This window comes from Pseudomonas sp. IPO3774 (genome assembly GCF_013386835.1).
GTDB lineage: Bacteria > Pseudomonadota > Gammaproteobacteria > Pseudomonadales > Pseudomonadaceae > Aquipseudomonas.
On sequence record NZ_JACAQY010000014.1, the window covers coordinates 41,504 to 97,731 of the forward strand.

General features: G+C 61.3%; 51 protein-coding genes (1 of these 51 cut by a window edge). 22 read left to right on the forward strand and 29 right to left on the reverse strand.

Annotation, left to right across the window (positions count from 1 at the left end; all coding sequences use genetic code 11):
• Window positions 1–56: 56 nt before the first annotated feature.
• Complete coding sequence (locus tag HYE77_RS08670; RefSeq protein ID WP_177068670.1) at window positions 57–806, reverse strand: ABC transporter substrate-binding protein; 750 nt, start codon at window positions 804–806, stop codon at window positions 57–59.
• A 133-nt stretch (window positions 807–939) separates the two neighbouring features.
• Here HYE77_RS08670 and dnaX point away from each other — a divergent pair, with 133 nt between their 5' ends.
• From dnaX to HYE77_RS08695, 5 genes are all read left to right on the forward strand, one after another.
• Window positions 940–3,003, forward strand: a complete 2,064-nt coding sequence (gene dnaX, locus HYE77_RS08675) for a DNA polymerase III subunit gamma/tau (RefSeq protein ID WP_102368376.1) — start codon at window positions 940–942, stop codon at window positions 3,001–3,003.
• Between the two features lie 43 nt (window positions 3,004–3,046).
• Window positions 3,047–3,385, forward strand: a complete 339-nt coding sequence (locus tag HYE77_RS08680; RefSeq protein ID WP_003193199.1) for a YbaB/EbfC family nucleoid-associated protein — start codon at window positions 3,047–3,049, stop codon at window positions 3,383–3,385.
• A 271-nt stretch (window positions 3,386–3,656) separates the two neighbouring features.
• Window positions 3,657–4,691 (forward strand): NADP-dependent oxidoreductase, encoded by a 1,035-nt coding sequence (locus HYE77_RS08685; protein ID WP_003219050.1) that lies wholly within the window; start codon window positions 3,657–3,659, stop codon window positions 4,689–4,691.
• 65 nt (window positions 4,692–4,756) lie between these two features.
• A complete protein-coding gene (gene recR / locus HYE77_RS08690; protein WP_003219049.1) occupies window positions 4,757–5,359 on the forward strand; it encodes a recombination mediator RecR in 603 nt (200 codons plus the stop codon).
• Between the two features lie 200 nt (window positions 5,360–5,559).
• Entirely contained in the window at window positions 5,560–6,708 is a 1,149-nt protein-coding gene (locus HYE77_RS08695; RefSeq protein WP_003219047.1) for an acyl-CoA dehydrogenase family protein, read from the forward strand.
• Between the two features lie 164 nt (window positions 6,709–6,872).
• Here the strand turns inward: HYE77_RS08695 and HYE77_RS08700 are convergent, their stop codons facing one another.
• Both HYE77_RS08700 and fnr read right to left on the reverse strand, forming a co-directional pair.
• Window positions 6,873–7,421 carry an adenine phosphoribosyltransferase gene (locus HYE77_RS08700; protein ID WP_003219046.1) on the reverse strand — a complete coding sequence of 183 codons (549 nt, stop codon included), beginning with the start codon at window positions 7,419–7,421 and terminating at the stop codon, window positions 6,873–6,875.
• 80 nt (window positions 7,422–7,501) lie between these two features.
• Window positions 7,502–8,236, reverse strand: a complete 735-nt coding sequence (gene fnr / locus HYE77_RS08705) for a fumarate/nitrate reduction transcriptional regulator Fnr (RefSeq protein WP_003219044.1) — start codon at window positions 8,234–8,236, stop codon at window positions 7,502–7,504.
• A 154-nt stretch (window positions 8,237–8,390) separates the two neighbouring features.
• On the opposite strand from fnr, the gene HYE77_RS08710 reads away from it, so the two are divergent.
• Window positions 8,391–8,867, forward strand: a complete 477-nt coding sequence (locus HYE77_RS08710) for a hypothetical protein (protein ID WP_177068671.1) — start codon at window positions 8,391–8,393, stop codon at window positions 8,865–8,867.
• 7 nt (window positions 8,868–8,874) lie between these two features.
• Here the strand turns inward: HYE77_RS08710 and hemN are convergent, their stop codons facing one another.
• From hemN to HYE77_RS08750, 8 genes are all read right to left on the reverse strand, one after another.
• Window positions 8,875–10,257, reverse strand: coding sequence for an oxygen-independent coproporphyrinogen III oxidase (gene hemN / locus HYE77_RS08715; RefSeq protein ID WP_177068672.1), 1,383 nt, complete (start codon window positions 10,255–10,257; stop codon window positions 8,875–8,877).
• Between the two features lie 103 nt (window positions 10,258–10,360).
• A complete protein-coding gene (locus HYE77_RS08720) occupies window positions 10,361–11,044 on the reverse strand; it encodes a sulfite exporter TauE/SafE family protein (protein WP_008437566.1) in 684 nt (227 codons plus the stop codon).
• Entirely contained in the window at window positions 11,037–11,255 is a 219-nt protein-coding gene (gene ccoS / locus HYE77_RS08725; RefSeq protein WP_003219033.1) for a cbb3-type cytochrome oxidase assembly protein CcoS, read from the reverse strand. Before ccoS ends, HYE77_RS08720 begins: the two co-directional genes overlap by 8 nt.
• Window positions 11,256–11,277: 22 nt before the next feature.
• Window positions 11,278–13,728, reverse strand: coding sequence for a heavy metal translocating P-type ATPase (locus HYE77_RS08730; protein WP_177068673.1), 2,451 nt, complete (start codon window positions 13,726–13,728; stop codon window positions 11,278–11,280).
• A gap of 135 nt (window positions 13,729–13,863) precedes the next feature.
• Window positions 13,864–14,403, reverse strand: a complete 540-nt coding sequence (locus tag HYE77_RS08735) for a FixH family protein (protein ID WP_177068674.1) — start codon at window positions 14,401–14,403, stop codon at window positions 13,864–13,866.
• A gap of 14 nt (window positions 14,404–14,417) precedes the next feature.
• Window positions 14,418–15,833, reverse strand: coding sequence for a cytochrome c oxidase accessory protein CcoG (gene ccoG, locus HYE77_RS08740; protein ID WP_134325955.1), 1,416 nt, complete (start codon window positions 15,831–15,833; stop codon window positions 14,418–14,420).
• A gap of 207 nt (window positions 15,834–16,040) precedes the next feature.
• Window positions 16,041–16,451 (reverse strand): type II toxin-antitoxin system VapC family toxin, encoded by a 411-nt coding sequence (locus HYE77_RS08745; protein WP_003219026.1) that lies wholly within the window; start codon window positions 16,449–16,451, stop codon window positions 16,041–16,043.
• Window positions 16,451–16,705 carry a type II toxin-antitoxin system Phd/YefM family antitoxin gene (locus HYE77_RS08750; RefSeq protein WP_003219024.1) on the reverse strand — a complete coding sequence of 85 codons (255 nt, stop codon included), beginning with the start codon at window positions 16,703–16,705 and terminating at the stop codon, window positions 16,451–16,453. The genes HYE77_RS08745 and HYE77_RS08750 overlap by 1 nt, the downstream gene beginning before the upstream one ends.
• 634 nt (window positions 16,706–17,339) lie before the next feature.
• On the opposite strand from HYE77_RS08750, the gene HYE77_RS08755 reads away from it, so the two are divergent.
• The gene (locus HYE77_RS08755) at window positions 17,340–18,020 is read left to right on the forward strand and encodes a hypothetical protein (RefSeq protein WP_023659084.1); all 681 of its coding nucleotides are present in this window, start codon (window positions 17,340–17,342) and stop codon (window positions 18,018–18,020) included.
• Between the two features lie 93 nt (window positions 18,021–18,113).
• On the opposite strand, the gene ccoP (HYE77_RS08760) is transcribed toward HYE77_RS08755, so the two are convergent.
• The 8 genes from ccoP (HYE77_RS08760) to ccoN (HYE77_RS08795) form a co-directional block, all read right to left on the reverse strand.
• Window positions 18,114–19,091, reverse strand: coding sequence for a cytochrome-c oxidase, cbb3-type subunit III (gene ccoP, locus HYE77_RS08760; protein WP_003219020.1), 978 nt, complete (start codon window positions 19,089–19,091; stop codon window positions 18,114–18,116).
• Window positions 19,088–19,273, reverse strand: a complete 186-nt coding sequence (locus tag HYE77_RS08765) for a CcoQ/FixQ family Cbb3-type cytochrome c oxidase assembly chaperone (protein ID WP_008437575.1) — start codon at window positions 19,271–19,273, stop codon at window positions 19,088–19,090. Before HYE77_RS08765 ends, ccoP (HYE77_RS08760) begins: the two co-directional genes overlap by 4 nt.
• Before the next feature lie 5 nt (window positions 19,274–19,278).
• Window positions 19,279–19,887, reverse strand: a complete 609-nt coding sequence (gene ccoO, locus HYE77_RS08770; RefSeq protein WP_003193167.1) for a cytochrome-c oxidase, cbb3-type subunit II — start codon at window positions 19,885–19,887, stop codon at window positions 19,279–19,281.
• Entirely contained in the window at window positions 19,887–21,329 is a 1,443-nt protein-coding gene (gene ccoN, locus HYE77_RS08775; RefSeq protein WP_003219015.1) for a cytochrome-c oxidase, cbb3-type subunit I, read from the reverse strand. The genes ccoO (HYE77_RS08770) and ccoN (HYE77_RS08775) overlap by 1 nt, the downstream gene beginning before the upstream one ends.
• A 472-nt stretch (window positions 21,330–21,801) precedes the next feature.
• Window positions 21,802–22,749 (reverse strand): cytochrome-c oxidase, cbb3-type subunit III, encoded by a 948-nt coding sequence (gene ccoP / locus HYE77_RS08780; RefSeq protein ID WP_003219014.1) that lies wholly within the window; start codon window positions 22,747–22,749, stop codon window positions 21,802–21,804.
• Complete coding sequence (locus tag HYE77_RS08785; protein ID WP_003219012.1) at window positions 22,746–22,952, reverse strand: cbb3-type cytochrome c oxidase subunit 3; 207 nt, start codon at window positions 22,950–22,952, stop codon at window positions 22,746–22,748. The genes ccoP (HYE77_RS08780) and HYE77_RS08785 overlap by 4 nt, the downstream gene beginning before the upstream one ends.
• 3 nt (window positions 22,953–22,955) lie before the next feature.
• Window positions 22,956–23,564 (reverse strand): cytochrome-c oxidase, cbb3-type subunit II, encoded by a 609-nt coding sequence (gene ccoO, locus HYE77_RS08790; protein WP_003219010.1) that lies wholly within the window; start codon window positions 23,562–23,564, stop codon window positions 22,956–22,958.
• 10 nt (window positions 23,565–23,574) lie between these two features.
• The gene (gene ccoN, locus HYE77_RS08795) at window positions 23,575–24,999 is read right to left on the reverse strand and encodes a cytochrome-c oxidase, cbb3-type subunit I (protein ID WP_003219009.1); all 1,425 of its coding nucleotides are present in this window, start codon (window positions 24,997–24,999) and stop codon (window positions 23,575–23,577) included.
• Window positions 25,000–25,078: 79 nt separating this feature from the next.
• Between ccoN (HYE77_RS08795) and HYE77_RS08800 the strand changes: the two genes are divergently transcribed.
• The gene (locus HYE77_RS08800; protein WP_177068675.1) at window positions 25,079–25,768 is read left to right on the forward strand and encodes an alpha/beta family hydrolase; all 690 of its coding nucleotides are present in this window, start codon (window positions 25,079–25,081) and stop codon (window positions 25,766–25,768) included.
• Between the two features lie 81 nt (window positions 25,769–25,849).
• On the opposite strand, the gene HYE77_RS08805 is transcribed toward HYE77_RS08800, so the two are convergent.
• The 3 genes from HYE77_RS08805 to acnA form a co-directional block, all read right to left on the reverse strand.
• Window positions 25,850–27,415 carry a PAS domain-containing methyl-accepting chemotaxis protein gene (locus HYE77_RS08805; RefSeq protein ID WP_003219005.1) on the reverse strand — a complete coding sequence of 522 codons (1,566 nt, stop codon included), beginning with the start codon at window positions 27,413–27,415 and terminating at the stop codon, window positions 25,850–25,852.
• 85 nt (window positions 27,416–27,500) lie between these two features.
• On the reverse strand, window positions 27,501–28,292 hold the full coding sequence (locus tag HYE77_RS08810) for a CPBP family intramembrane glutamic endopeptidase (protein WP_003219003.1): 792 nt from the start codon (window positions 28,290–28,292) through the stop codon (window positions 27,501–27,503).
• A gap of 111 nt (window positions 28,293–28,403) precedes the next feature.
• Window positions 28,404–31,145 (reverse strand): aconitate hydratase AcnA, encoded by a 2,742-nt coding sequence (acnA, locus tag HYE77_RS08815; protein WP_177068676.1) that lies wholly within the window; start codon window positions 31,143–31,145, stop codon window positions 28,404–28,406.
• A 191-nt stretch (window positions 31,146–31,336) separates the two neighbouring features.
• On the opposite strand from acnA, the gene rlmM reads away from it, so the two are divergent.
• Window positions 31,337–32,410 carry a 23S rRNA (cytidine(2498)-2'-O)-methyltransferase RlmM gene (gene rlmM / locus HYE77_RS08820; RefSeq protein WP_003219000.1) on the forward strand — a complete coding sequence of 358 codons (1,074 nt, stop codon included), beginning with the start codon at window positions 31,337–31,339 and terminating at the stop codon, window positions 32,408–32,410.
• A 108-nt stretch (window positions 32,411–32,518) separates the two neighbouring features.
• A complete protein-coding gene (tusA, locus tag HYE77_RS08825; RefSeq protein ID WP_003218998.1) occupies window positions 32,519–32,770 on the forward strand; it encodes a sulfurtransferase TusA in 252 nt (83 codons plus the stop codon).
• On the opposite strand, the gene HYE77_RS08830 is transcribed toward tusA, so the two are convergent.
• On the reverse strand, window positions 32,767–34,155 hold the full coding sequence (locus HYE77_RS08830) for an MATE family efflux transporter (RefSeq protein ID WP_032899660.1): 1,389 nt from the start codon (window positions 34,153–34,155) through the stop codon (window positions 32,767–32,769). The genes tusA and HYE77_RS08830 overlap by 4 nt on opposite strands.
• Before the next feature lie 327 nt (window positions 34,156–34,482).
• On the opposite strand from HYE77_RS08830, the gene pdxB reads away from it, so the two are divergent.
• On the forward strand, window positions 34,483–35,625 hold the full coding sequence (gene pdxB / locus HYE77_RS08835; protein ID WP_177068677.1) for a 4-phosphoerythronate dehydrogenase PdxB: 1,143 nt from the start codon (window positions 34,483–34,485) through the stop codon (window positions 35,623–35,625).
• Between the two features lie 51 nt (window positions 35,626–35,676).
• Here pdxB and HYE77_RS08840 read toward each other — a convergent pair whose 3' ends face one another.
• Entirely contained in the window at window positions 35,677–35,850 is a 174-nt protein-coding gene (locus HYE77_RS08840) for a PA1571 family protein (RefSeq protein WP_003218992.1), read from the reverse strand.
• Between the two features lie 216 nt (window positions 35,851–36,066).
• Between HYE77_RS08840 and HYE77_RS08845 the strand changes: the two genes are divergently transcribed.
• The gene (locus HYE77_RS08845) at window positions 36,067–37,875 is read left to right on the forward strand and encodes an ABC transporter transmembrane domain-containing protein (protein ID WP_177068678.1); all 1,809 of its coding nucleotides are present in this window, start codon (window positions 36,067–36,069) and stop codon (window positions 37,873–37,875) included.
• Window positions 37,876–37,938: 63 nt separating this feature from the next.
• Here HYE77_RS08845 and HYE77_RS08850 read toward each other — a convergent pair whose 3' ends face one another.
• Window positions 37,939–39,867, reverse strand: coding sequence for a transglycosylase SLT domain-containing protein (locus tag HYE77_RS08850; protein ID WP_008437594.1), 1,929 nt, complete (start codon window positions 39,865–39,867; stop codon window positions 37,939–37,941).
• Window positions 39,868–40,079: 212 nt separating this feature from the next.
• Here HYE77_RS08850 and HYE77_RS08855 point away from each other — a divergent pair, with 212 nt between their 5' ends.
• Complete coding sequence (locus HYE77_RS08855) at window positions 40,080–41,999, forward strand: ATP-binding cassette domain-containing protein (protein WP_003218986.1); 1,920 nt, start codon at window positions 40,080–40,082, stop codon at window positions 41,997–41,999.
• A gap of 198 nt (window positions 42,000–42,197) precedes the next feature.
• Here the strand turns inward: HYE77_RS08855 and HYE77_RS08860 are convergent, their stop codons facing one another.
• A complete protein-coding gene (locus HYE77_RS08860; RefSeq protein WP_003218985.1) occupies window positions 42,198–42,635 on the reverse strand; it encodes a universal stress protein in 438 nt (145 codons plus the stop codon).
• Between the two features lie 104 nt (window positions 42,636–42,739).
• Between HYE77_RS08860 and HYE77_RS08865 the strand changes: the two genes are divergently transcribed.
• The 7 genes from HYE77_RS08865 to HYE77_RS08895 all read left to right on the forward strand — a co-directional run bounded on the left by HYE77_RS08865 (window position 42,740) and on the right by HYE77_RS08895 (window position 51,123).
• Window positions 42,740–43,177 carry a hypothetical protein gene (locus HYE77_RS08865; RefSeq protein WP_003218981.1) on the forward strand — a complete coding sequence of 146 codons (438 nt, stop codon included), beginning with the start codon at window positions 42,740–42,742 and terminating at the stop codon, window positions 43,175–43,177.
• 452 nt (window positions 43,178–43,629) lie between these two features.
• The gene (gene fadB, locus HYE77_RS08870) at window positions 43,630–45,777 is read left to right on the forward strand and encodes a fatty acid oxidation complex subunit alpha FadB (RefSeq protein WP_177068679.1); all 2,148 of its coding nucleotides are present in this window, start codon (window positions 43,630–43,632) and stop codon (window positions 45,775–45,777) included.
• A gap of 29 nt (window positions 45,778–45,806) precedes the next feature.
• On the forward strand, window positions 45,807–46,982 hold the full coding sequence (fadA, locus tag HYE77_RS08875; RefSeq protein ID WP_003218978.1) for an acetyl-CoA C-acyltransferase FadA: 1,176 nt from the start codon (window positions 45,807–45,809) through the stop codon (window positions 46,980–46,982).
• Between the two features lie 97 nt (window positions 46,983–47,079).
• Window positions 47,080–47,316 carry a DUF1653 domain-containing protein gene (locus HYE77_RS08880; RefSeq protein ID WP_177068680.1) on the forward strand — a complete coding sequence of 79 codons (237 nt, stop codon included), beginning with the start codon at window positions 47,080–47,082 and terminating at the stop codon, window positions 47,314–47,316.
• 114 nt (window positions 47,317–47,430) lie between these two features.
• The gene (gene topA / locus HYE77_RS08885) at window positions 47,431–50,052 is read left to right on the forward strand and encodes a type I DNA topoisomerase (protein ID WP_003218973.1); all 2,622 of its coding nucleotides are present in this window, start codon (window positions 47,431–47,433) and stop codon (window positions 50,050–50,052) included.
• A 127-nt stretch (window positions 50,053–50,179) separates the two neighbouring features.
• Window positions 50,180–50,701, forward strand: a complete 522-nt coding sequence (locus HYE77_RS08890; protein ID WP_003218971.1) for a DUF6586 family protein — start codon at window positions 50,180–50,182, stop codon at window positions 50,699–50,701.
• 188 nt (window positions 50,702–50,889) lie between these two features.
• The gene (locus tag HYE77_RS08895; RefSeq protein WP_003218969.1) at window positions 50,890–51,123 is read left to right on the forward strand and encodes a hypothetical protein; all 234 of its coding nucleotides are present in this window, start codon (window positions 50,890–50,892) and stop codon (window positions 51,121–51,123) included.
• A 114-nt stretch (window positions 51,124–51,237) separates the two neighbouring features.
• Here HYE77_RS08895 and sulA read toward each other — a convergent pair whose 3' ends face one another.
• Window positions 51,238–51,711: an SOS-induced cell division inhibitor SulA gene (gene sulA / locus HYE77_RS08900; RefSeq protein ID WP_177068681.1), complete on the reverse strand. Its 474-nt coding sequence runs from the start codon at window positions 51,709–51,711 to the stop codon at window positions 51,238–51,240.
• A gap of 10 nt (window positions 51,712–51,721) precedes the next feature.
• Window positions 51,722–52,330, reverse strand: a complete 609-nt coding sequence (gene lexA / locus HYE77_RS08905) for a transcriptional repressor LexA (protein WP_003172575.1) — start codon at window positions 52,328–52,330, stop codon at window positions 51,722–51,724.
• 262 nt (window positions 52,331–52,592) lie between these two features.
• Here lexA and psrA point away from each other — a divergent pair, with 262 nt between their 5' ends.
• Entirely contained in the window at window positions 52,593–53,300 is a 708-nt protein-coding gene (gene psrA / locus HYE77_RS08910) for a transcriptional regulator PsrA (RefSeq protein ID WP_003218964.1), read from the forward strand.
• Between the two features lie 170 nt (window positions 53,301–53,470).
• Window positions 53,471–54,481 carry a beta-N-acetylhexosaminidase gene (gene nagZ / locus HYE77_RS08915; protein ID WP_177068682.1) on the forward strand — a complete coding sequence of 337 codons (1,011 nt, stop codon included), beginning with the start codon at window positions 53,471–53,473 and terminating at the stop codon, window positions 54,479–54,481.
• A gap of 112 nt (window positions 54,482–54,593) precedes the next feature.
• Here the strand turns inward: nagZ and HYE77_RS08920 are convergent, their stop codons facing one another.
• Window positions 54,594–56,228 carry the 3' portion of a DEAD/DEAH box helicase gene (locus HYE77_RS08920; RefSeq protein ID WP_134325961.1) on the reverse strand. It continues 1,056 nt past the right edge of the window, so only the last 1,635 of its 2,691 coding nucleotides appear in the window; the start codon falls outside the window, past its right edge; its stop codon occupies window positions 54,594–54,596.

Here is a 56,228-nt window from a genome sequence, read left to right on the forward strand (position 1 = left end):
CCACAGCAAGCTCCCTCGCCAGCAAGCTCCCTGGCCACAAGGACAATCAGGTGATCTTAAGGGGCGGAGGCGCTGTTCCCGATATACAGCTGGATGATTTCATCAATCTCCCCGGACATTTTCATCCGCAGCAACGTGCGCAGGATCTGCTGCCCCGGCACCTGCGGGTCGTTGCGCACATAGCAGCCCAGGCGTTGCTCCTCGATCACGGCCACCGTATGCAGGCGCTGTGTGGGCGGTAATTGCTGATTGAAGCGGTCAAGGATCCATTCGTTGATCACTGCATAGTTGAAGCGTCCGGCCACCAGTTTTTGCAGCACTTGCTCTTCACTGCGGCTGTCGTCGCGGCTGAACTGGCCGCTGGCGAAGCGCGCCTCCAGGGTCGGGTAGCTGTAGCCGAGTACCGTGCCGATGTGTTGCGGCGCAAGGCTGTCCAGTGCCACTGACGTTGAGGGCACGCGCCCGGCGGCCAGCACATTGCGCTGGACCAGCAGCGGGATGCTCCAGGTGTAGTCCCCCGACAGGTTGTTCAGCCACGCCGGTGTCACGTAGCAGCGCACGTCCACATCCCCGCGCTCCATGGCGGTGTCGATGCGCGCACGGGGCAGCACATGGAATTTCGCAGGACGGCCGACCTGGGTGGCCAGGCTCAACATCAGGTCATACAAAATCCCTTGGGTGGGCTGGCCCTGGTCAAGTTGCACCATGGGCATGGTCCAGCTGTCGGAAATGGAGAATCGCAGAGGTGCGGGTGCCGCCAGGCTGACCGTGGCAATCATCCACAAGGCGCCCAGGACTGCGCGCATAAATTCTCCGGGTTCAGCCTTTTACAGGCTTGGTCAGACCAGCTTAGTCAGATTAGACGAGCGTGCCGGATGCAATTTCCCCCTTGCTCCGCTAGCATTACCCGCTTCCGCTTCCCAGTTGCGACGGTTTTCGATGAGTTATCAGGTTCTTGCACGTAAATGGCGTCCGCGCTCGTTCCGCGAAATGGTCGGCCAGACCCATGTGCTCAAGGCTCTGATCAATGCCTTGGACAGCCAGCGGCTGCACCACGCCTACCTGTTCACCGGTACCCGCGGGGTGGGCAAGACCACCATTGCCCGCATCATTGCCAAGTGCCTGAACTGTGAAACCGGCATCACCTCGACGCCGTGTGGTACCTGCTCGGTGTGCCGGGAAATCGACGAAGGGCGTTTTGTCGACCTGATCGAGATCGACGCCGCGAGCCGCACCAAGGTCGAAGACACCCGCGAGCTGCTCGACAACGTGCAGTACGCACCGAGCCGTGGCCGCTTCAAGGTCTACCTGATCGACGAAGTGCACATGCTGTCCAGCCACTCCTTCAACGCCTTGTTGAAGACCCTGGAAGAGCCGCCGCCCTACGTCAAATTCATCCTGGCCACCACCGACCCGCAGAAACTTCCTGCAACGATTTTGTCGCGGTGCCTGCAGTTCTCCCTGAAAAACATGACCCCGGAGCGTGTGGTCGAGCATTTGACCCACGTGCTGGGTGTCGAGAACGTACCGTTCGAAGACGACGCCCTGTGGTTGCTGGGTCGTGCCGCCGACGGCTCGATGCGTGATGCCATGAGCCTTACCGACCAGGCCATCGCCTTCGGTGAAGGTAAGGTGCTGGCCGCCGACGTGCGGGCGATGCTCGGCACCCTGGACCACGGCCAGGTGTTCGACGTGCTGCACGCGTTGATCGAAGGCGACGCCAAGGCGTTGCTCGAAGCCGTGCGCCATCTGTCCGAGCAAGGCCCGGACTGGAATGGCGTGCTGTCGGAAATCCTCAATGTGCTGCACCGCGTCGCCATCGCCCAGGCCCTGCCCGAAGGTGTCGACAACGGCCACGGCGACCGCGACCGCGTGTTGGCCCTGGCCCAGGCGCTGCCGGCCGAAGACGTACAGTTCTACTACCAGATGGGCCTGATTGGGCGACGTGACCTGCCGTTGGCACCCGATCCGCGGGGCGGCTTCGAAATGGTCCTGCTGCGGATGCTGGCCTTCAGGCCCGCCGACACGGCGGATGCGCCGAGACAGCCGCTAAAGCCAGTGGGGATCAGCCAGGCCACAGTTGATTCCGCCAAACCAGTGGCTGGCCCGGCTGTTGTCGCGCCAGTGGTTGCGCCGCCTGCGCCGGTTGCACAGGCCGCCGCCCCGGTTGTCGCCGAGCCCGTGGCGCCTGTGGTGGTGCCGGAGCCGGTGGTTGAGCCTGCGCCCGTGCCTGAAGTCGATCTGCCGTGGAACGACCCGGTAGAGGCCGAGGTCGAGGTCGAGCTGCAGCCTGCCGTCGAGCCGGTGCTGGAAACCACCAGCGAGCAGCCTGAACTGACACCCATGCCCGCGCCGACCCCGGACAGCGTGGTGCCGGACGCCCCCGAGTGGGTTTCGGCCCCGGTGCCGGAGCCGACCGTTGCGCAAGTGGACGCCGCCACCCCGGGCACCGACCTCGACGACGAGCCGCCGCTGGACGAAGATTACATCGAGCCGGACATGGATTCGGCCTACAGCTACCTGGACGACCTGGCCAGCGAACACACCGCCGAGCCTGCCCCGGAGCCTGAACCCGAACCTGCCGCGATGCCGGCCACCGGCCTGGCGTTGCAATGGCTGGAGCTGTTCCCGAAACTGCCGATCTCCGGCATGACCGGCAGCATCGCCGCCAACTGCACCCTGATTGCCGTTGATGGCGACCACTGGCTGCTGCACCTGGACCCGGCCCACAGCGCCCTGTTCAACGCGACCCAGCAGCGCCGGCTCAACGATGCCCTGAACCAGTTCCACGGGCGCACGCTGACCATCAGCATCGAGCTGATCAAGCCCGAGCAGGAAACCCCGGCCCAGGCGGCGTCCCGTCGCCGGGTCAACCGCCAGCGCGAGGCTGAAGAGTCAATCCACGGTGATCCGCTCATCCAGCAGATGATGCAGCAGTTTGGCGCGGTGGTGCGGCACGATACTATTGAACCTGTAGAAGCCCCGGTACCCCAAGCGTCATAACCCGGGGCCAATAATTGATCCACGTACTTTTGAGGTGATTCCCATGATGAAAGGTGGCATGGCCGGCCTGATGAAGCAGGCGCAGCAGATGCAGGAAAAGATGGCCAAGATGCAGGAAGAACTGGCCAACGCCGAAGTCACCGGTAAAGCCGGTGGCGATATGGTCAGCGTGGTGATGACCGGTCGTCACGACATCAAGCGCGTGAGCATCGACCCAAGCGTATTGCCGGGCGTCGGCGAAGACGACCTGGAAATGCTCGAGGCGCTGTTTGCCGCGGCCGTCAACGACGCCGTGCGCAAGATCGAAGCTAACAGCCAGGACAAGATGTCCGGCGTGACCGCTGGCATGCAACTGCCACCGGGCATGAAGCTGCCGTTCTGATCTGCAAGCGCAGCACCGAAAATGCCAGGCCCCGCGCCTGGCATTTTTTTGGCCGGCTATTTTCCATACCCGTAGCAGCTGTCGAGCGCCAGCCAGGCTGCGTCGGCAGCGACTCGGTCCCACGTCTGGCATGAAAGCAGCGGTGCGGCTAACGTAGCCTCGCTGGCGCTCGACAACGGCTACTGCGAGAGTTTTGTCGAACCCTGGACCCTGTGTTGGGGTCTGCACCCTATACCGTTGAATTCAATCACCGATAGAAGGAGCCTCGCTGATGTCCGAAGCATTGACCCTCAACCAGCGCATTGTGCTGGTCTCACGCCCCCACGGCGCACCGGTGCCGGAAAACTTTCGCCTGGAGCGCGTCGCGCTGCCGGAACTGGCCGACGGCCAGGTTTTGCTGAAGACCCTTTACCTGTCCCTGGATCCCTACATGCGCGGGCGCATGAGTGATGCGCCGTCCTACGCCGCACCGGTAGAAATCGACGAAGTGATGACCGGTGGCGCTGTCAGCCGCATCGAACAGTCCCGCAATCCGAAGTTCGAGGTGGGTGACCTGGTGGTCGGTTCCACCGGCTGGCAGAGCCACAGCATCTCCGATGGGCGCAACCTGATCCCGGTACCGAAGGGACTGGCCAGCCCGTCCATGGCCCTGGGTGTGCTGGGTATGCCCGGCATGACCGCCTATATGGGCCTCACCGATATCGGCCAGCCCAAGTCCGGGGAAACCCTGGTGGTGGCGGCCGCTTCCGGTGCGGTGGGCTCGGTGGTGGGCCAGGTGGCGAAGATCAAGGGGCTGCGGGTGGTCGGTGTGGCGGGTGGCGCCGACAAGTGCCGCTATGTGGTGGACGAGCTGGGCTTTGATGCCTGTGTCGATCACAAGAGCGACAACTTTGCCGAGGAGCTTGCCCAGGCCTGCCCCAAGGGCATCGATATCTACTTCGAAAACGTCGGCGGCAAGGTATTCGACGCGGTCGTGCCGCTGCTGAATGCCAAGGCGCGCATTCCCTTGTGTGGCCTGATCGCCGGCTATAACGCCCACGAAGCGCCCAGCGGTCCCGACCGGCTGCCGGCGTTGCAACGTACCTTGCTGACCAAGCGTGTGCGGATCCAGGGCTTTATCGTGTTCGACGACTATGGCGACCGCCAACCGGAATTCCTCAGTGCCATGGCGCCGTGGGTGCGGGATGGCAAGATCAAGTTCCGCGAGGACGTGGTGGAAGGCCTGGAGCAGGCACCTGAAGCCTTTATCGGTTTGCTGGAGGGGCGCAACTTCGGCAAGTTGGTGGTGCGGGTCGCACAAGATTGAGCATTTGACGCTAATCCGAGGCGCGGGTATAAACCGCGTCTCGTTGTTTTGTCGGACCTTTCCCCATGAGCTTCAGCCCCCTGATTCGTCAACTGATCGACGCCCTGCGCACTTTGCCAGGTGTGGGTCAGAAAACCGCCCAGCGCATGGCGCTGCAACTGCTGGAGCGTGATCGCAGCGGCGGCTCCCGACTGGCCCAGGCCCTGAGCCAGGCGATGGAAGGGGTTGGCCACTGCCGCCAGTGCCGCACCCTGACCGAGGAAGAGCTGTGCCCGCAATGCGCCGACCCGCGTCGCGACGACACGCTGCTGTGCGTGGTCGAAGGGCCGATGGATGTCTACGCGGTGGAGCAGACCGGTTACCGCGGGCGCTACTTTGTGCTCAAGGGCCACCTGTCGCCGCTGGACGGGCTGGGGCCGGAGGCGATTGGTATTCCGCAACTGGTGACGCGAATCGAGGAGCAGGGCACGTTCGTCGAGGTGATCCTGGCCACCAACCCTACGGTGGAAGGCGAAGCGACGGCCCATTACATCGCCCAGCTGCTGACCAACAAAGGCCTGATTACCTCGCGCATCGCCCACGGCGTGCCGCTGGGTGGCGAGCTGGAACTGGTGGATGGCGGGACCCTGGCGCATTCGTTTGCCGGGCGTAAGCCGATCGCCCTATAACAAACACCGCAGAACAAAATGTGGGAGCGGGCTTGCTCGCGAATGCGGTGGTTCAGTCAATGCATCTGGCGACTGATACACCGCATTCGCGAGCAAGCCCGCTCCCACATTTGTTTTGTGGCGTTCACGAGTCTTTCCTCTTGCTTGATAACCAAGCAAGCGCTTGGTAAGTTCGCTCTACCGTCCCGTGGAGCTTGCCGATGTCGGCCTATCAGGAATACTTCGACCCCAGCCACCAATTGGTCCGCGACAGCGTGCGTCGTTTCGTCGAGCGCGAGATGTTGCCGGGCATCGAGCAGTGGGAGGAAGCAGAAAGCTTCCCCCGGGAGCTGTACCTCAAGGCCGGTGCGGCGGGGATCCTGGGCATCGGTTACCCCGAAGCCCTTGGAGGCAGCCACGAAGGTGACCTGTTCGCCAAGGTCGCGGCCAGCGAAGAACTGATGCGCTGCGGCTCCGGCGGGGTAGTGGCAGGGTTGGGCTCGCTGGATATCGGCTTGCCGCCCATCGTCAAATGGGCACGGCCCGAGGTGCGCGATCGTGTGGCGCCGCAGGTGTTATCCGGCGAGAAGATCGCCGCCCTGGCCGTCACCGAGCCCGGTGGCGGCTCCGATGTCGCCAGCCTGCAGACCCGTGCTGTGCGCGACGGCGACCATTACCGGGTCAGCGGCAGCAAAACTTTTATCACCAGCGGCCAGCGTGCCGACTTCTATACCGTCGCGGTACGTACCGGGGGGCCGGGCTTTGCCGGCATCAGCCTGTTGTTGATCGAAAAGGGCACGCCTGGTTTCACCACCGGTACACCGCTGAAGAAGATGGGCTGGTGGGCGTCGGACACGGCCGAACTGTTCTTCGATGATTGCCGCGTACCCGTAGGCAATCTGATCGGCGCCGAGAACATGGGTTTCGCCTGCATCATGGGCAACTTCCAGAGCGAGCGCCTGGCCCTGGCCCTGATGGCCAATATGACTGCGCAGATGGCCCTGGAGGAAAGCCTGAAGTGGGCGGCCCAGCGCGAGGCCTTCGGCAAACCCATCGGCAAGTTCCAGGTGCTCAAGCATCGCCTGGCGGAAATGGCCACGGCGGTGGAGGTCTCGCGGGAATTCACCTACCGCCAGGCCGCCAAAATGGCCGCGGGCAAGAGTGTGATCAAGGAGATCTCGATGGCCAAGAACCTCGCCACCGACACCGCCGACCGCGTGACCTTTGATGCCGTGCAGATCCTCGGCGGCCAGGGCTACATGCGCGGAAACCTGGTGGAGCGGCTGTATCGCGACAACCGCATCCTGTCCATCGGTGGCGGGACTCGGGAAGTGATGAACGAAATCATCAGCAAGCAGATGGGCTTGTAGAAAGCGCTTTTGTGGCGAGGGAGCTGTGGCGAGGGAGCTTGCTCCCGCTGGGCTGCGTAGCGGCCCCAAGATCTTTGGGAGCGCTGCGCACTCCAGCGGGAGCAAGCTCCCTCGCCACAGCAAGCTCCCTGCCACACAAGCTCACTCGCCACACGAATCCCGGGTTATTGGTCTGTCAGGGCAAACTGCGTCAGGCAGAACGTCGCAATGCCCATGTCTTCCAGGCGCTGGGACCCACCCAGCTCCGGCAGGTCAATGATCGCCGCCGCTTCGAAAATCCGTGCGCCCATGCGCCGCGCCAGGTTGGCCGCTGCGATCAGCGTGCCGCCGGTGGCGATCAGGTCATCGAACATCAGCACCGAATCACCTTCACACAGGCTGTCGGCGTGCACTTCCAGGAAGGCTTCGCCGTATTCGGTCTGGTAACTCTCGGCCAGCACGTCAGCCGGCAATTTGCCTTGCTTGCGGAACAGGATCAGCGGTTTGTTCAACTGATAGGCAATGATCGAACCGATCAAGAAGCCCCGGGCATCCATCGCGCCGATGTGGGTGAAGTCGGCTTCGACGTAGCGGTGTACGAAGGTGTCGGCTACCAGGCGCAAGGCCTTGGGCGACTGGAACAGCGGCGTGATATCGCGAAAGATTACCCCAGGCTTGGGGAAGTCGATGACTGGGCGAATCAGGGATTTGATGTCGAACGAATCGAAGACCATCGTCGAGGAGTCCTGGGGAGGAAAGCGGACTCGAAGTATACCTGCGGCCCAGCCGATTGGCTCGGCCGCAAGCGTCTGGATCAACCGTCGAGCGAACCGCCAGCCAATGCGCAGAGCTGGATCGGGTCGAGGATATGCACTTCCTTGCCTTCGGCCGCAATCAACTCGTTCTGCTGGAAGCGGGTGAATACCCGGGACACGGTTTCCACCGCCAGGCCCAGGTAGTTGCCGATTTCGTTGCGCGACATGCTCAGGCGGAACTGGTTGGCCGAGAAACCCCGCGCGCGGAAACGTGCGGAAAGGTTGACCAGGAAAGTGGCAATACGCTCGTCGGCGGTTTTCTTCGACAACAACAGCATCATCTGTTGGTCGTCGCGGATTTCCCGGCTCATCACGCGCATCAACTGGCGACGCAATTGCGGCAGCTGCAGGGCCAGTTCATCCAGGCGTTCGAACGGGATTTCACACACCGATGTGGTTTCCAGGGCCTGGGCCGACACGGGGTGAATCTCAGTGTCCATGCCCGACAGTCCGACCAGTTCGCTCGGCAGGTGGAAGCCGGTGATCTGTTCTTCGCCGCCATCGCTCAGGCTGAAGGTTTTCAGCGCGCCAGAACGTACTGCATAAACGGAGTCAAACTTGTCGCCCTGGCGAAACAGGAACTCGCCTTTTTTCAGTGGGCGACCGCGTTTAACGATCTCGTCCAGCGCTTCCATGTCTTCCAGATTCAACGAAAGTGGCAGGCACAGGGGGGCCAGGCTGCAATCCTTGCAATGAGCCTGGCTATGAGCGCGCAGTTTAACTGGCTCGGACATTTCTTAAATCCTTGTGGGAAAACACACATAAGACGTAAGGGTAACGCACCGGGGGGCAATCAGGCCAGCGTGTACAGAAAAGCAGCAGCGGTATAAAGAATTTTGTATCGAGGTCGATACAAGATTGTCACTCCTAGAGCTGGAGGCTCAGATCATGCTTTCCATTGGCGCAACCAACCCTGCCATTGTTTCTTCGCTAACCGTGCCTGATGCGAAAAAAGACCCCGCTGCAGACGATAGAGACCAAGCGTCTTCTACCGATCGGGCCACTGACACCAAGCCCCAAGGACTGGTGGTGGATATCTCGGGGGCGGGGCTGAAAGCCTCCAAGGCCAGCACCAACTCCAACAAGGACATTGACGATAGCAACCTGAAAGACAACATCAAGCAGCTGTTGAAAATGATTCGCGAGATGAGAAAACAGCTCGCCGAGAAGATGGCTCAGCTCTCAGCTGCCATGTCCGACGCCTCAAAGACCCCGCAGGCAAGGCAGGCCAGAGTGGCCGCCTTGCAGAGTGATATCGCGACATTGCAGGCCGGCTTGATGACGGCCCAATCGCAGTTGACAAAGGCCTTGAAGGACGAGTCTCCCGAGTCGCAGCTGGAAGCGATGGCCCTGCTGGCGAAGTAGGACAGGTTCAGATTACCCGCGAAAATCGTTGCCGATTCTGGTGCTCCAGATAGGCATCGAACACCATGCACACCGAGCGTACCAGCAGGCGCCCCGCCGGCAATACGCGGATGCCCTGTGGGTCGAGTTCGATCAGTCCGTCCTCGGTCATCGCCTCCAGTTGCGGCCAGAGTTCGTCGAAATAGCCGCGAAAATCGATGTTGAAGGCCTGTTCGATCTTCTCGAAATTCAGGCTGAACGTGCAGATCAGGTGCTGGATCACTTCCCGGCGCAACCGGTCATCCGTGGTGCATAACAACCCACGGCTGGTGGCCAGTTGCGCGCCGGCGAGGGCGTTCTGGTAGTGGTTCAGGTCGCTGCTGTTCTGGCAGTACAGGTCGCCGATCTGGCTGATCGCCGACACCCCAAGCCCGATCAAATCGCAATGCCCGTGGGTCGTGTAGCCCTGGAAGTTGCGTTGCAGCGTGCCTTCTTCCTGGGCGACGGCCAATTCGTCGTCCGGCAGGGCAAAGTGGTCCATGCCGATGTAGCGGTAGCCCGCCCGGGTCAACTGCTCGATGGTGGTTTGCAGCATCAGCAGTTTTTCTGCCGGGGAGGGCAGGTCGTCGGTGTTGATCCGTCGCTGGGGCATGAACCGTTCCGGCAGGTGTGCGTAGTTGAACACCGAGAGGCGGTCGGGTTGCAGGCTGATGACTTCTTCCACGGTGCGTGCGAAATTCAGCGGTGTCTGCTTGGGCAAACCGTAGATCAGGTCGATATTGATCGAACGAAACTGCAGGGTGCGCGCTGCGTCGATCACTGCGCGGGTTTCTTCCAGGCTTTGCAGGCGGTTCACCGCACGCTGCACTTCGGGGTCCAGGTCCTGCAGGCCGATACTGACGCGGTTGAACCCCAGTTCACGCAGCAGGCCCATGGTCGCCCAGTCGGCTTCCCGTGGGTCGATTTCAATCCCGTAGTCGCCGGAGTCATCGTCCAGCAGGTTGAAGTGCTGGCGCAGGCGGCCCATGACCTGACGCAGCTCGTCATGGCTGAGAAAGGTCGGGGTGCCGCCGCCGAAGTGCAGCTGCTCCACCGGCTGTTTGGGGTCGAGGTGGCACGCCACCAACTGGATTTCCTGCTCCAGGCGTTGCAGATAGGCGTGAGCCCGGCCGCGATCCTTGGTGATGACCTTGTTGCAGGCGCAGTAGTAGCAAATGTTGGCGCAAAACGGCACATGCACATACAGCGACAGGGGCCGTACGGCCTTGCGGCTGTCGCGCAGGGCGTGGAGCAGGTCGAAGGTGCCGACCTGGCTGTCGAATTGTACGGCGGTGGGGTACGAGGTATAGCGTGGCCCCGCCAGGTCGTAGCGGTGAATCAGATCAGTGTCCCAACGAATGGCGTCGAGCATGCGGGCGTTCCCCCGGATAGGCTAGTGGGCCGAGTCTAGGGGCTGGGTGGGGAAGCCATCTTGATTTGCATCAACGGGGAGCGGCGCTATGCCACATGGCGATCTAGTGGCCCATCAGCCAGTGCTGGTGCGGCCCGGGCAAGGTCCAGATGCCGAACAGGATGACCAGCAGGCCACCGGCCATTCGCACGCTGCGTTTGCGCAATAACGCGGTGACTCGATCAGCGGCTAAGCCCGTGGCCAGCAGTACCGGCCAGGTGCCAAGGCCGAACGCGAGCATCAGCACCGCACTGTCCAGCGCATTGCCCTGGCTGGCCGCCCACAGCAACGTGCTGTAGACCAACCCGCACGGCAACCAGCCCCAGAGCGCACCCAGCAGCAACGCCCGGGGCAGGCTGGACACCGGCAGCAAACGGTTGGCAACCGGCTGGATATGGCGCCACAGGCCGCGCCCGAGGCTTTCGATACGGGTCAGGCCGCTCCACCAGCCGGCCAGGTACAAGCCCATGCAGATCAGCAACAGCCCGGCGAGGATGCGCATGAACATCGCTGCCGGACTGTTGGCCACGGCCCAGCCGGCCAGGCCGATCAGCAAGCCGGCGGTGGCGTAGCTGAGGATGCGCCCCAGGTTGTAGGCCAGCAGCAGGCGAAAGCGCCGACTGCGTTGCTCCTTGGGAATCGCCAGGGTCAGCGCGCCCATCAGGCCGCCACACATACCCAGGCAATGGCCGCCGCCCAGCAGGCCGAGGATCACCGCCGAGACCAGCAGGGGCGCCAGTTCAAGCATGGGGCGGATCTTTCGGCTTGGGCGGTTGTTCAGGGCCGTTGGCTTCATCGACGGCCGCCAGGTGGTTCGGGTCCTGGTCATCGAACAGCACGCTGTGGGCCGGGCCATCGAGGTCGTCGTACTGGCCGCTGTCCACCGCCCAGAAGAAGATGTAAATGGCGATGGCAACGATCAACAGCGCCGCCGGGATCATCACGTAAAGAGCTGGCATCTGCACTCCATGCCCGCGCGGCTCAAGCCGGCAGCGGGCGGGTTACGGGGGCGGGGCTCACGGCTGGCGTGCTCGGCATGCGAGTCAGGCGCAGGGCATTGAGCACCACGGTCAACGAACTGAGGGACATGCCGATCGCCGCCCAGATGGGAGTGATCCAGCCGAGGGCGGCAAACGGCAACATCAGGCCATTGTACAGCCCGGCCCACAGCAGGTTTTCAATGATTACCCGGCGGGTGCGCCGGGCCAGGGTAAAGGCTTGTACCAGGGCGTTGAGGCGGTTCGACAGCAACACCGCGTCGGCGCTGGTCTTGGCCAGGTCGGTGGCCGAGCCCATGGCCACGCTGATATCGGCGGCGGCCAGCACCGGCACATCGTTGACGCCATCGCCGAGCATCAGCACCTTGCGGCCTTCCTTGTGCAACTGTTGCAGCATTTGCAGCTTGTCATCGGGGCGCAGGCCCCCATGGGCTTCGTCGATGCCCAGCTCGGCGGCGACACTGGCAACCATCGGCGAGCTGTCTCCCGACAGCAGCAACGTGCGCCAGCCGCGTGCCTTGCAGGCGGCGAGCAAGGCGGGCGCGTCGCTGCGCAGGCGGTCATCCAGGACAAACCAGGCCAGGGCGCCGTCGGTGTCGCCCAGCAGCAGCCATTGGCCGGCTTCCTTCGGCGAGGCGGGAAGGGCGCAGCCGCTCAGCTCGCAGACAAAACCCGGCTGGCCAATGCGCAACCGGCGGTTACCGACGCGGCCTTCCAGGCCCAGGCCCGGCGTGCTGAGCACTTCATCCGCCGCCAACGGCGCGCGGCCGAATGCGCGGGCGATCGGATGTTCCGAACGTTGCTCCAGCGCCGCCGCAAGGCTCAGGCACTCGTCGCTGCCCAGCAGGCTCAACGGGCGGATCGCGCGCAACGCCAGGCGACCTTCGGTAAGGGTGCCGGTCTTGTCGAAAATCACCGTGTCGATCTGGTTCAGGCCTTCCAGCACGTGGCCGCGGGTCAGCAGCAGGCCGAGTTTGTGCAGGGTGCCGGTGGCTGCCGTCAGGGCGGTGGGTGTTGCCAGTGAGAGGGCGCAAGGGCAGGTCGCAACCAGCATCGCCAGGACGATCCAGAACGCCCGTGACGAATCCAGCTCCCACCACACCAGGCCGATGACCGCAGCGGCGACCAACGAGCACAACAGGAACCATTGGGCGGCGCGGTCGGCGATCTCCGCCAGCCGGGGTTTCTCCGCCTGGGCCCGCTCCAGCAGGCGCACGATGGCCGACAGGCGCGTGTCGTGGCCCAGGGCGCGGACTTCGACGGTCAGCGCACCTTCGACGTTGAGGGTGCCGGCAGTGACGGCATCGCCGACCTGGCGTGGTTGCGGCAGGTACTCGCCGGTCAGCAGCGATTCGTCGATGCTCGACTGGCCGCCGAGGATGATGCCGTCTGCCGGCAGCACCGCCCCCGGATGCACCAGTACCCGGTCGCCCAGGGCCAGTTCGCTGAGCAGGATCCGTTCACTTTGCCCGTCGGCACTCATGCGCAGGCACGAGGCTGGCAACAGGTTGACCAATTGCGCGGTGGCTGCCGCCGTACGTTCCCGGGCGCGACGCTCCAGGTAACGCCCGGCCAGCAGGAACAGGGCAAACATGCCGACTGCATCGAAATACAGTTCGCCGGTGCCGGTGATGGCGGTCCAGATTCCGGCCAGGTAGGCACCGCCAATGGCCAGGGACACCGAAACATCCATGGTCAGGTGGCGGGTGCGCAGGTCGCGCATCGCCCCCTTGAAAAACGGTGCGCAGCTGTAGAACACGATGGGCGTTGTCAGAAACATCGCGACCCAGCGCAGGATCACGTGCAGCTCCGGGCTCAGGTCGATATTGAATTCCGGCCAGGTGGCCATCGTCGCCATCATCGCCTGGAACCACAGCAGCCCGGCCACCCCCAGTTGACGCAGGGCCAGGCGGTTTTCGCTGGCCAGTTGTTCAGCGGCACGGTCGGCTTGATACGGGTGGGCGGCGTAGCCGATGTAGCGCAACTCGCCGAGCAGTTGGCTCAGTGGCAGTTGCCCATCGGCCCAACGCACGTGCAGGCGGTGGTTGGACAGGTTCAGCCGCGCCTCGGCCACGGCGGGCAGGCTGCGCAGGTGTTTTTCGATCAGCCAGCCACAGGCGGCGCAACTGATGCCTTCCATCAACAGTGTGGCTTCCGACAGGTCACCGTCGTGGCGCACGAAAGGCTTTTGCACATCGGCACGGTCATACAGCGCCAGCTCGTCCACCAGTTGCACCGGCAGCGCCTCGGGGTTGGCCGAGGCTTCGCTGCGGTGCTGGTAATAGCTTTCCAGGCCACCGGCGACAATTGCCTCGGCCACCGCCTGGCAGCCCGGGCAGCACAGCTCGCGGGGCTCGCCGAGGATCACGGCAGTGAACCGGCTGCCGGGCGGCACGGGCAGGGCGCAGTGGTAGCAAGGGGTCGGGGTGGTCATGGCTCAGTTCCGATGATCGTTCCCACGCTCTGCGTGGGAACGCTTCGCTGGACGCTCCGCGTCCGCTCTTGTGACGCGGAGCGTCACGGGATGCATTCCCACGCAGAGCGTGGGAGCGATCAAACAGGTGACGCTCTATTTTTTCAGGTCTTCAGCACCCTGCAGCGGCTCGTCGCCCAGCAGCAAGTCCTTGTCATGGCTGACCTGTTCTTCTTCAAACATACGCCAGGTCCGGTCGCCTTCCACCCCCAGCAGCTCGACGAAGCGGCGGCCTTCGACCTGGTCGGTCACCTGGCCGATGTAGCGGCCGGGCTCGCTGTCGCTGCGGGTCAGGATGATCTTGCGATCCTTCTCCGGCTGGGTCGGCGAAATCAGGTTCAGCTCCAGGGTGCCGGGCCCGCTGTTGCCGGTCAGGTGCAATTCGACTTCGCCGGTCAACTCGTCCAGGTGCACCTTGGCCCGCAGTTGCAGAGTCTGGGCCAGCAGTTCGCGGTCCAGGGAACGGTTGATGCCTTTGCCGGCCTCGTAATAGTTGTCGTTGACCAGGTTGTCGGGGTTGTTCACCGCGATGGTCACCATGGACAAGGTCAACGTCACCGAGCAGGTCAGGATCCCAATGATGATCCAGGGCCAGAGGTGCTTGTACCAGGGGCTTGCGGCAGTAGCTGCGGGCATTGTTCGGCTCTCTATTAACGGACTTGTGGGCCGATGAATCGGCTCTTGGCTTCAATGTGGACGCTGTCGTCATCGGCATCCCTGAGGATGAATTTCACCTCGTTGGTGCTCGACGGCAGTTGTTCCGGTGCGCTCGACAACTCCACCGGCATGCTGAAGATTTCCCCGGCCGCTACCTTGATCTCGCGCCGGCCTTGCAGCTTGAGGTCTGGCAGGCCTGCGGCGTCAAGCACGTAGGTGTGGTCGCGCTGGTCCTTGTTCATGATCTTCAGGCTGTAGACGTTTTCGATCCGGCCCTCGGCGTTTTCGCGGTACAGCACGCGGTCCTTGCTGACGTCGAAACCCACCAGCGAGCGCACGAAGAAGGCGGCCACCAACAGGCTGATCATCGCCAGCAGCACCAGGGCATAACCGATCAGGCGCGGGCGCAGCTTATGGGTTTTCTGCCCGGACAGGTTGTGCTCGGTGGTGTAGCTGATCAGCCCGCGCGGGTATTCCATCTTGTCCATGATGTTGTCGCAGGCGTCGATGCAGGCCGCGCAGCCGATGCATTCAATCTGCAGGCCGTCACGGATGTCGATGCCGGTAGGGCACACCTGTACGCACATCGTGCAATCGATGCAGTCCCCCAAGCCCTGGGCCTTGTAGTCGATACCTTTTTTGCGCGGCCCACGGACTTCGCCACGGCGCGGGTCGTAGGAAACGATCATCGTGTCCTTGTCGAACATCACGCTCTGGAAACGCGCATACGGGCACATGTAGATGCACACCTGCTCGCGCAGCCAGCCGGCGTTGCCGTAGGTGGCGAGGGTGAAGAAGCCGACCCAGAAATACGACCAGCCATCCGCCTGGCCGGTGAAGAAATCGAACACCAGTTCACGGATCGGCGAAAAGTAGCCGACAAAGGTCATGCCGGTGACGAAGCCGATGATCAGCCACAGGCTGTGCTTGCCGAACTTGCGCAGGAACTTGTTGGTGCTCATCGGCGCCTTGTCCAGCTTGATGCGTTGGTTGCGGTCGCCTTCGGTGACCTTTTCGCACCACATGAAGATCCAGGTCCATACGCTTTGCGGGCAGGTGTAGCCGCACCAGACGCGGCCGGCATACACGGTGATGAAGAACAGGCCAAACGCCGCCACGATCAGGATGCCCGACAGCAGGATGAAATCCTGGGGCCAGAAAGTCGCGCCAAAAATGAAGAACTTACGTTCCGGCAGGTTCCACCAGACTGCCTGGTGGCCACCCCAGTTCAGCCACACGGTGCCGAAGTAGAGCAGGAACAAACCGGCCCCCCCGAGCATCCGCAGATTGCGGAACAAGCCGGTGAAGGCACGGGTGTAGATTTTCTCCCGCGATGCGTAGAGATCGACGGTGTTATTCGAATTTTTGGCAGGCGGGGTAACGTCATGTACCGGAATCTGGTTGCTCATCATTGCATCCCACGGCAGTGGAGATTTGCCTCGGCCAGTACGTGCCAGCCGGGGTCAAAATAGGGGTGTTGCAGTGGCCTAATGATACGCCCCTGATACCCTTCGACGGGTGCGACCTTTGGTCGCGTTGGGGGAAATCAATTGATGGTGTACGTGATCTGGGTCAATTGACTTGTGAAGTATGGACGGTTTTTTTAGCCTTACCGGTCATTCGTCCCATGGATTGATCAGCGCGACGCCGCTGGATTGAAAGTCGCCAGTGTTGCGCGTGACCACTGTCAGCCCATGAACCAGCGCGGTTGCAGCGATCAGCGCGTCACTTTCGTTGGCTTGGTCTGGCACATGCAAGCTGGCACAGCGCAGGGCAACTGCTGCATCAATCGGCAGGATTCTGGCATCAAACGCCGGTATGACATGGCGCTTGAGCCATGTGCGCAAAACCTTCCCCTGGGCGGGATCACGCCGCTCCATTCGCAGGACTCCTGTTTCCAGTTCCTTCAAGGTAATGGCTGAAATATACATCCGTGGCGCGATGACACTTTTGGCCCAGGCGACGACCTTGGCATCGGCCTGGGGTTTGCGCAGTTCAGAGATGACGTTGGTGTCGAGTAGATACATCAAGTGAAGTCCACGGGTCGATGAGTGATCACGGCGCGTTCGGTTTCGAACTCGATATCTGCCGCTTCTGGCATCACCAACAGGTCAACGATGTCGGCATTGAGGCCAGTCAGTTTTTGGTAGTCCTCAATGCTTAGCAGTACATGGGCAGGCTTGCCCCGATCAGTGATAAAAACCGGGCCTTGGCGGGCGGCTTTTTTGGCACCGCTTGTGTCTTGATTGAATTCACGGCTGGAAATGGTGGTGATGGTCATGGGGGCTAACCTCCGTATGGAGTACGAATGTAGTCACGTTACTACCTGCGGTTTTCTTGATCAATCTCAAATGTAGATGCGTTGCTGGCGGTGACGACTTTTTCGACTTGAAAACAAAACGGCCCCGCCAATCTCCACTGGCGGGGCCGTTTTTTTTCACCGCTTTTCCTCACACGGCGTCTGGCGGCTTGTTCCCATGGGACAGTCCGAAACATACGCCGCCAGCAAGTGCACCTTGCCGTTTCCCTTGCGACTTCCTGGTGTTGAGTAAGTAAATCAGGAGAGGTCTACGGGCCGGTGTGGTGGCGTTTTTATAACTGCTTTTTGCGCTGTTAAATAACCTACAACGATTGGTTAGGAAGCTGACGCTTCTGCGATATCAGTTCTTAGGCCCAAACGAGCCTTTGTTTACACAGAATGAAACGTTTGTTGTAGGAACGCTGATCGCGTTATTGCCACGCAGGAAATGCCGACGTTGAGATCAAGTCTGGATCAGTGTTCGGCAATGTTTTGTAGCAGCGCGCAGCGTTACCACGATGAAACCTTTGATGAGCAATTGTTGAACGTTATGCCTAGGTCTCTTGCGCAACGATAAATTTATTTTGTTTTGACGTTATTCAAATCGAGGAAACCAATGACCATTCAACGTGCTAATGACACGCATAATGTTGGAGCCGTTCCACCATCGGCTTCGACGCTGCCAGTATCCTCTGGCATCAGCGTAGAGCAATTCAGTAGTTGGAATGATTATCGGGTGGCCGACCGTCTACTCAGAAACTTTGATAAGTATGCCGACCCTGCGCAACCAGACTACATCACCCGCGACTCTCTACGACAGGTTGCGTATGCCTCTGCGCAGAGTGGCTACAGCAGTGACGACATGAATTTTGCCCGTTCTCTGCTGGAAAATCCTGTACTCATGGAGAAACTCGATGGGTACGGAAAGCATAAGCACGATGGCAAAATCGATCGTGAAAGTATCATAACCGTGGGTCAGAATATGGGGTTTCCCCTGGCCACGATGAGTGATAAAGAACTGGCGCAAAAGCTCCTGAATGAATATGACACCTATTACCCGGAGCGCGGTTGGGGTGGGATTGATCGCAGGGAGGGTGTGACTTACGCTTCACTGAAGAACATCGCGGATGGGACGCGTCATGATCGCGGCCCAGATGAAGCGATGGTCGCGCGGGAAATCTTGAGTCGTCCTGAGTTAGTGGCACAGTTAGGACTGACGGATTGGTCTAAATCGGCTGATCGGGGGGCGATCAACGCTGCTATTAAAAGAATGGACCAAGTGCATGAAGAACGGTAACGCCTCGTCCTCGGGGTAAGTTGAGTTCCACCAATGCCCCATTACCAAAGCCCCGCGCAGCATTGGCTGCGCGGGGCTTTTTGGTTTTAATGCTTACTGCTCCTCAGCTGCCTTGTCTCCATGGGACAGGCTGTAAACATAGGCGGCCAGCAAGTGCACCTTGTCATTGCCCTGCAACTGCTCCTGCGCAGGCATCTGGCCTTGACGGCCATAACGGATGGTCTGCTGCAGTTGCGCGAAGCTCGAACCGTAGATGAACGCGCCAGGGTGGGTCAGGTCAGGCGCGCCCATGGCCGGTGTACCTTTACCGGCGGGACCGTGGCACGCCACGCAGTTGGCGGCGAAGAGTTTCTCGCCGTTGGCCACGTCTGCCTTCGCGCCTTCCGGCAATTTGCGGCCATCGAGGTTGGTCACCACGAAGCCGGCCACATCGGCCACGCCTTGCTCGCCAATGACTTCGGCCCACGCCGGCATCACCGCGTGGCGGCCCTTCATGATGGTTTCCTTGATGGTGGCCGGGTCGCCGCCCCAGCGCCAGTCGGCGTCGGTCAGGTTGGGGAAGCCGTAGGCACCCTTGGCGTCGGAACCGTGGCACACCGAGCAGTTGGAGGCGAACAGGCGGCCACCCATCTTCAAGGCTTGCGGGTCCTTGGCCACTTCTTCGATCGGCATGGCGGCGAACTTGGCGAAGATCGGCCCGAACCGGGCGTCCGACTTGGCCATTTCCTTTTCCCATTCGTGCACGCCGGTCCAGCCGGTCTGGCCATTGGCAAATGGGGTTTGCTTGTCGTTGTCGAGGTAGTTGTAGCCCGGCAGCAGGCCTTTCCAGTTGCCCAGGCCAGGGTACAGCGCCAGGTAACCGAGGGCGAAGATGATGGTGCCGACGAACAGCATGAACCACCATTTGGGCAGCGGGTTGTCGTACTCCTCGATGCCGTCGAACGAGTGGCCGACGGTTTCATCGGTTTGCTCGGCGCGCTGGCCCTTGCGGGTCGACAGCAGCAGCCAGGTCAGGGCGAAAATGGTACCCAGACTGAGGACTGTGACGTACAGACTCCAGAACGTAGTCATTCTTTGTTACTCCTAGACGCTTCCACGACGTGCTTGATGGCTTCGGGATCATCCGCGAAGGGCAGCAACGTCGCGTCTTCAAACTCCGACTTGCGCTTGGGGCTGAACACCCACAAGGCCAGGCCGATAAAGGCCACCATCACGACAACGGTGCCCAGGCCTCGAATCATCCCGATATCCATCCAGATCACCGTTTGCTTTTGATGATGGTGCCAAGGCCTTGCAAGTAGGCCACCAGTGCGTCCATTTCGGTCTTGCCCTTCACGGCCGCTGCCGCGCCGGCGATGTCTTCGTCGGTGTAGGGCACGCCCAGGGTGCGCAAGACTTCCATCTTCTTGGCGGTGTCCTTGCCGTCGAGTTTGTTTTCGACCAGGAACGGGTACGCCGGCATTTTCGATTCGGGCACCACGTTGCGCGGGTTGTACAAGTGCGCACGCTGCCAGTCATCGGAGTAACGACCGCCGACCCGGGCCAGGTCCGGGCCGGTACGCTTGGAACCCCACAGGAATGGGTGGTCCCACACGCTTTCACCGGCGACCGAGTAGTGGCCGTAGCGTTCGGTTTCGGCGCGGAACGGGCGGATCATCTGCGAGTGGCAGCCGACACAACCGTTGGCGATGTAGACGTCGCGGCCTTCCAGTTCAAGGGCGGTGCGCGGCTTCATGCCTTCCACCGGCTTGTTGGTCACGTCCTGGAAAAACAGCGGAACGATCTGGGTCAGGCCGCCGATACTCACGGCGATGACCATGAAGAAGGCCAGCAGGCCGATATTCTTCTCGACTACTTCATGCTTCATCAGTGAGCTCCCACAACGGCGATCTTGGTAGCGGCTTCGGCTTCTACAGGGTCGGAGGCACGCACGGTGCGCCACACGTTGTAGGCCATGAACAGCATGCCGCTGGCAAAGATCGCACCGCCCAGGGCGCGCACGATGTAACCCGGATGGCTGGCTTGCAGCCCTTCGACGAAGGAGTAGGTGAGGGTGCCGTCATCGTTGATTGCACGCCACATCAGGCCCTGGGTGATGCCGTTGACCCACATCGAGGCGATGTAGAGCACGGTACCGATGGTGGCCAGCCAGAAGTGCGTGTTGATCAGGCTGACGCTGTGCATCTGCGCACGGCCGAACAGTTTCGGGATCATGTGGTACAGCGCGCCGATGGAAATCATCGCTACCCAACCGAGGGCGCCGGCGTGTACGTGGCCGATGGTCCAGTCGGTGTAGTGGGACAGCGAGTTGACCGTCTTGATGGCCATCATCGGGCCTTCGAAGGTCGACATGCCGTAGAACGCCAGGGAGACCACCAGGAACCGCAGGATCGGGTCGGTGCGCAATTTATGCCAGGCGCCCGACAGGGTCATCATGCCGTTGATCATGCCGCCCCAGCTTGGCGCGAGCAGGATGATCGACATCGCCATGCCCAGGGACTGGGCCCAGTCCGGCAATGCGGTGTAGTGCAGGTGGTGCGGACCGGCCCAGATGTACAGGGTGATCAGGGCCCAGAAGTGCACGATGGACAGGCGATAGGAGTAGATCGGACGCTCGGCCTGTTTCGGCACGAAGTAGTACATCATCCCCAGGAAGCCGGTGGTGAGGAAGAAACCTACGGCGTTGTGGCCGTACCACCACTGAATCATTGCGTCCGTCGCACCGGCGTAGGCCGAGTAGGACTTGAAGAAGCTGACCGGCAAGGACGCATGGTTGACGATATGCAGCATCGCCGTCACCAGGATAAACGCCCCGTAGAACCAGTTGCCGACATAGATGTGCTTGGTCTTGCGCTTGACGATGGTGCCGAAGAACACCACTGCGTAGGTCACCCAGACAATCGCCAGCAAAATGGCGATCGGCCATTCCAGCTCGGCGTATTCCTTGGTGGTGGTGTAGCCCAGCGGCAGGGTGACGATCGCGCCCACGATGACCGCTTGCCAACCCCAGAAGGTAAAGGCCGCCAGTGCATCGGAAATCAGTCGCGTTTGGCAGGTTCGCTGCACGACGTAATAAGAAGTGGCAAACAGTGCACATCCACCGAAGGCGAAAATCACCAGGTTGGTGTGCAACGGGCGCAGGCGTCCAAATGTCGTCCATGGCAGGCCAAAATTCAACTCTGGCCAAACCAGTTGCGAGGCAATGAAAACGCCGAGCCCCATGCCAAGGATCCCCCAGACCACCGTCATGATGGCGAACTGGCGGACTACCTTATAGTTATAAGCAGTCGGACTGATTGCTGTGCTCATTCTAAGGTTCCACGGTTTAGTTTTTTTATAGGGTAAAAATCGGTCGCAAGTATGGAGAAAGCAAGATTCCATTGCAACGCAAGGTGACCTGCGTCAATGCGTTCCAAACCAGATTCTGCGCCCTTTCCATGTTTGGCGTAAGGACAAAATTCAGGGTTAAAAGCTGACGACTTGGACAGGATTTTAAACGGGTCGAAGGTACTTGTAACTGAGTGTGTGTAAACAAGCAGCTCGGGTGACGAATGGCCAGTGGCACGACAGCCGGTAAGTACCAGCCTTTGCGCCTGTCATCGAGCAGAAATGTTTCAACCCATCGAGTGCAAGTCGGCCGTCGACCGGCCAATGCCAGTCCACTGTGCAAACAAGCGTAGACCCGAATGGCAGGAGGGGAAAGTCAGCGATCGGAAGGGTGCGACAATGGGTCGCAAAAAAGCCGCGCCTGAATCAGGCGCGGCTTTTGGGTGGTGCAGGATTACTCGGGTTGGCTGTCAGGCGTTGCGCCATCAGCATTGTGGGACAGGCTGTAAACATAGGCGGCCAGCAGGTGCACCTTGTCATTGCCTTGCAGTACTTCCTGCGCAGGCATCTGGCCCTGGCGGCCGTGGCGAATGGTCTGCTGCAACTGCGCCAGGCTGGTGCCGTAGATAAAGCCACCTGGCTGCGTCAGGTTCGGCGCGCCCATGGCTTCCACGCCATGGCCTTCCGGCCCGTGGCAGGCGACACAGGTGGTGCTGAATGCCACTTGGCCCGCGGCGACATCCGCGGTGCTGTCCGCCGGCAGCGGCAGGCCTGCCAATTCATGGCGCACATAGGCTGCGACGTTCTTCACACCGTCCTCACCCAGCACTTCACCCCAGGCCGGCATCGCGGCATGACGGCCATTCATGATGGTCATCTTGATTGCATCCGCCGAACCGCCCCAGCGCCAGATGTTGTCTGCAAGGTTCGGGAAGCCGTAGGCGCCCTTGGCGTCCGAGCCATGGCACACCGCGCAGTTGGAGGCGAACAGGCGGCCGCCCATTTTCAGCGCCTGCGGGTCCTTGGCAACTTCTTCCACCGGCATGGCCGCGAATTTGGCGAAGATCGGCCCGAATTTGGCGTCGGCCTTGGCCATCTCCTTGTCCCATTCCTTGGTCTGGGTCCAGCCATCTTCATAGCCCGGCAATACGCCTTTCCAGTTGCCCAGGCCCGGGTAGAGGATCAGGTAGCCGACGGCAAACACCAGGGTGCCGGCGAACAGCATGAACCACCATTGTGGCAGCGGGTTGTCGTACTCCTCGATCCCGTCGAAGGCGTGGCCCATGGTCTGGTCCACGCTGCCCTTGGTCTCGCCCTTGCGGGTGCCGATCAACAGCCAGGTCAGGCCGATCAGGCTGCCGAGGGTCAGTACACAGATCCATGTACTCCAGAAGGTAGTCATGGCCGGTTGCTCCTTGTTGCAGGCTCTTCTTGAGCGTCGGGGGTTGGCGGTAGCGGTTCATCGGCAAACGGCAGCAGGCACGCCTCGGCGAACTCTGCGTTGCGCCGGGAGTTGAACACCCACAGCGACAGGCCGATGAAGGCGATGGCCACGACCAGCGTGCCAAGCCCGCGGATGGTTCCAGCGTCGAATTCAAATCCCATGGCTCACCTCTTGCTCTTGATGGCAGTGCCGAGCACTTGCAGGTACGAAACCAGCGCGTCCATCTCGGTCTTGCCCTTGAGGGAGGCCACGGCACCGGCGATGTCGTCGTCGGTGTACGGCACGCCGAGGGTGCGCATCACCTTGAGCTTGGTCTCGGTGTGGCTGCTGTCGACCGGGGCGGTGACCAGCCATGGGTACGCCGGCATCTTCGATTCCGGTACCACGTTGCGCGGGTTGTACAAGTGCGCGCGGTGCCAGTCGTCCGAGTAGCGCGCGCCGACGCGGGCCAGGTCCGGCCCGGTGCGCTTGGAGCCCCACAGGAACGGGTGATCCCACACGCTTTCACCGGCCACCGAGTAGTGGCCATAACGCTCGGTTTCGGCGCGGAACGGGCGGATCATCTGCGAGTGGCACTGAACGCAACCTTCGCGGATATAGATGTCGCGGCCTTCCAGTTGCAGCGCGGTATAGGGCTTCATGCCTTCCACCGGCTTGTTGGTCACATCCTGGAAGAACAGCGGCACAATCTGGGTCAGGCCGCCGATACTCACGGCGAGCACCATCAGCAGCATCAGCAGGCCGACGTTCTTTTCAATGGTTTCGTGTTTCATCATCGACTCCTCAGGCCATCTGCGCCGCAGCGGCGACTTCGGCGGGTTGTGCCGAACGCACGGTGCGCCAAGTGTTGTAAGCCATCAGGAACATGCCGCTGAGGAAGATCGCCCCGCCCACCAGTCGCACGATGAAGCCTGGGTGGCTGGCCACCAGGGTTTCGACGAAGGAGTAGGTCAAGGTGCCGTCTTCGTTGACTGCACGCCACATCAGGCCCTGGGCGATGCCGTTGACCCACATCGAGGCGATGTAGAGCACGGTGCCGATGGTGGCCAGCCAGAAGTGCGCGTTGATCAGGCCGAGGCTGTACATCTGCTCGCGACCGAAGATTTTCGGGATCATGTGATACAGCGCGCCGATGGAGATCATCGCTACCCAACCCAGCGCCCCGGCGTGTACGTGGCCGATGGTCCAGTCGGTGTAGTGGGAGAGGGCGTTGACCGTCTTGATCGCCATCATCGGCCCTTCAAAGGTCGACATGCCGTAGAACGCGAGAGACACGACAAGGAAGCGCAGGATCGGGTCGCTGCGCAACTTATGCCAGGCGCCCGACAGGGTCATCATCCCGTTGATCATCCCGCCCCAGCTCGGTGCCAGCAGTACCAGCGACATCACCATGCCCAGGGACTGTGCCCAGTCCGGCAGCGCGGTGTAGTGCAAGTGGTGCGGGCCGGCCCAGATGTACAGGGTGATCAGTGCCCAGAAGTGCACGATGGACAGGCGATAGGAATACACCGGGCGTTCGGCCTGTTTCGGCACGAAGTAGTACATCATCCCCAGGAAGCCGGCGGTGAGGAAAAAGCCTACCGCGTTATGCCCATACCACCACTGCACCATGGCATCCGTCGCACCGCCGTACAGCGAGTAGGACTTGGTCAGGCTGACCGGGATTTCCAGGTTGTTGACGATATGCAGGATGGCCACGGTGATGATGAACGCACCGAAGAACCAGTTACCGACGTAGATGTGCTTGGTGTTGCGCTTCATCACCGTGCCGAAGAACACGATGGCATAGGCCACCCAGACGATGGTGATCAGGATGTCGATCGGCCATTCCAGCTCGGCGTATTCCTTGGAGCTGGTGTAGCCCAGCGGCAAGGTGATCGCGGCCAGCACAATCACCAGCTGCCAGCCCCAGAAGCAGAACTGCGCGATCTTTGGCGCGAACAATTGGGTCTGGCAGGTGCGTTGCACCGAGTAGAAGGAGCTGGCAAACAGCGCGCAACCGCCAAAGGCAAAGATCACCGCGTTGGTGTGCAGCGGGCGCAAGCGGCCGAAACTGGTCCAGGGCAAATTGAAGTTGAGTTCGGGCCATACCAACTGGGCAGCGAGAAAAACCCCGAGCCCCATGCCGACGATGCCCCACACCACCGTCATAATGGCGAATTGGCGGACCACCTTGTAGTTATAGGCGGTACTTAAAGTAGTGTTCATGGTTCCCCATCCACGGTTCAACCCAAGCAAATGCGGCACTTGGGCTGGAGTTATAGGCAGACTAAAAAGCGAGGCAAGCATGGGCAAAGAGCACAAGGCCAGTATTGACGGGGATCAATGGGCGCAGTGTGTGCGGGAGCGCGGCTGGTTGTGGAAGGCCGCGACAGGGTCTATCGCGCGTACGCCCGCGACGCTGATCCTGGCCCACGGCGCGGGCGCGCCAATGGACTCGGGCTTTATGGAAGACATGGCTGCACGCCTTGCGGGGCATGGCGTGAACGTATTGCGCTTCGAGTTTCCGTACATGGCCCAGCGTCGTGTGGATGGCGGTAAACGTCCGCCGAACCCGGCGCCGAAACTGCTGGAATGCTGGCGTGAGGTGTATGCCGAGGTGCGACGTCATGTCGCTGGGAAACTGGCCGTTGGCGGCAAGTCCATGGGCGGGCGGATGGCCAGTTTGTTGGCGGATGAATTGGGTACGGACGCGCTGGTGTGCCTGGGTTATCCGTTCTATGCGGTGGGCAAGCCGGAGAAGCCACGGACCGAGCACCTGGCCGGGCTGAAGACGCCGACGTTGATCGTGCAGGGCGAGCGGGATGCTCTGGGCAATCGGGCGGCGGTGGAAGGGTATGTGTTGTCGCCGAGCATCGAGGTGATGTGGCTGGTGGCGGGGGATCATGATTTGAAGCCGTTGAAGGCTTCGGGGTTTAGTCATGAGCAGCATCTGGAGGCTGCGGCGGTGAAGGTGGCCGGGTTTCTCGGCGCCTGATAGGGCCCTTTCGCGAGCAAGCCCGCTCCCACATTTGAAATGCATTCCAAATGTGGGGGCGGGCTTGCTCGCGAAAGCGGTTTACCGGTTAAAGCGTTCTACCAGCGAATACTGAGTATTGGCGGTATGCGTCAGCTCTTCACTCAACTGCGCCGAATTCAACGCCTGTTCCGACGTCTGGTCCGCCAGCAGCGCAATGGTGCTGATGTTACGGCTGATCTCTTCCGCCACCGAGCTCTGCTCCTCGGTCGCCGCCGCAATTTGCGCCGTCATGTCGGTGATATGCGCTACCGCTTCACTGATCCCGATCAGCGCCTGATCCGCTTCCATCACCCGTGCCACACCTTCTTCCGCCTGGCGATGCCCGGCGTCCATGGTTTGTACGGCCGCGCTGGCGGTCTGTTGCAGCTTGGCGATCAGCGCATGAATCTGCCCGGTGGACTCGCTGGTGCGCTGGGCCAGTTGCCGCACTTCGTCGGCCACCACCGCAAAGCCGCGACCCATCTCCCCGGCACGGGCCGCTTCGATGGCCGCGTTCAGCGCCAGCAGGTTGGTCTGGTCGGCGATGCCCTTGATCACATCCACCACGCCACCGATTTCGTCACTGTCCTTGGCCAGTTGGGTCACGGTCACGCCGGTCTCGCCCACGGCCACCGACAGGCGCTGAATCGCCTCGCGGGTTTCGCCGGCGATATCACGGCCACGCCCGGTCAGGCGATTGGCTTCCTGGGTGGCATCGGCGGTGCGTTGCACATGGCTGGCGACTTCCTGAGTCGTCGCGGCCATCTGGTTGACCGCGGTGGCCACCTGTTCGGTTTCCACGCGCTGGCGTTCAAGACCGCTGGAGCTGTTATGCGCCAGGGTATTGGACTGCGCCGCCTGGGAGTTGAGGTGTTCAGCCGTGTCCTGCAAACGGGTAAGACACGTCTTCAGGCGCGCCTCCTGGCTGAGGATCGACATTTCCAGGCGCGCCTGGGCGCCGCGGCTGTCGGTGTACATCTGCGCGATCAGCGGGTCTGAGGTGGTCTGTTCGGCCAGGCGCAGCAAGCGCTTGAGCCCGCGTTGTTGCCAGCTCAGGCCCAACAGGCCCAGCGGTACCGACAGCGCCGCTGCCAGGGCAAAGCCCCAGTGGGAATTGAGCCAGACGCCAATCAGGAAGCTCAACTGGCTGACCAGGATAAACGGCAGCCAGTCCTGCAACACCGGCAGCCACTTGTCGCGGCGCGGGATGGCCGGCTTGCCCTGGTTGATGCGCTGGTAAAGCGCTTCGGCACGGCGGATCTGCTCGGCGGTGGGCTTGACCCGCACCGACTCGTAGCCGATCACCTGGTTGCCGTCGAAGACCGGTGTCACATAGGCGTTGACCCAATAGTGATCACCGCTCTTGCAGCGGTTCTTGACGATGCCCATCCATGGCAAGCCTTGTTTGAGTGTGGACCACATGTGTGCGAACACTGCCGCCGGCACATCCGGATGACGAACCAGGTTGTGCGGGGCACGCAGCAGTTCGTCATGGGAAAACCCACTGATCTCGACGAAGGCGTCGTTGCAGTAGGTGATCACGCCTTTGGCATCCGTGGTGGAGATCAACCGTTGCTGAGCGGGGAAGGTACGTTCGCGCTGGGTAACGGGTTGGTTATTACGCATGATTGTTCAATCCGCAAGGCTTTGACAGGTTGTCGACCGTCGCGGGGTTTTATTTAACTTATTTTTTGCAACAATCGGCACAGCCTCAGCCGGCCAGCATCGGATAGGTAAACAACCCGAAATGCAGCAGGTTCAGCCCGAAGTGCGTAACGATCGCCGCGCCCAACCCGCCAAAGCGATACGCCAGGCCGTAGCCCAGGCCTGCGATGGTCGCCAGCAGGGTCCACTGCCAGCCTGCGCCCAGGTGTACCAGGCCGAACAACAGGGCGGCCAACAGCAATGCGAGGTTTTCACCATAGGGCAATTGCTTGAACCGTCGGCTCAGGCCGCCCTGGATATAACCGCGGAACAGCGCTTCCTCCACCAGGGTCACCAGCAGCAGGTTATTCAACACCCACAGCCAGGCCTGCTCCGGCCACTTCGGGGCCCAACTGATGACGCCCAGCAACGCAGCGCCGCCCAGGGCGGCAATCGCCGTCAGTGTCAACGCCAGGGCGGTGGCGTAGATCGACAGGCGCAGGGACCGGCGCGCAACAATCCACGGGCAGGCCAGCAGCAGCCAGAAGCCAATCAGCGGTTTGTCCTGGTTCAGGTACATCGAGAAAGGCACGGCGTCGTCCGTAAAGCGCTGCGGGGCGATCCCGCGACCGTTGTAGAACCCCGGCAGCCAATGCATCGCCAGCCCCAGCGCCAGCACGATAAACAGCCCGTGGCCCAGATAGCGTACCCACGGGTTTCGCTGTTGCCGCACGGCAAACCCGGCCAACAGCAGCATGGCGACGGAAAGCGCCGCCATTAACCCCAATTGCCCGTAGCTCAAGGCAAGTACATAGCCGATGGAAAGAAGCGCCAGGTACAGCCATGGCAATGCAAGCATGGGGAATCCTTGTGACAGTCAAAATCTGAGGGCGGCAGTATACCGAGCGTCACCGACGGTAAAAATGAAAACACCGCCAGGGAAGGCGGTGTTTTGGGTAGCGCGTGTCAGTTACGAGGCAATCAACTGCCGCAACACGTAGTGCAGGATCCCGCCGGCCTTGAAGTACTCGACCTCATTGAGGGTGTCGATGCGGCACAGCACTTCGACCTTCTCGCTGCTGCCATCCTCACGGGTGATCACCAGCGTCAGGTTCATGCGTGGCTCGATCTCGGCGTTGGTCAGCCCGAGGATGTCGATCTTCTCCTTGCCGGTCAGCTTGAGTGCCTTGCGGTTCTGGTCCAGCTTGAACTGCAGGGGCAGCACGCCCATGCCCACCAGGTTGGAACGGTGAATCCGCTCGAAACTCTCGGCGATCACCGCCTTGACCCCCAGCAGGTTGGTGCCCTTGGCCGCCCAGTCACGGCTTGAGCCGGTGCCGTATTCCTGGCCGGCGATCACCACCAGCGGGGTGCCCGAGGCCTGGTATTTCATGGCGGCGTCATAGATCGGCATTTTCTCGCCGGTAGGGATGTAGATCGTGTTGCCGCCTTCCTCACCGCCGAGCATTTCGTTGCGGATGCGGATGTTGGCGAAGGTGCCGCGCATCATCACTTCATGGTTGCCGCGGCGCGAGCCGTAGGAGTTGAAGTCCCGCGGTTCGACGCCTTGCTCGCGCAGGTATTTGCCGGCCGGGCTGTCGGTCTTGATGTTGCCGGCAGGGGAAATGTGGTCGGTGGTCACCGAGTCCCCCAGCAATGCCAGCACGTTGGCGCCCTTGACGTCTTCGATCACCGGCAGCGGGCCGCCGATGTCGTCGAAGAACGGTGGGTGCTGGATGTAGGTGGAGTCCTTCTGCCACACGTAGGTTGCAGCCTGCGGCACTTCAATGGCCTGCCACTGTTCATCACCGGCAAACACCTCGGCGTATTCCTTGTGGAACATCCCGGTGCTGACTTGTGCAACGGCGTCGGCGATTTCCTTGCTGCTGGGCCAGATGTCCCGCAGGTACACCGGTTTTCCGTCAGAGCCGGTGCCCAGTGGTTCGCTGCTGATGTCCATGCGCACGGTGCCCGCGAGGGCGTAGGCCACGACGAGGGGTGGGGAGGCCAGCCAGTTGGTTTTCACCAGCGGGTGCACCCGGCCTTCAAAGTTACGGTTGCCCGAAAGCACCGAGGCTACCGCGAGGTCGGCTTTCTGGATGGCTTTTTCGATCGGCTCGGGCAGCGGCCCGGAGTTGCCGATGCAGGTGGTGCAGCCATAGCCCACCAGGTCGAACCCCAGCTTGTCGAGGTATTGGGTCAGCCCCGCCGCTTTGTAGTAGTCGGTGACCACCTTGGAGCCGGGTGCCAGGGACGTTTTCACCCATGGCTTGCTCTTCAATCCTTTCTCTACCGCCTTTTTCGCCACCAAGCCTGCCGCCATCATCACGCTGGGGTTGGAGGTGTTGGTGCAGGAGGTAATCGCCGCGATCACCACCGCGCCGTTTTTCAGGCGATAGGTCTGGCCTTCGAAGTCGTAGTCGGCTTCACCGATCAGGTCGGCGTTGCCCACCGCAACACCGCCGCCTCCTTCGCTCTCCAGGCGGCCCTCTTCCTTGTTGGTGGGTTTGAATTGCAGGTCGAGGAAATCGCTGAAGGCCTGGCCGACGTTAGGCAGTGAGACACGGTCTTGCGGACGTTTAGGCCCGGCCAGGCTGGCTTCGACGCTGCCCATGTCCAGCGCCAGGCTGTCAGTGAAGATGGGCTCCTGACCGGCGTTGCGCCATAGGCCCTGGGCCTTGGTGTACGCCTCTACCAGCTTGACGGTTTCCGCAGGACGGCCTGACAGGCGCAGGTAGTCCAGAGTCACGTCGTCCACCGGGAAGAAGCCGCAAGTGGCGCCGTATTCCGGGGCCATGTTGGCGATGGTGGCGCGGTCTGCCAGGGGCAGGTCAGCCAGGCCATCACCATAGAATTCGACGAATTTCCCGACCACGCCCTTTTTACGCAGCATCTGGGTGACGGTCAGCACCAGGTCAGTGGCGGTGATGCCTTCTTTCAGCTTGCCAGTGAGTTTGAAGCCGATCACTTCCGGGATCAGCATCGACACCGGCTGCCCGAGCATCGCGGCTTCTGCTTCGATCCCGCCCACACCCCAGCCCAATACGCCGAGGCCGTTGATCATGGTGGTGTGGGAGTCGGTGCCGACCAGGGTGTCGGGGAAGGCATAGGTGCGGCCGTCTTCATCCTTGGTCCACACGGTGCGGCCGAGGTATTCCAGGTTGACCTGGTGACAGATGCCGGTGCCCGGTGGCACTACGCTGAAGTTGTCGAAGGCGCTCTGGCCCCAGCGCAGGAAGGCGTAGCGTTCGCCGTTGCGCTGCATTTCGATGTCGACGTTTTCCTGGAAGGCGCCGGTGGTGGCGAACTTGTCGACCATCACCGAGTGGTCGATCACCAGGTCCACCGGTGACAGCGGGTTGATGCGTTGCGGGTCACCGCCGGCCTTGGCCACGGCGGCGCGCATGGCGGCCAGGTCGACCACGGCGGGCACGCCGGTAAAGTCTTGCATCAGCACCCGGGCGGGGCGGTATTGGATCTCGCGGTCGGAGCGGCGCTCCTTGAGCCAGGCGGCAATGGCCTTGAGGTCGGCGCCGGTGACGGTCTTTTCGTCTTCCCAGCGCAGCAGGTTTTCCAGCAGCACCTTGAGGGACATCGGCAGCTTGTCCAGATCACCCAGGCTCTTGGCGGCTTCGGGCAGGCTGAAGTAGTGATAGGTCTTGTCGTCGATCTGTAAGGTTTTAAGGGTTCTCAGACTATCAAGGGATGACATTACATGACTCCTTATGGTCCGCACGGCTACGGACCTGACGGGACGAACAGAGCTTACAAATTAGCCCTGTTTTAAGTAGCTGGCTAATTACTGGACTCTATCAATAAGTCCAAGGTTCCGAACTCGGCTATCATGCGCGCGTTTTCATGACAGGCATTGCGCTATAGCAAGCCCGTGATCCAGGAGAGTTGATGAACACCCTTTTTATGCACTGCCGCCCGGGTTTTGAAGGCGAAGTCTGTTCCGAGATCGCGGAACACGCCGCACGCCTGAACGTTTCGGGCTATGCCAAGGCCAAGACCGGCAGCGCCTGCGCCGAATTTGTCTGCACCGAAGAAGACGGCGCCCAGCGCCTGATGCGCGGCCAACGCTTTGCCGAGCTGATCTTCCCGCGGCAGTGGGCGCGCGGGGTGTTCATCGACTTGCCGGAAACCGACCGTATCAGCGTGATCCTCGCGCACCTGCGGGATTTCCCGGTGTGCGGCAGCCTGTGGCTGGAAATGGTCGACACCAATGATGGCAAGGAGCTGTCGAACTTCTGCAAGAAATTCGAAGTTCACTTGCGCAAGGCGCTGATGGCCGCCGGCAAACTGGTGGAAGACGCCAGCAAGCCGCGCCTGCTTTTGACCTTCAAGAGCGGCCGCGAAGTGTTCATGGGCCTGGCCGAGTCGAACAACTCGGCCATGTGGCCGATGGGCATCCCGCGCCTCAAATTCCCGCGGGACGCGCCAAGCCGCTCGACCTTGAAGCTGGAAGAGGCCTGGCACCACTTTATCCCCCGAGACCAGTGGGACGAGCGCCTGCACAGCGACATGACCGGCGTCGACCTCGGCGCAGCGCCTGGCGGCTGGACCTGGCAACTGGTCAACCGCGGCATGCTGGTGACCGCCATCGACAACGGCCCGATGGCCGAAAGCCTGATGGACACCGGGCTGGTGCAGCACTTGATGGCCGACGGCTTTATCTACACCCCCAAGCAGCCGGTGGACTGGATGGTCTGCGACATCGTCGAGAAACCGGCGCGCAATGCGGCCCTGTTGGAAACCTGGATCGGCGAGGGACATTGCCGCGAAGCAGTGGTCAACCTGAAGTTGCCGATGAAGCAGCGTTATGCCGAAGTGAAGCGCCTGCTTGAACGCATCGCGGAAGGCTTCAAGGAACGTGGCATCCGGGTGGAGATCGGCTGCAAGCAGCTGTACCACGACCGTGAAGAAGTGACCTGCCATTTGCGCCGGTTGGATGTGAAGAAGCCAAAGGCCCGGTAAACGCTGCTCAATGTAGGAGCGAGCTTGCTCGCGAAAAAACCGAGGGCGCCGCTGGCTACCTGGCGCCCCGCGTTACCGTTAAAATGCCGGCCTGTTTAGGAGTAAACCATGAGCCTGACCCCTGATTTACCCGTCGATGCCGTCCTCGACGCCACCGGCCTCAACTGCCCGGAGCCAGTGATGATGCTGCACCAGCACATCCGCGACCTGGCGCCCGGTGGCTTGCTCAAGGTGATCGCGACCGATCCGTCGACCCGTCGCGACATCCCCAAGTTCTGCGTGTTTCTCGACCATGAACTGGTGGACCAGCAGGAGCAGGCCGGTACCTACCTATACTGGATCCGCAAGAAATCGGCTTAAGCCCGGCGAATCCGCTTGCGTGCGCTGCGCACCAGGCGGATCACCAACATCGCCGCGGCACAGCTCAGGCCCACGATCAGCCCCTGCCACAAGCCGCTCGGGCCGCGGGCGTCGCCCAGCCACTCGGTCAGCCCCAGCGCGTAGCCCACCGGCAAGCCCACGCCCCAATACGCAAACAGCGTCAGCACCATGGTCACCCGAGTATCCTGGTAACCACGTAGTGCGCCGGCGGCCGTGACCTGGATCGCGTCCGAGAACTGAAACAGCGCCGCAAACACAATCAGCATCGCCGCCACTTGGATCACCAGCGGATCCTGGGTGTAGATGGTGGCGATCTGTTCGCGAAACAGCAGCATCAGGCTGCAAGACAGGCAGGCATACACCAGCGCGGTGCCCATTCCGACACCTGCGGCAAAGCGCGCCTCACGGGGTTCTCCTCGGCCCAGGGCCTGGCCCACGCGCACGGTGACCGCCATGCTCAGGGAATAGGGGATCATGAACACCAGCGAACTGAAGTTCAGCGCGATCTGGTGCCCGGCCACCACCGTGGCGCCGAGGCTGCCGATCAGCAGCGCGATCACCGCAAAAATGCTCGACTCGGCGAACACCGCGATCCCGATGGGCAAGCCAATGCTCAACACACGCTTGATCACCGACCATTGCGGCCAGTCAAAGCGCTTGAACAGCTCGCTGCTCTGATACACCGGTGCCCAGCGGGTCCAGGCGGCCAGGCCAAGCATCATCACCCACATCACGATCGCCGTGGCCCAGCCGCAACCGATGCCGCCCATGGCCGGCACGCCGAAGTGGCCGTAGATGAACACATAGTTCAGCGGAATATTCAGCGCCAGCCCGCACAGGCCCATGACCATGCTCGGCCGCGTTCGGCCCAGCCCGTCGCTGAAGCAGCGCAGCACGTAATACAACGCAATGGCCGGCATGCCCGAAGCGATGCCGTGCAGGTAGCCCATGCAGGGCTTGATCAACTCGGGATCGACCTTCATCAGGTGCAGGATCGGTTCGGCGCTGATCAGCAACAGCAGCGCGGTAATTCCCACCACCAGTGCCAGCCACATCGACTGGCGCACCAGCGGGCCGATTTCACCGTGGGTGCCGGCGCCAAAGCGCTGGGCGACTTTCGGCGTGGTGGCCAACAGGGTGCCGGTCATCAGCAGGTACACCGGGATCCAGATGGAGTTGCCCAGGGCGACCGCCGCCAGGTCTCGGGAGCTGACACGCCCGGCCATCACGGCATCGACGAACCCCATGGCGGTGGTCGCCAGTTGCCCGATCATGATCGGCAGCGCCAGGGCCAGCAGGTTGCGCACTTCAAGGCTGACGCGGGCGGGGCGAGAAAGGGCGGTGGTGGTTGTGGCAGTGTTCACGTACAGATGTCCGATAGGGGGAGCGCAGGACGGCGCATTCTACGCCTTGACGTGTTGGTCAGGAAAAAACCTGTGTTGTGGATTTGTAAACACATCCCCGCGCAAATGCAGCGTTTTGTGGCGAGGGCGCTTGCTGTGGTGAGGGAGCTTGCTGTGGCGAGGGAGCTTGCTCCCGCTGGGCTGCGCAGCAGCCCCATAACGGGCAACCGATGTGTACCTGAAAAAACACGGTGCTGCATTTGGGAGCGCTGCGCACTCCAGCGGGAGCAAGCGCCCTCGCCACAAGGAAAACCGCTGTACACTGCTGATCCGCGAAAGGAGCCTGCCATGCTGATTGTTGCCGACGAAAATATCCCGCTGCTCGATGCATTCTTCGAAGGATTTGGCGAGATTCGCCGGGTTCCGGGCCGGTCCATTGACCGCGCGACGATCGAGCAGGCCGATGTGCTGCTGGTGCGTTCAGTGACCAACGTCAACCGGGCCTTGCTCGAAGGCACGCCGGTGCGGTTTGTCGGCACCTGCACCATCGGCACTGATCACCTCGACCTCGATTACTTCCAGCGCGCCGGCATCCAGTGGTCCAGCGCCCCCGGCTGCAATGCCCGTGGCGTGGTCGACTATGTGCTGGGCAGCCTGCTGACCCTGGCCGAGATCGAAGGCGCCGACCTGGCCCAGCGCACCTACGGTGTGGTGGGTGCCGGTGAAGTCGGCGGGCGTCTGGTCAAGGTGCTCAAGGCGTTGGGCTGGAACGTGCTGGTGTGCGACCCGCCCCGGCAGATCGCCGAGGACGGTGATTACGTCAGCCTGGAGCAGATCGTCGAGCAGTGCGATGTGATCAGTCTGCACACGCCGCTGAACAAATCCGGCAACGGCTCCACCTGGCACTTGTTCGACCGCGAGCGCCTCAACCAGCTCAAGCCCGGTGCCTGGCTGATCAACGCCAGCCGCGGCCCGGTGGTGGACAACGCCGCCCTCAAGGAGGTGCTGCTGGCGCGCGAAGACCTGCAGGCCGTGCTGGATGTGTGGGAAGGCGAGCCGCAGGTGGACGTCGACCTGGCCGACCTGTGTGTGCTGGCCACCCCGCATATCGCCGGCTACAGCCTGGACGGCAAGCAGCGCGGCACGGCGCAGATCTATCAGGCGTTTTGCCGGCATCTTGGTCAGGACCCGACGATTCAATTGAGCGACTTGCTGCCGGAGCCGTGGCTGGCCGAAGTCAGCCTCAATGCCAATACCGATCCGGCCTGGGCCTTGGCGACCCTGTGCCGCAGCGTGTACGACCCGCGCCGTGATGACGCGGATTTCCGCCGCAGCCTGGTAGGCACAGTGGATGAGCAGCGCAAGGCCTTCGACCTATTGCGCAAGCACTACCCCGAGCGGCGTGAGATTGACGGCTTGAAAGTGCGGATCAACGGCGAGTCTGCCGCCTTGTCGAGCCTCGTGGCAGCATTGGGCGCACAGGCAATCTGAAGGCATAAAAAACCCGGCCATCAAGGCCGGGTTTAAGAGAGCGTGGGCGAATCAGCCTCGCTTGGCAGGCTTGACCAATTTCTGTTCCAGTTCGGCGCACGCGCTCTGGATCATTTCTTCGGTGATTTGCACTTCGCGGCCCTGAGCGTCGATGTACGAGCAAGGCAATTGCTGCGGTTGGCGGATCACTTGAATTTTGGCGTTGCTGCTGTTTTGCAAGGACATGGCCCGTCTCCTCATCAGGTTGTGTACCTACTTTAAAACCCCCGCGTGACCGCGTTGTTACAACTCCTTGCGCGGCCCGCAGATCGAATGCCCAGTCCAGCAGAAACCGATACAAATTTCCAGCCGGTCCTTAGACCGATAGCCTCTAGGGCCTAGGTTCGGTGAGCATAATTAACCTGACTCATTGTGATTCGCTCAAGTTCCCCCCATGTAGCTATGCAGGTTCCCGTCTCCAACCTTCAGGTGAAACCCTCCATGCTCTCAGCCCGTCAACGCCGCGCGATTCGCCTGGCCAGTCGCTTCGTCGCTCCCTACCGCTGGCAGGCCCTGGGCGCCTTGTTGGCGCTGATCGTCACCGCCGGCATTACCTTGTCCATGGGCCAGGGTATTCGCCTGCTGGTGGACCAGGGGTTCATGACCCAGTCGCCGCACCTGCTCAACCAATCCATCGGTCTGTTCATGATCCTGGTGCTGGGCCTGGCGGTGGGCACCTTTGCGCGGTTTTACCTGGTGTCGTGGATCGGCGAGCGGGTGGTGGCGGACATCCGGCGGCAGGTGTTCAACCACTTGATCTACCTGCATCCGGGCTTCTACGAAAACAACCGCAGCTCGGAAATCCAGTCCCGGCTGACCACCGACACCACCTTGCTGCAATCGGTGATCGGCTCCTCGCTGTCGCTGTTCCTGCGCAACGCCTTGATGGTGATCGGCGGGATCGTGCTGCTGTTTGTCACCAACCCCAAGCTCACCAGCATCGTCGTGATAGCGCTGCCACTGGTGCTGGCGCCGATCCTGATCTTCGGCCGCCGGGTGCGCAGCCTGTCGCGCCAGAGCCAGGATCGCATCGCCGATGTCGGCAGCTATGTGTCCGAGACCCTCGGCCAGATCAAGACCGTGCAGGCCTACAACCACCAGGTCCAGGACGAACAGCGCTTCGCGCTGACGGTGGAAGAGGCGTTCACCACCGCCCGCAAACGCATCGTGCAGCGCGCCTGGCTGATTACCCTGGTGATCATGCTGGTGCTGGGCGCCGTGGGCGTGATGCTCTGGGTCGGCGGCATGGACGTGATCGGCGGGCGCATTTCCGGTGGTGAGCTGGCGGCGTTCGTGTTCTACAGCCTGATCGTCGGCAGTGCCGTCGGTACCTTGAGTGAAGTGTTGGGCGAGTTGCAGCGCGCCGCCGGTGCGGCAGAGCGGATTGGCGAATTGCTGCAGTCGAGCAATGAGATCAAGGCGCCCGAAGCCAACGTGATCAAGTTGCCGGAGCGGGTCAGCGGCCGCCTGGAAATCCAGGATTTGCGCTTCTCCTATCCTTCGCGCCCGGATCGTTTTGCCATCGACGGCTTGAGCCTGAGCATCAATGCCGGCGAAACCCTGGCCCTGGTCGGTCCGTCCGGTGCGGGTAAATCGACGATGTTCGATCTGTTGCTGCGTTTCTACGATCCCCAGCAAGGCCGCATCCTGCTTGAAGGCCACCCGCTGACCGAGCTGGATCCGCTGGACCTGCGCCGCTGTTTCGCCCTGGTGTCCCAGAGCCCGGCGCTGTTCTTTGGCACTGTTGAAGAGAACATCCGCTACGGCAATCCGACGGCCACCTTTGCCCAGGTCGAGGAGGCGGCGCGCATCGCCCACGCTCACGACTTCATTTTGCAAATGCCCGACGGCTACCAGACCCACCTGGGCGACGGCGGCATGGGCCTTTCGGGCGGCCAGCGCCAACGCCTGGCCATCGCCCGGGCCTTGTTGGTGGATGCACCGATCCTGCTGCTGGACGAAGCCACCAGCGCGCTGGACGCCCAGAGCGAACACCTGATCCAGCAGGCGCTGCCGCAGTTGATGGAAGGGCGCACCACCCTGGTCATCGCCCACCGGCTGGCCACGGTGAAGAATGCCGACCGGATTGCCGTGATGGACCAGGGCAAGCTGGTGGCGGTTGGGACGCATCAGCAACTGATCGCCAGCAATCCGCTGTATGCACGGCTGGCGGCGTTGCAGTTCAGTGATGGTGAGTCGACCACCCACTGATTCACCGCCCACAAAAAATGCCCGCATCTCTCAATGCGGGCATTTTTTATGGGACAGCGTTACTTACTGATCATCAAAATACCGCTCATGCCAATCCACCAGCGGCTGCGGTGCATTGAGCTTCTGCCCGTAGATCACCGAATAAGACAGCACGTTCTGCACATACTGGCGGGTTTCGTCGAACGGGATGCTTTCCACCCACACATCGAAACTCAGGTGATCGGCGCCGCGCAGCCATTGGCGTACACGGCCCGGGCCGGCGTTGTAGGCGGCGGTGGCGAGCACGCGGTTGCCGTTGAACTGGGCGTGGACCTGGCTCAGGTAGGCGGCGCCGAGCTGGATGTTCTTGTCCGGGTCGAGCACCTGCTGTTGCGAAGCCAGCGGGATGCTGAACTTGCGCGCAGTCTCCTTGGCGGTGCCGGGCATCAGTTGCATCAGGCCGGTGGCGCCGACGCCGGAGCGCGCGTCGTCCATGAAGGCGCTTTCCTGGCGGGTGATCGCAAATACCCAGCTGGAATGCACGCCGCGGACCTTGGCTTCGCGCACCAGGGTGTCGCGGTGGGCCATCGGGAAGCGGATGTCCAGGTCGTCCCAGTACTGCGCCTGGCTGATGGTGCGGATCGCCGGGAAGTACCACTTCATGTCGTAGGCCAACTTGGCCTGGGCGACCATTTCGTCGCGGTTGAAATGCCGGCTGACGTGGTACCACTCGCGGCGGCCATCAACGATCTGGCCACGGGCGTAGAACTCCAGGGCGCGGCGCACGCCCGGTGTGTTGCGTACCTTGTTCATCAGCGCCTGGCTCATCACCAGTGGCTTGTTGTTCAGTTGGTACGGGGACTGGGAGCGATCCGCCGCCAGGAAACCGTAAAAGTCTCGTTCCTTGGCCAGACCCTTGTACATCACCAGGGCTTGCGGGTTCTTCGGCTCTGCCAGTTCCAGGCTGCGGGCCTGCCAGTAGCGCCAGCGGTTGGTGGTGGCCAAATCCTGGGGCAGCTTGCGGGTCAACTGGTAGGCGTCTTCCCAGCGGGCCAGGCGCAACAGCAGGCGCAGGCGCCATTCGGAAACGGTGTTGTCCCGCAATTCCGGATCGTATTTGGTCATCACGTCGAGGGCGCGCGGGTCGTAGCGACGCGCCAGGGTCAGGCCGATTTCCCGGGCGATCGACACTTTTTCGTCACGAGAGAAGTGCATGCTGCTGGCATAACCGTCGAGCAGGGCCATGGCCTTGTCCGGGTCCTGGCGTGCCAGGCGGCGCAGGCCCAGGCCTACGGCGTCGGACATGGCCTCGTTGGCCGGCAGGAAGCGCGATGGGTCGCCGAGCATGTCGGGCTTCTGCGCCACGTCCACCATCAGGCGGCCCTGGGCGCCGAGGGTCGGCAGGGTCTTCACCAGGCTGTTGGCCAGCGGATAGTTGCGGGCTTCGGCGGCCAGCTTGGCGCGGTCCCAGATTTTCTGTTCGGTCAGTTGGCCGTCGGCGGCCCACTGGCCAAAGGTGGCATCACAGGCAGCAGGCTGGGATTTACCGGTCAGCCACAGCTTCTCGGTGGTTTTATAGCCTTCGGCTTTTTGGTTGTGGGTCAGCTGGAATTGGCCATGGAGGCAGTCCAGTTCGACGAAATTGAGTTTGGCGTCGTAGTACTTTTCAAAGGTTTGCCAGTCGCCACGGTCGGCCAGCCAGCGCAACCAGCGCAGTTTCATCCAGTTGGCCTGGGGCAGGTCGCCGTTCTTGGCGAGGAATTGTTCGATCTCCTCGTTGCTGGCGGTTTTCAGCCGCGCGGTCAGCTCGTCGTAGGCGAGGTACGGCGTCAACGGGTAGTCGGCCAGGGCCTGGCTGTATTGGAAATACGGGCCGCTGTCGCCTTTGGCGAGGGCTCGTTTGGCTTCATCGTAATATTGACGTTGGGTGGTGAGGTCCACGGCCTGGGCAGATTGAACGGCGGTGGCAGAAAGAAGCAGACAAGATAAAAAGCTGAAAAGGCGACTGCGCATGAGACGTCCGTGCAGAGGAATCTGGACTAGTGCCGACGTCGCCGACACTGATTGCCCCTAGCTTAGCCTTTTGCCCGCAACCGGTGAAAGCTTTGCCGGTCGCTTCGTTCAAGTTCATCTGAAATGTCCAACAGAACGTGTCAGCGGCGAAAATGCCGGCCGCCTCGAGCCCTAAGTCAGGTAGAATGCGCGCCCAGTTTTTGGAGAAGCGTATGACCCTGCTCAAATTCAGCGATGTGTCCCTTGCTTTCGGCGCTATGCCGTTGTTGGACAAGGTGTCCTGGCAGATCGCCCGTGGTGAGCGGGTGTGCATCATCGGCCGCAACGGCACCGGCAAGTCCAGCATGATGAAGCTGGTAAAAGGCGACCAGAAGCCCGATGACGGCTCTGTCTGGCGCGCCCCGGGCCTCAAGATTGGCGAATTGCCGCAAGAATTGCCGGTGGCCGACGGACGGACAGTGTTCGACGTGGTTGCCGAAGGCCTCGACGGCGTGGGCGCACTGCTCGCCGAATACCATCACCTGGCGCAGAACTGCGTCACCGAAGCCGACCTGGACAAGCTGATGCACGTCCAGCAAGACCTCGAAGCCCGCGACGGCTGGCGCTTGCAGCAATTGGTCGACAGCACCCTGAGCCGCCTGCAACTGCCCGCCGACAAGACCCTCGCCGAATTGTCCGGCGGCTGGCGTCGCCGCGTCCTGCTGGCCCAGGCCCTGGTTTCCGAACCGGATCTGTTGCTGCTCGACGAACCGACCAACCACCTGGACATCGGCGCAATCGCCTGGCTTGAAGAAGCCCTCAAGGATTTCCAGGGCGCCGTGCTGTTCATCACGCACGACCGTTCCTTCCTGCAGAACCTGGCAACCCGCATCCTCGAACTGGACCGTGGCGGCCTGATCGACTGGAACGGCGACTACGCCAGTTTCCTGGTGCACAAGGAAGCCGCGCTGTCTGCGGAAGAAACCGCCAATGCCCTGTTCGATAAGAAGCTGGCCCAGGAAGAAGTCTGGATCCGCCAGGGCATCAAGGCCCGCCGCACCCGTAACGAAGGCCGCGTACGTGCCCTGAAAGCCCTGCGTGTCGAGCGCAGCGAGCGCCGTGAACGCACCGGCAAGGCCAATATCCAGCTGGACACCGCCGACAAGTCGGGCAAGCAAGTGATGGTGCTGGAAAACGTCAGCTTCCATCACCCGGACGGCCCGTTCCTGATCAAGGACTTCTCCATGGTCCTGCAGCGCGGCGACCGTATCGGCCTGCTCGGCGCCAACGGTACCGGCAAGACCACCTTGCTCAAGCTGATGCTCAACGGCCTGCAACCCACCAGCGGTACCGTGGAAGAGGGCACGCGCATCGACGTGGCCTACTTCGACCAGTTGCGCCACCAGTTGGACCTGGAAAAAACCGTGATCGACAACGTCGCCGAAGGTCGCGACTTTATCGACATCGACGGCCAGAGCCGCCACGTGCTGAGCTACCTGGGCGACTTCCTGTTCAGCCCGCAGCGTGCACGTACGCCGGTCAAGGCCTTGTCCGGTGGTGAGCGTGCGCGCCTGCTGCTGGCCAAGTTGTTCAGCAAGCCAGCCAACCTGCTGGTACTCGACGAACCGACCAACGACCTCGACGTGGAAACCCTGGAACTGCTGGAAGAGGTCCTGCTGACCTTCAACGGCACCGTGCTGATGGTCAGTCACGACCGGGCATTCCTCGATAACGTGGTCACCAGCACCCTGGTCTTCGAAGGCGAAGGCAAGGTGCGTGAATACGTCGGTGGTTACCAGGACTGGCTGCGCCAGGGCGGCTCGCCGCGCCTGCTGGGCGTGACCGAGAGTAAGTCCGGCAAGGCTGACTTGACCTCGGCCGTGGTTGCTCCAGTGGCTGCTGCTCCGGCACCAGCCCAGGAAGCACCTGCTGCGAAGAAGAAGCTCAGCTACAAGCTGCAACGTGAGCTGGAAGCACTGCCGGGTGATATCGACGCCAAGGAACAGCAGATTGCTGCCGTTGAAGCTGAAATGGCTGACGCGGGTTTCTACCTGCGTCCGGCTGCAGAAACCGCCAAGGTGATTGCATCCCTCGAGCAGCTTAACAGCGAGCTTGAAGCCCTGGTTGAACGCTGGGCCGAGCTGGATGCCTGAGTGATTCAAGCGCAATAAAAAACCCGGCGCTCATTTGTATGAGCGCCGGGTTTTTTGTATGAAACGCGGTTCAGATGTGGGAGCGGGCTTGCTCGCGAAAGCGGTGTGTCAGTCCATATATTTGTCGACTGATCCACCGCTTTCGCGAGCAAGCCCGCTCCCACACAAGCCCGCTCCCACATTGGATTGCCGTTGGTCTTACGAGCTCTTGACCAGTTTCACGGCCAGCACATCGCAAGGTGCGCCGTGCAGCACGTCATTGGCGGTGGAGCCCAGCAGCAAGGCCAGGCCGTGACGGCCGTGGCTGCCGACCACGATCAGGTCGCAACCTTGCTCCTTGGCCAGGTGGTGGATTTCCTGGCGCGGCTGGCCGTAGGTCAGGTGGCTCTGGTCTTTTTTCAGGGCAGGGTATTTGTTGATCAGCCGGTCAAGGCGTTCCTTGGCCTGGTCGAACTGCTGCTGTTGCAGTTGGGAAAGGTCCATCGGCACATCGCCGCCAAAGGCCATGGCCATCGGTTCGACGATATGCACCAGGGACAGCTTCACCGAGTCGCCTGCAAGGCCTACGGCCCGCTTGATCACGGGGTCGCATTCTTCGGTCAGGTCCACGGCGACCAGAATATGTTCGTAGGGCATGAGGAGTCCTCCAAGGGAAAGCGATAAGTTCAGTATGGCTGGTTTCAAGCGGATGGGGTTGCGTCAGGTCAAATCCGCTCATCAAGAAATTCGGGAGTACACATATGACGGTCTGGATAGTGGTGTCAATCCTTGCGCTGGTTTTAAGCCCCCTGGCGTGGCTGCGTCCTTCGCGCCATTCGAGCGGGCGCATGGCTTTGCGCATGGAGGCGCGGCGCATTGGCCTGGCCATGCAACTGACGCCCCAGGAATGGCCGCACTGGCTCAAGCACGAGCCGCCAAGCCCGTGTGCCCAGTATCACCGGCCACGGCGTGGCACCACGCGGGTGACCTGGAGTTACTGGCAGTTGGAGCCGGGGGTTTGGGTCAATCAGTGGCAGGAAACCTGCGTCGATGAAAAGTTGTTGCCACATTTTGCGACGCTGCCTGCGAACGTCTACAAAGTCGAAGCCGACAAGCAAATGATCACCCTGTACTGGGGCGAGAAGGGCGAGTTGAGCGTGTTGCAGGACATTGACGCGGTGCTCAAGGCGCTGGCCTGAGATTCCTGCGGGCATTAAAAAGCCCGAAAGCATCATCGGGCTGGAGTTGGCCAGGCAGGCCGGTAATTCGTTTTACGTGCCGCTAGCCTAGCCGCATATTCGGTTCTGTACAGCCCTTTGAATCAAAATTCACATTATTGATTTCGCGAATGATTAAACATCGGCGGGGCGATGCCGGCTGCCCCAGGTTCTGAAATGACTGAAAAGTCGCGTTTTTGCGGCCCTTTCGAGCGATTGACAATTCGTCGGATTTGGCTGAAGGTGACGTACCCAAATCAAACGGGCGTATGAATTGAGCGTTTGTCTTTCAGACCGTTCGTACAGAATCCCGACTATCGCGTTGGCGGGTGTGCCTGGCAAATTGGCGTTAGCATCGACGGTAACGTCAGTGCCTACGCTGAATCCTGCGTCCGACGTGTACTGTTCAGCTTCCATATCGTGGAGATCAGTTGATGATTTACGAAGGTAAAGCCATCACGGTTAAGGCTCTTGAAAGTGGCATCGTCGAATTGAAATTCGACCTCAAGGGTGAGTCCGTCAACAAGTTCAACCGTCTAACCCTGAATGAATTGCGTCAGGCCGTAGACACCATCAAAGCAGATGCTTCGGTCAAGGGCGTGATCGTCTCCAGCGGCAAGGACGTGTTCATCGTCGGCGCTGACATCACCGAATTCGTCGACAACTTCAAGCTGCCCGATGCCGAGCTTGTGGCTGGCAACCTCGAAGCCAACAAGATTTTCAGCGATTTCGAAGACCTCAACGTGCCGACCGTTGCCGCGATCAATGGCATCGCCCTGGGCGGCGGTCTGGAAATGTGCCTGGCCGCCGACTTCCGCGTGATGTCTGCCACCGCGAAAATCGGCCTGCCGGAAGTCAAGCTGGGCATCTACCCGGGCTTCGGCGGTACCGTGCGCCTGCCGCGCATCATCGGTGCCGACAATGCCATCGAGTGGATTGCCGCCGGCAAGGAAAACCGTGCTGAAGACGCGCTGAAAGTCGGCGCCGTGGATGCTGTGGTGACTCCCGACAAGCTGGCAGAAGCCGCGCTGAACCTGATCAAGGGCGCCATCAGCGGCGAATTTGACTACAAGGCCAAGCGTCAGCCAAAGCTGGAAAAACTCAAGCTCAACGCCATCGAACAGATGATGTCGTTCGAAACCGCCAAGGGTTTCGTGGCTGGCCAGGCCGGCCCGAACTACCCGGCGCCGGTTGAAGCGATCAAGACCATCCAGAAGGCCGCGAACTTCGGTCGCGACAAAGCCCTGGAAGTCGAAGCTGCCGGCTTCGTCAAACTGGCCAAGACCTCTGCCGCGCAGAGCTTGATCGGTCTGTTCCTGAACGATCAGGAACTGAAGAAAAAGGCCAAGGCCTACGACGAAATCGCTCGCGACGTGAAACAGGCTGCCGTACTCGGCGCCGGTATCATGGGCGGCGGTATCGCCTATCAGTCGGCGTCCAAAGGCACGCCGATCCTGATGAAAGACATCAACGAGCACGGCATCGAGCAGGGTCTGGCAGAAGCCGCGAAGCTGCTGGTAGGCCGCGTTGATAAAGGCCGCATGACTGCAGCGAAAATGGCTGAAGTGCTTAACGGCATTCGTCCGACCCTGTCCTACGGTGATTTCGGCCACGTCGACCTGGTGGTCGAAGCGGTTGTCGAGAACCCGAAGGTCAAGCAGGCGGTACTGGCTGAAGTTGAAGCCCAGGTGAAAGAAGACACGATCCTGGCGTCCAACACCTCGACCATTTCCATCACCTTGCTGGCCAAGGCCCTCAAGCGTCCGGAAAACTTCGTCGGCATGCACTTCTTCAACCCGGTGCACATGATGCCGCTGGTGGAAGTGATCCGTGGCGAGAAGTCCAGCGAGCTGGCCGTTGCCACCACCGTTGCCTACGCCAAGAAAATGGGCAAGAACCCGATCGTCGTCAATGACTGCCCGGGCTTCCTGGTCAACCGCGTACTGTTCCCGTACTTCGGCGGTTTCGCCAAGCTGGTCAGCGCCGGTGTGGACTTCGTGCGCATCGACAAGGTCATGGAAAAATTCGGCTGGCCAATGGGCCCGGCGTACCTGATGGACGTGGTCGGCATCGACACCGGCCACCACGGTCGCGACGTAATGGCTGAAGGCTTCCCGGACCGCATGCAAGATGACCGCCGCTCGGCGATCGACGCGCTCTACGAAGCCAAGCGCCTGGGCCAGAAGAATGGCAAGGGTTTCTACGCCTACGAGACCGACAAGAAGGGCAAGCAGAAGAAAGTGGCCGACCCATCGGTTCACGAAGTACTCGCGCCGGTCATCTACGAACAGCGTGAAGTGTCCGACGAGGACATCGTCAACTGGATGATGATCGCCCTGTGCCTGGAAACCGTGCGTTGCCTGGAAGACGGCATCGTTGAAACCGCAGCCGAGGCCGACATGGGCCTGGTCTACGGTATTGGTTTCCCTCCATTCCGTGGTGGTGCGCTGCGTTACATCGATTCCATCGGTGTGGCCGAGTTCGTTGCCCTGGCTGATCAATACGCTGATCTGGGCCCGCTGTACCACCCGACTGCGAAGCTGCGCGAGATGGCCAAGAACGGCCAGAGCTTCTTCGGTTAAGTGCCCAGACGACTAGAGCGAGAATATTTATGAGCTTGAATCCAAGAGACGTCGTGATTGTCGACTTCGGTCGTACTCCGATGGGCCGCTCCAAGGGCGGCATGCACCGCAACACCCGTGCCGAAGACATGTCGGCGCACCTGATCAGCAAATTGCTGGAACGCAACGTCAAGGTCGACCCGAACGAAGTCGAAGACGTGATCTGGGGCTGCGTCAACCAGACCCTGGAGCAGGGCTGGAACATCGCCCGCATGGCTTCCTTGATGACGCAGATCCCGCACACCGCTGCCGGCCAGACCGTCAGCCGCCTGTGTGGCTCGTCCATGAGCGCGCTGCACACCGCTGCCCAAGCGATCATGACCGGTAACGGTGATGTGTTCGTGGTTGGCGGCGTGGAGCACATGGGCCACGTCAGCATGATGCACGGTGTGGATCCGAACCCGCACATGTCCCTGTACGCGGCGAAAGCCTCGGGCATGATGGGCCTCACCGCTGAAATGCTCGGCAAAATGCACGGCATTACCCGCGAAGCCCAGGATGCATTCGGCCTGCGTTCCCACCAGTTGGCCCACAAGGCAACCGTGGAAGGCAAGTTCAAGGATGAAATCATCCCGATGAACGGCTACGACGAGAACGGTTTCCTGAAACTGTTCGACTACGACGAAACCATTCGTCCGGACACCACCCTGGAAAGCCTGGCGGCCCTGAAGCCGGCCTTCAATCCAAAGGGCGGCACCGTGACAGCCGGTACTTCGTCGCAGATCACTGACGGTGCTTCGTGCATGATCGTGATGTCGGCCCAGCGTGCCCAGGACCTGGGTATCCAGCCGATGGCCGTGATTCGTTCGATGGCAGTCGCAGGTGTGGACCCGGCAATCATGGGCTATGGTCCAGTACCGGCCACACAAAAAGCATTGAAGCGCGCAGGCCTGACTATCTCCGACATCGACTTCTTCGAGCTCAACGAAGCTTTCGCCGCACAGGCCCTGCCAGTGCTGAAAGATTTGAAAGTGCTCGACAAGATGAACGAGAAGGTTAACCTGCACGGCGGCGCGATTGCCTTGGGCCACCCGTTTGGGTGTTCCGGCGCTCGTATCTCCGGCACGTTGCTTAACGTGATGAAGCAAAATGGCGGCAACCTTGGGGTTGCAACCATGTGCATTGGCCTCGGCCAAGGCATCTCCACCGTCTTCGAACGTATCTAAACGTTTCGTTGACGGAAGCCGGGGCCCAGTGCCCCGGTTTTTGTTTTTTGGAATTTTTTATATTTTTTTTTAACAAATTTTGTAAGAGGGCCAGAGCATGAAAGTCGAACCAGGGCTCTACCGGCATTATAAAGGTCCGCAGTACCGCGTTTTTAATGTGGCGCGGCATTCCGAGACCGAAGAGGAAGTGGTGTTCTACCAAGCACTGTATGGCGATTACGGCTTTTGGGTGCGTCCCTTGAGCATGTTCCTTGAGACCGTCGAAGTTGACGGCGAACAGGTCCCGCGCTTTGCTTTGATGCAGGCCGAACCCAGCCTTTTTTCCGTGCAATAAAGGCAGGCCGCGCAGAATGCTGCGCTTGACCTCACCTTGTTGCCACTATATATAGCGTTGCCGCGTCAGGCGCCAACCGCCTTTCACTTCTCGAATTCAGGAATTTTCCGATCCATGGGCAAATCGCTGGTCATTGTGGAATCCCCGGCTAAGGCCAAGACCATCAACAAGTACTTGGGTAACGAGTACGTGGTGAAGTCGAGTATCGGCCATATCCGAGACCTGCCCACCAGCGGTTCGGCTAGCGCCAGCAAGGAGCCTGCCGCCAAGCGCGGCAAGGCGGCTGCGGGCGAAGGTCCGGTGCTCACGCCTAAAGAGAAAGCGCGCAAGCAGCTGGTCTCGCGCATGGGTGTCGATCCCGATCATGGCTGGAAAGCCAAGTACGAGATCCTCCCGGGCAAGGAAAAGGTCATCGAAGAGCTGCGCCGGCTCGCCAAGGATGCTGACACCATCTATCTCGCAACCGACTTGGACCGCGAAGGGGAGGCTATTGCCTGGCACCTGCGGGAAGCCATCGGGGGTGACGACAGCCGCTACAAGCGCGTGGTGTTCAACGAAATTACCAAGAAGGCGATCCAGGAAGCCTTCTCCAAGCCGGGCGAACTGGACATTGACCGCGTCAATGCCCAACAGGCGCGTCGCTTCCTCGACCGTGTCGTGGGTTACATGGTCTCGCCGCTGCTGTGGGCGAAAATCGCCCGTGGCCTGTCCGCCGGCCGTGTGCAATCGGTTGCGGTAAAGCTGGTGGTGGAGCGTGAACGCGAGATTCGTGCGTTCAACCCCGAAGAATACTGGGAAGTGCACGCTGACCTGGGCACCGCCAAGGGCAACAACGTGCGCTTTGAAGTGGCCCGCGAGAAAGGCGAGGCCTTCAAGCCGCTCAACGAAGCCCAGGCCATGGCCGCGCTGGAGAAGCTCAAGGCTTCCAGCTACAGCATCGTCAAGCGTGAAGACAAGCCCACCAGCAGCAAGCCGTCGGCGCCGTTCATCACCTCCACCCTGCAACAGGCCGCGAGCAACCGCCTGGGCTTCGGGGTGAAGAAGACCATGATGATGGCCCAGCGCCTGTATGAAGCGGGCTACATCACGTATATGCGTACCGACTCCACCAACCTGTCGCAAGACGCGGTGGCGATGGCGCGTACTTATATTGAAAGCGAATTCGGCAAGAAGTACCTGCCGGAGAAGCCGAACGTCTATAGCAGCAAGGAAGGCGCACAAGAGGCTCACGAAGCGATTCGTCCCTCCGACGCCAACACCGAGCCAAGCAAGCTGAGCGGCATGGAGCGCGACGCTGAGCGCCTCTACGAGCTGATCTGGCGCCAGTTCCTGGCGTGCCAGATGCTGCCGGCGCAATACCTGTCGACGACTGTCAGCGTGGGTGCTGGTGACTTCGAGCTGCGTGCCAAGGGCCGTATCCTCAAGTTCGACGGTTACACCCGCGTGATGCCGCAAATCGCCAAGCCGGGCGACGACGATGTACTGCCGGACATGGCGCAGGGCGATGTGTTGAAGCTGATCAAGCTCGACCCGTCCCAGCACTTCACCAAGCCGCCGGCGCGTTACTCGGAAGCCAGCCTGGTCAAGGAGATGGAAAAACGCGGTATCGGTCGTCCTTCGACCTATGCGGCGATCATCTCCACCATCCAGGACCGCGGCTACGTGGCCTTGCACAACCGTCGTTTCTACTCGGAAAAGATGGGTGACATCGTCACCGAGCGCCTGTCCGAGAGTTTCTCCAACCTGATGGACTACGGCTTCACCGCCGGCATGGAAGAGAACCTCGATGACGTGGCCCAGGGCGAACGCGACTGGAAAAACGTGCTCGACGAGTTCTACGGCGACTTCAAGAAGAAACTTGAAGTGGCTGAAAGCGCCGAGAACGGCATGCGGGCCAACCAGCCGGTGATGACGGACATTCCGTGCCTCACTTGCGGCCGCCCGATGCAGATTCGTACCGCCTCCACCGGTGTGTTCCTCGGTTGCTCGGGTTACAGCCTGCCGCCGAAAGAGCGCTGCAAGGCCACCGTCAACCTGGTGCCGGGCGATGAAATCGCGGCCGATGACGAGGGTGAATCCGAGTCACTGGTATTGCGTGGCAAGCACCGTTGCCCGATCTGCAGCACGGCAATGGATGCCTACCTGCTGGACGAGAAGCACAAGCTGCACATCTGCGGTAACAACCCGGATTGCAACGGCTACGAGATCGAAGAAGGCACTTACCGCATCAAGGGCTACGAAGGCCCGAGCCTGGAATGCGACAAGTGCGGCAGCGAGATGCAGCTCAAGACCGGCCGTTTCGGCAAGTTCTTCGGTTGCACCAACCCGACGTGCAAGAACACCCGCAAACTGCTGAAAAGCGGTGACGCGGCGCCGCCGAAGATGGACCCGGTGAAGATGCCTGAGCTCAAGTGCGAGAAGGTCAACGACACCTACATCCTGCGTGATGGTGCTTCGGGGCTGTTCCTGGCTGCCAGCCAGTTCCCGAAAAACCGTGAGACCCGTGCACCGCTGGTGATGGAGATCGTGCCCCACAAGGACGAGATCGATCCGAAGTACCACTTCCTCTGCGAAGCGCCGAAGAAGGACCCGGACGGTCGCCCGTCCGTAATCCGCTACAGCCGCAAGACCAAGGAGCAGTACGTGCAGACCGAAGTGGAAGGCAAGCCTACCGGCTGGAAAGCGTTCTACGACGGTGGCAAGTGGAAGGTCGAGGACAAGCGCCAGGGCGCTTGATACGATCAGCTACATGCACAAAGGCCGCCTTGATAGGCGGCCTTTTTTTTGCGCTTGCAGTGGCCTTGGCTGATCCGTGACACTGTTCAGCCAGCATCACGCCTTATTCGTTGTGGAGACTGCCTTCATGGCCAACGAACTCTATACCCGTACCAACCAGAAAATTTACTTCGCGGGTTTGTCCCTGGAAGCCCTTGGCCGTGCCGAGGAAGGAAAGGAGATGAACGCTATCGCGCTGGTACAGGCCGGGCGTGAAGCCGCGCTGTTCCACCTCTATGGCGCCTTGCTTGGCTTATGCCATGAGATCGCCGGGTTCTACCGTCTGCCGCAGGCCGGCTCGCCGCGTGCGGAAATGATCATCCACCGGGATGTGCTGGAGTCCATGGCCATCCCGGAGTTGGCCGAACTGGTGGAGATGGCGCAAAGCCCGGACAGTTGGCTGGCGCGCTTGCTGGTAGCCCACGCGGAGATGTTCCAACCGCCACGGGTGAAGCACACGCCCAAAGGCGATGTGACCCAGCCGCTGATCGTGGCCGTAAGCCTGGACGAAGAAGGACCCGAGCCGTTGAGCCGGGAAGAGCTGGAAAGCTGGCGGCAGGAGCTGAAGAAGTTGGCCATTCGGTTTCGGGATGGATTGAACGAGTGCTGAAGGCTTCTCGCTGACAACTACCGCTCTTGTGGCGAGGGAGCTTGCTCCCGCTGGGTTGCGAAGCAGCCCCAAGGCTTTTCAGGCCTGGCAGTGTCAGCTGTCGGAGGGCCGCGGCTCAGCCCAATGCGGGCAAGCCCGCTCGCCACAAGACTGATATAATGCCGGCCTTTCGTGGAGAACAGACTTTTATGCCTACGTCCTTTCTGGAAATTGTTGAGTTGCCCGACGGCCGAATCGAGCTGCGCCGGGCTGAGGACGAGGGTTCTCTGGTGATCTTGGATTTTTCCGAGGACGCAAAAGCGTTCCTGCAGGGCCAGCACGTGGAAGTGGCAAAAGCCATGTTGAGCGTAGGTGTGCAGATGGCGGGGCGCCTGGCTGAAGGCGAACCGGAAAAGGAAGACGGCCCGCGGATTCTTCACTGAGTCCGTCTGTCGACTTTTTTTTACAGGCTTCAATTGTGCAGATCGGCTTCTCAATTCTGAAGAAGCCTCGCGTCATGGCGGATCCTGACAGCTGTCAGTTACCCGCGTATCGTTTTATCCCAACCGAATGTTCAAGCTTTGCGCATCACCTGTGCGGGCGGCGCTGATCAGTTGCTGCCTGGCCGCTGTGGTCAGCGGGTTCAGCCAGCTGACCACCGTATGGCTACGGCCCAGGCGCAAGGCTTCGCAGGTCAACTGCTGGGCGCTTTGAGCACCACGGGGTTGCAGCAACAGGATGCGTTCGCGGTTCAGGCCGGCATCCCGCAACCAGACCTGGGTCAGGCTGGATGGCGGGGCGATCAGCGTCAGCCAGCGGGCGTCCTGTTCCTCGCTCAGTTCGCGAAGGATCGGCGCCAACAGGCTCAGGCAGTTCCCGGCAGCACCGCGCAACGACAGTTCACTGAACGCCTCGGGTTCGGCGCTCCAGGGCGCTTCGACCACTTCCTTGAGGATGGGCGCAAGGGGCTGGGCCATAAAGGCCTCAAACAGCGACAGTTGAGTGTGTTGTGGGGTCTGTAGGAACTGCATGATGCCTCCGTTAGCGGCGAATAACGCCGACGCTCAAGCCTTCAATCACCAGGTCCTGATCCTTCAGGTTCACTTCAATCGGCGCGAACTCGGGGTTCTCGGCCAGGAGCCAGACCTTGCTGCCTTCGCGCTTGAAGCGTTTGACCGTCACTTCATCGCCGATACGGGCGACGACGATCTGGCCATTGCGGGCTTCACGTGTGGTGTGGACGGCCAGCAGGTCGCCGTCGAAAATGCCCACGTCCTTCATGCTCATGCCATGGACCCGCAACAGGTAGTCGGCACGGGGATGGAAGAAGGTCGGGTTGATGTTGCAGGATTCCTCGACGTGCTGTTGCGCCAGGATCGGCGCACCGGCTGCGACGCGGCCGATGATCGGCAGTGTCGACTCGTCGGCCTTGGCTTCGAAGCCAGGGATGCGAATACCGCGTGAAGCACCCGGGGTCATCTCGATCGCGCCTTTGCGGGCGAGGGCCTTGAGGTGTTCTTCAGCGGCGTTGGGTGACTTGAATCCCAGTTCCAGCGCAATTTCCGCCCGGGTCGGCGGGTAGCCGTTGTCATCGAGGCAGCGCTTGATAAAAGCCAGAATCTCAGCTTGGCGTGGCGTCAGTTTTAGCATGTTGATCGCTCTGTCTTTTTATACAGTGACTGGGATTATATACAGTGGACTGCGCTTGGCAATCACCGTTTTCAGTCACTCCGCTGGACGGTCATTTATCACCTGTCCTACACACTGGAGACAGCGCTGCCTACAGACCTTGGCGAATGTGATTAAATGGCCATGAAATAGCTGACCGGCCAGCCGCAAACCGACCTGCAGGCTTGACAAGACATAGCTTGAAACGTATGTTTCAAACAAGTGTTTGTCAGGCGGAGTAGCCATGGCCCAGTCGGAAACCGTTGAACGCATTCTCGATGCTGCCGAGCAGTTGTTCGCGGAAAAAGGATTTGCTGAAACTTCATTGCGGCTGATTACCAGCAAGGCCGGGGTCAACCTGGCGGCAGTGAACTACCATTTCGGCTCCAAGAAGGCGCTGATCCAGGCCGTGTTCTCTCGGTTCCTGGGGCCTTTCTGCATCAGCCTCGATCGTGAGCTGGAGCGTCGCCAGGCCAAGCCTGAAAACAAGCCAAGCCTGGAAGACCTGCTGGAGATCCTCGTCGAACAAGCCCTGGTGGTTCAGCCACGCAGCGGCAACGACCTGTCGATCTTCATGCGCCTGTTGGGCCTGGCGTTCAGCCAGAGCCAGGGCCACCTGCGCCGCTATCTGGAAGACATGTACGGCAAGGTGTTCCGCCGCTATATGTTGCTGGTCAACGAAGCCGCCCCGCGTATCCCGCCAATCGAACTGTTCTGGCGCGTGCACTTCATGCTCGGTGCCGCGGCATTCAGCATGTCCGGGATCAAGGCACTGCGTGCGATTGCCGAGACCGACTTCGGCGTCAACACCTCCATCGAGCAGGTCATGCGCCTGATGGTGCCGTTTCTCGCCGCCGGCATGCGTGCCGAAACCGGCGTCACCGACCAGGCCATGGCCGCCGCCCAATTGCGCCCGCGCAGCAAGTCAGTACCGGTCCCGGCCAAGGTTTAACCCCTCCCGGGTGTGCGCGGCCGCTTGCATCCGCTAAGCTAGCCGCCCATGCCGATTTCAGCTATTTATCCACAGCCCGTTGCGCTCGCTGAGCGTCCGTCTCCAGGTTCAATCCTGGCGATGCGATCTCGCGGGGGCTTCGGGCTGCGCGCGTTATTTAAGGAAGCTATATGACCCAAGCCCTGCAAGGCTCTTTGATGGTGGACGTTGCCGGCACCTGGCTGACGGCTGAGGATCGCCACTTGTTGCGTCAGCCCGAGGTGGGCGGCCTGATCATTTTTGCACGCAATATCGAGCATCCTCGGCAGGTGCGTGAATTGAGCGCGGCGATTCGCGCCGTGCGCCCGGACCTGTTGCTGGCGGTCGATCAGGAAGGCGGCCGAGTGCAGCGCTTGCGTCAGGGGTTTGTGCGTCTGCCGGCGATGCGTGCCTTGGCCAACAACCCGAATGCGGAGCAACTGGCCGAGCAGTGCGGTTGGATCATGGCAACCGAGGTGCTGGCGGTTGGCCTGGACCTGAGCTTCGCCCCGGTGCTGGACCTCGATTACCAACGCAGCGCCGTCGTGGGCACTCGCGCCTTCGAAGGCGACCCCGAGCGCGCCGCCGTGCTCGCGGGCGCCTTCATCCGTGGCATGAACAGCGCCGGTATGGCGGCCACCGGCAAGCACTTCCCCGGCCACGGCTGGGCCGAAGCCGATTCCCACGTCGCCATTCCCAACGACGAGCGCAGCCTGGAACAGATTCGCGCCAATGACCTGGTGCCTTTCGCGCGCCTGAGCAAGCAACTGGCAGCCGTCATGCCGGCCCATGTGATTTATCCACAAGTGGACGCGCAACCGGCCGGCTTCTCCCGGCGCTGGTTGCAGGACATCCTGCGTGGCGAGTTGCAGTTCGACGGGGTGATCTTCAGTGACGACCTGTCGATGGCGGGGGCTCATGTGGTCGGTGATGCTGCCAGTCGTATTGAGGCGGCGTTGACTGCCGGTTGCGACATGGGCCTGGTGTGCAACGACCGCGCCGCCGCCGAGCTGGCCCTGAGTGCTGCCCAGCGCATGAAGGTCACGCCGTCGGCGCGTATCGCGCGGATGCGTGGCCAGGCGGTGGCGTCGACCGAGTACAAGCAGGATCCGCGTTGGTTGGCGGCGTTGGGTGCGCTGCGAGATGCTCAGTTGATCGACTGACAACTGCGGTGCGCCCTTCGCGAGCAAGCCCGCTCCCACATTCGACCGTTTATCTCCTGAGGAAATGCGGTCGAATGTGGGAGCGGGCTTGCTCGCGAAGGCGATCTAACAGTCAGCGCTTTTCCTGCTTGTGCGGCAACGGCGCAAACAACGCCTCGATATCCTCATTCCCCAACTTCCAATCCCCCGTCGTCCGCCCATCCAGAACGCCCGCCGCCAGATCAGACTTTTCCTTCTGCAAATGCTGGATTTTCTCTTCCACGGTGCCCCGGGCAATCATCTTGTAGACGAATACCGGCTTTTCCTGGCCGATGCGATACGCACGGTCGGTGGCCTGGTTCTCCGTGGCCGGGTTCCACCACGGGTCGTAGTGAATCACCGTGTCGGCTTCCGTCAGGTTAAGTCCGACGCCGCCTGCCTTCAGGCTGATCAGGAAGATCTGCAGCTTGCCGCTCTGGAAGTCTTTCACCGGCGTGCGCCGATCCCGCGTCTGACCGGTAAGCAGCGCATAAGCCACGCCGCGCTTCTTCAACTCGGCCTCGATCAGGCTCAGCATCGAAGTGAACTGGGAAAACAGCAGAATCCTGCGGCCTTCGGCAAACAGCTCTTCGAGCATCTCCATCAAGCTGTCGAGTTTGCCCGAGCTACTGCCCTTTGCCGGCAGGGTTGCATCATTGACCAGGCGTAAATCACAGCACACCTGGCGCAACTTGAGCAGCGCCTCCAGGATGATGATCTGGCTGCGCGCCACACCCTTGCGGGTAATCTCGTCGCGGACTTTCTTGTCCATCGCCAGGCGCATGGTTTCGTACACGTCGCGTTGGGCTTCGTTGAGGTCGACCCAGTGGATGATCTCGGTCTTGGGCGGCAGCTCGGTCGCCACCTGCTCCTTGGTGCGACGCAGCAGGAACGGCTTGATCCGACCATTAAGGTGCTGCAATCGCACATCGCTGCCGCGCTTTTCGATCGGTACGCGGTAATCGCGGTTGAAGCTCTTCACGTCCCCCAGCCAACCCGGCAGCAGGAAGTGGAACAGCGACCACAGCTCGCCCAAGTGGTTTTCCAGCGGTGTACCGCTGAGGCACAGGCGCTGGCGGGCGTTCAGCTCGCGGGCCGCCTGGGCGGCCTTGCTGTTGGGGTTCTTGATGTACTGCGCTTCGTCAAGGATCAGCACGTGCAAGGGCAGGGCGGCCAGTTGCTCGATGTCCTTGGGCAGCAGGGCGTAGGTGGTCAGCAGCAGGTCGTAGTCCTGCAACTGAGGGAAATGTTTCTTGCGCCCCGCGCCGTACAACGCCATGACTTTGAGCTGCGGCGTGAAGTGCGCCGCTTCGTCGAGCCAGTTCGGGATCAGGCTGGTGGGCATCACCACCATGCACGGGCGGTCCAGGCGTCCGGCGATTTTCTCGCTGAGAATATGCGCCAGGGTTTGCAGGGTTTTGCCCAGGCCCATGTCATCCGCGAGAATCCCGCCGACGTCGAGTTGGCGCAGCGACTGCATCCAGCTCAGGCCTTCCAGTTGATAAGGGCGCAACGTTGCGTTCAAGCCTTCCGGCGCTTCGCAGCTGAAATCCTTGATGTCCCGCAGGCGCTGGGCGAAGTTGCGGATCTTTTCGCCGCCTTCCCATTGCAGCGGCAGGTCTTCCAGCGGGTTCAGGCGAATCGCGTCGGCCTTGGCCAGGCGCAGCGCGGTGGTGCCGGGCTCTTGCAGGTAGAACTCGCCCAGGGTTGCCAGCACCGGTTTCAGCCG

Bases quoted from the DNA above. Each gene is read 5' to 3' on its own strand.
- HYE77_RS08670 (WP_177068670.1), bottom strand. From the start codon at position 806: ATGCGCGCAGTCCTGGGCGCCTTGTGGATGATTGCCACGGTCAGCCTG.
- dnaX (WP_102368376.1), top strand. From the start codon at position 940: ATGAGTTATCAGGTTCTTGCACGTAAATGGCGTCCGCGCTCGTTCCGC.
- HYE77_RS08680 (WP_003193199.1), top strand. From the start codon at position 3,047: ATGATGAAAGGTGGCATGGCCGGCCTGATGAAGCAGGCGCAGCAGATG.
- HYE77_RS08685 (WP_003219050.1), top strand. From the start codon at position 3,657: ATGTCCGAAGCATTGACCCTCAACCAGCGCATTGTGCTGGTCTCACGC.
- recR (WP_003219049.1), top strand. From the start codon at position 4,757: ATGAGCTTCAGCCCCCTGATTCGTCAACTGATCGACGCCCTGCGCACT.
- HYE77_RS08695 (WP_003219047.1), top strand. From the start codon at position 5,560: ATGTCGGCCTATCAGGAATACTTCGACCCCAGCCACCAATTGGTCCGC.
- HYE77_RS08700 (WP_003219046.1), bottom strand. From the start codon at position 7,421: ATGGTCTTCGATTCGTTCGACATCAAATCCCTGATTCGCCCAGTCATC.
- fnr (WP_003219044.1), bottom strand. From the start codon at position 8,236: ATGTCCGAGCCAGTTAAACTGCGCGCTCATAGCCAGGCTCATTGCAAG.
- HYE77_RS08710 (WP_177068671.1), top strand. From the start codon at position 8,391: ATGCTTTCCATTGGCGCAACCAACCCTGCCATTGTTTCTTCGCTAACC.
- hemN (WP_177068672.1), bottom strand. From the start codon at position 10,257: ATGCTCGACGCCATTCGTTGGGACACTGATCTGATTCACCGCTACGAC.
- HYE77_RS08720 (WP_008437566.1), bottom strand. From the start codon at position 11,044: ATGCTTGAACTGGCGCCCCTGCTGGTCTCGGCGGTGATCCTCGGCCTG.
- ccoS (WP_003219033.1), bottom strand. From the start codon at position 11,255: ATGCCAGCTCTTTACGTGATGATCCCGGCGGCGCTGTTGATCGTTGCC.
- HYE77_RS08730 (WP_177068673.1), bottom strand. From the start codon at position 13,728: ATGACCACCCCGACCCCTTGCTACCACTGCGCCCTGCCCGTGCCGCCC.
- HYE77_RS08735 (WP_177068674.1), bottom strand. From the start codon at position 14,403: ATGCCCGCAGCTACTGCCGCAAGCCCCTGGTACAAGCACCTCTGGCCC.
- ccoG (WP_134325955.1), bottom strand. From the start codon at position 15,833: ATGAGCAACCAGATTCCGGTACATGACGTTACCCCGCCTGCCAAAAAT.
- HYE77_RS08745 (WP_003219026.1), bottom strand. From the start codon at position 16,451: ATGTATCTACTCGACACCAACGTCATCTCTGAACTGCGCAAACCCCAG.
- HYE77_RS08750 (WP_003219024.1), bottom strand. From the start codon at position 16,705: ATGACCATCACCACCATTTCCAGCCGTGAATTCAATCAAGACACAAGC.
- HYE77_RS08755 (WP_023659084.1), top strand. From the start codon at position 17,340: ATGACCATTCAACGTGCTAATGACACGCATAATGTTGGAGCCGTTCCA.
- ccoP (WP_003219020.1), bottom strand. From the start codon at position 19,091: ATGACTACGTTCTGGAGTCTGTACGTCACAGTCCTCAGTCTGGGTACC.
- HYE77_RS08765 (WP_008437575.1), bottom strand. From the start codon at position 19,273: ATGGATATCGGGATGATTCGAGGCCTGGGCACCGTTGTCGTGATGGTG.
- ccoO (WP_003193167.1), bottom strand. From the start codon at position 19,887: ATGAAGCATGAAGTAGTCGAGAAGAATATCGGCCTGCTGGCCTTCTTC.
- ccoN (WP_003219015.1), bottom strand. From the start codon at position 21,329: ATGAGCACAGCAATCAGTCCGACTGCTTATAACTATAAGGTAGTCCGC.
- ccoP (WP_003219014.1), bottom strand. From the start codon at position 22,749: ATGACTACCTTCTGGAGTACATGGATCTGTGTACTGACCCTCGGCAGC.
- HYE77_RS08785 (WP_003219012.1), bottom strand. From the start codon at position 22,952: ATGGGATTTGAATTCGACGCTGGAACCATCCGCGGGCTTGGCACGCTG.
- ccoO (WP_003219010.1), bottom strand. From the start codon at position 23,564: ATGAAACACGAAACCATTGAAAAGAACGTCGGCCTGCTGATGCTGCTG.
- ccoN (WP_003219009.1), bottom strand. From the start codon at position 24,999: ATGAACACTACTTTAAGTACCGCCTATAACTACAAGGTGGTCCGCCAA.
- HYE77_RS08800 (WP_177068675.1), top strand. From the start codon at position 25,079: ATGGGCAAAGAGCACAAGGCCAGTATTGACGGGGATCAATGGGCGCAG.
- HYE77_RS08805 (WP_003219005.1), bottom strand. From the start codon at position 27,415: ATGCGTAATAACCAACCCGTTACCCAGCGCGAACGTACCTTCCCCGCT.
- HYE77_RS08810 (WP_003219003.1), bottom strand. From the start codon at position 28,292: ATGCTTGCATTGCCATGGCTGTACCTGGCGCTTCTTTCCATCGGCTAT.
- acnA (WP_177068676.1), bottom strand. From the start codon at position 31,145: ATGTCATCCCTTGATAGTCTGAGAACCCTTAAAACCTTACAGATCGAC.
- rlmM (WP_003219000.1), top strand. From the start codon at position 31,337: ATGAACACCCTTTTTATGCACTGCCGCCCGGGTTTTGAAGGCGAAGTC.
- tusA (WP_003218998.1), top strand. From the start codon at position 32,519: ATGAGCCTGACCCCTGATTTACCCGTCGATGCCGTCCTCGACGCCACC.
- pdxB (WP_177068677.1), top strand. From the start codon at position 34,483: ATGCTGATTGTTGCCGACGAAAATATCCCGCTGCTCGATGCATTCTTC.
- HYE77_RS08840 (WP_003218992.1), bottom strand. From the start codon at position 35,850: ATGTCCTTGCAAAACAGCAGCAACGCCAAAATTCAAGTGATCCGCCAA.
- HYE77_RS08845 (WP_177068678.1), top strand. From the start codon at position 36,067: ATGCAGGTTCCCGTCTCCAACCTTCAGGTGAAACCCTCCATGCTCTCA.
- HYE77_RS08850 (WP_008437594.1), bottom strand. From the start codon at position 39,867: ATGCGCAGTCGCCTTTTCAGCTTTTTATCTTGTCTGCTTCTTTCTGCC.
- HYE77_RS08855 (WP_003218986.1), top strand. From the start codon at position 40,080: ATGACCCTGCTCAAATTCAGCGATGTGTCCCTTGCTTTCGGCGCTATG.
- HYE77_RS08860 (WP_003218985.1), bottom strand. From the start codon at position 42,635: ATGCCCTACGAACATATTCTGGTCGCCGTGGACCTGACCGAAGAATGC.
- HYE77_RS08865 (WP_003218981.1), top strand. From the start codon at position 42,740: ATGACGGTCTGGATAGTGGTGTCAATCCTTGCGCTGGTTTTAAGCCCC.
- fadB (WP_177068679.1), top strand. From the start codon at position 43,630: ATGATTTACGAAGGTAAAGCCATCACGGTTAAGGCTCTTGAAAGTGGC.
- fadA (WP_003218978.1), top strand. From the start codon at position 45,807: ATGAGCTTGAATCCAAGAGACGTCGTGATTGTCGACTTCGGTCGTACT.
- HYE77_RS08880 (WP_177068680.1), top strand. From the start codon at position 47,080: ATGAAAGTCGAACCAGGGCTCTACCGGCATTATAAAGGTCCGCAGTAC.
- topA (WP_003218973.1), top strand. From the start codon at position 47,431: ATGGGCAAATCGCTGGTCATTGTGGAATCCCCGGCTAAGGCCAAGACC.
- HYE77_RS08890 (WP_003218971.1), top strand. From the start codon at position 50,180: ATGGCCAACGAACTCTATACCCGTACCAACCAGAAAATTTACTTCGCG.
- HYE77_RS08895 (WP_003218969.1), top strand. From the start codon at position 50,890: ATGCCTACGTCCTTTCTGGAAATTGTTGAGTTGCCCGACGGCCGAATC.
- sulA (WP_177068681.1), bottom strand. From the start codon at position 51,711: ATGCAGTTCCTACAGACCCCACAACACACTCAACTGTCGCTGTTTGAG.
- lexA (WP_003172575.1), bottom strand. From the start codon at position 52,330: ATGCTAAAACTGACGCCACGCCAAGCTGAGATTCTGGCTTTTATCAAG.
- psrA (WP_003218964.1), top strand. From the start codon at position 52,593: ATGGCCCAGTCGGAAACCGTTGAACGCATTCTCGATGCTGCCGAGCAG.
- nagZ (WP_177068682.1), top strand. From the start codon at position 53,471: ATGACCCAAGCCCTGCAAGGCTCTTTGATGGTGGACGTTGCCGGCACC.